We start from the raw sequence: 56,199 nt of genomic DNA on the forward strand, positions 1-56,199 counted from the left end.
GCCCCTGCCCCTGTCCCTGTCCCTGTTCCCGCTCCTGCTGCTCTTCCTGCGTGAGGTGAGCCGATCGCTGTGGTGTCGCGGGCGTTCCAGAGGTCCCGGACGTGCCGCTCGTCTGCGGGCCCCGGAGGACCGGTGGGAGTTCGCGCGGGACGAACCCCTCGGGAAGCGGGCCGACTTGGTCGAAGACCTCGACCGGCTCCTCGTCGGGCCCGGCGTCCGGCAGCAGCTCGACGGCCGAGGCCAGCGCCTTGCGCGCGCCCGTGGCCGTCCGGAAGCGCACATGCGGGTCCGGCTGCAGCAAGCCCGCCAGGACCTGCCACAACGGCTCAGAGACGCCCTGTGGCGCCCCCGGAGTGCCGTGGGCGGTGAAGTACTCCACCAGGGCCCGGGCGTCCGGCTTCTGACCCTCCAGCAGATACAGCGCGACCAGGCCGACCGCGAACAGGTCGGACGGGAAGTCCGGGTCCGCGCCCATGATCTGCTCGGGCGCGAAGTACCCCGGCGTTCCCATCACGTAGTTCGTCTCGGTGAGCCGCGGCTCGCCCTTGCGCATCGCGATGCCGAAGTCGGACAGCCGCAGATGCGGCCGCCCGGTGCCGGTGGCTTCGAGCAGGATGTTGGCGGGCTTGATGTCGCGGTGGACGACCCCCTCGGCGTGCACCGCGGCGAGTCCGGCGAGCAGCTGGTCGAGCAGTACGCAGACGAACCGGGCCGGCAGTGGCCCGTAGTCCCCGATCAGATGGGCCAGCGAGCCGCCGGTCACCAGGTCCATGGTGAACAGGACCTTGTCGTCGTCGGCGGCCCAGCTCGCCGGTGCCAGCACGTGAGGGTGGTCGATCCTCAGCGCCTGCTCGCGGACGAAGCGCAGCAGCGTGTGCGCGTCGCTCTGCTGGAGGACCTTCGCCGCCACACAGCGGCGGCGGCGGTGGTCCCAGGCTCGCCAGACGGCACCGACACCACCGCGGCCGATCGGGTCGATGAGCTCGTACCGACCGGCGAAGACCTCACCCACCTGACCTCCCCGCCCCCATGGCCGTCAGCTCTGGTGCGCCTCGTAGTGGGCGACCGCCTCCGCGGTGCGTCCGGCGCCGTACACCCGGAGGAACTCTGCCAGCTCGGGGTGGGCCGGGGCGAGGGTGTCGGCGGCGTCGATGATGTCCCCGGCGGCGGCGACCGAGCGGAGCAGCGACTGGATCTCGCGCACCACGCGGCGCACGGTCGGAGCACCCGAACTCGTCGTGGTCTGGCCGGTGTTGGTCAGGACGGAGCCGCCCTGGGACTTCTTGATCTCGTCCATCCGGTCGGTGGCCTCGGCGGCGCTGACGCTGCCGTCGGCGACCTGGCCCGCCAGGTCCTGCAGGGCCTGGACGCGCTGGACCACGGCCGGGTTGCCGATCTTGGCGCGCTGACCGCTCATCAGCTGGGACAGCATGGGGGCCGACAGGCCGAGGACGGCGGCGAGCCTGGCCTGGTTCAGGCCGAGATCGTCTATCAGCCGGCGGAAGAGCGCCCCCAGCGGCTCTCCGTACCAGCTCCGCTGAAGCTCCCTCGCTCTTGCGGTCGTTTCTTGCTGCGTTGCGTCCATTGCGCGTCTCCCCATCGCTTCCCCATTGAGGCGCTTCGCTGTCGCGAACCCCGACGAGCATCTTACGGAGAGTGGTCGTCTATCGGGAGTCCCAATCCTTTTGCGGGATACCCGGTTCCACCCGGTACTCTGGTCTGCGCATCCCCTTTCCGGGGCCTTAGCTCAGTTGGTAGAGCGCTGTCTTTGCATGGCAGATGTCAGGGGTTCGACTCCCCTAGGCTCCACAGCACGACGACGGCGGGTGCCGTGGACCAGTGGTCCACGGCACCCGCCGTCGCGTTACGTACGGCCGGTGGCCCGGGGTCAGTGGCCGCCGCGCTCGTCGCCGCCGTATTCGGCCTCCTCGGCCTCCTTGGCCTGGACCTCCGGGTCGAGGGAGCCGCTGCCGTCGACCGAGGTCAGCGGGGTCCGCTCGGCGACCTCGGTGGGGGCCGGGGGCTCTACCAGCCAGTCCGGGTTGGCCTGCTTGTCCCACCACTTCCACGCGGCGACGGCGCCGCCCGCCAGGACGCCGACGACCGCGAGGTACTTGGCGGCGCGCCTGGCCCGGGCCCGGCGGCGCTGCTTCTTCGCCAGCTTCTCGATCTGGCGCGGGGAGATCTGGCCGCGCAGGGCCGCGAGGGCGGCCGCGGAGCGGGCCATCGCCTCCTCGCGGACCGGCTGGGCGGCGGCGACCGCCTGGCTGACGCGGGGCGCCGTGTAGTCGGCGGCCTGGCGGGCGGCGCGGCGGGAGCGGGCGGCGGCCTCCCGGGCCACCTCGTCGACCTTCGGCGGCACATGCGGCGCGAGGTGCGCGTCGTACTGGAGATGGGCCTGGCTGCGGGCCTGCTGGGCGGCCTTGGCCACCTTGGGCGCGAGCCGTGCGCTGGTTTCGTGCGCATAGCGCGCGGCATGGCTCTTGGCCGTATCGGCGTAGGGCGCCACCACTTCCGCGGCGTGCAGCACGCTCTCCTTCGCCGAGCCGGTCGCGGCGCGCACGCTGTCCATGCGGGTCACGTGATCCTCCTCCTTGGTGGCGGGGTTCAGGGCGGTCCGGTGGGTTGTCGCCGGAATGAGCACAGTGTCGCCTTTCCACCCATCTCGAAATCATGCCTGTCGGACGGGTACCCGGCATGCGCGGAAAGGCATCCGGGTCATGCGGGGCGGCTTCGGGTGATGCACGGCACGAGGGCGCGAGGGCGGTGCGAGGGGAGCTCGCGTCCGACGATGCCACGGTTCGCCCCGGGGCGCGCCTGTTCGGCGGGATCGGCGGCACTCGGCGGCGTTTCCTTGCCGCGGGGCCCTCCGTGCGAGGATCGTGGGACGTCAGTGCAGACCAACGGAAGGCAGACCGTGGCCGAGCAGCTTTACGCCACCCTGAAGACCAACCAAGGGGACATCGAGATCCGGCTCCTGCCGAACCACGCCCCGAAGACGGTCAGGAACTTCGTCGAGCTGGCCAAGGGCGAGCGCGAGTGGACGCACCCGGCGACCGGCAAGCAGTCCACGGACCCGCTCTACGACGGCACGGTCTTCCACCGGGTGATCAGCGGCTTCATGATCCAGGGCGGCGACCCGCTGGGCAACGGCACCGGCGGGCCGGGCTACGAGTTCGCCGACGAGTTCCACCCGGAGCTGGGCTTCGACAAGCCGTACCTGCTGGCGATGGCGAACGCCGGGCCGGGCACCAACGGCTCGCAGTTCTTCATCACGGTGTCCCCCACCGCGTGGCTGACCCGCAAGCACACGATCTTCGGCGAGGTCTCCAACGAGGCCGGCAAGAAGGTCGTGGACGCCATCGCGAGCACTCAGACCAACCCGCGCACCGACCGCCCCGTCCAGGACGTGGTCATCGAGTCGGTCGTCGTCGAGTCCCGCGAGGGCTGAGCCCCGCGCGCCGGTTCCGGCGGGGTCAACGCGCCCCCGAGGAACCGACACCACCGACGGCACCCGTTCGAGGGGAACCAAACCGCCCCGCTCGTCCGTATGACGTGACGAGCGGGGCGGCGCGGTTGCCGCACCCGCACCGAGTACAAGGAGCCCGATGGACCAGGCGAGCCTGCCGAGCTGCTACCGGCACCCGGGCGTGCAGACGGGTATCACCTGCACCCGCTGCGAGCGCCCGATCTGCCCGGAGTGCATGGTCAGCGCCTCGGTCGGATTCCAGTGCCCGGAGTGCGTCCGCGGCGGCTCCGGCACCGGCCACGCGCCGACGGCCAACCAGCCGCGCACGATGGCGGGCGCCGCGATCGCGCCCGGCGACCCTCATCTGCTCACCAAGGCCCTCATCGGGCTCAACCTGGTCGGCTATCTGCTCCAGCAGGCGCTCGGGGACAAGTTCGAGTTCGGGTACGAAATGCTGGGGCGGGCCTTCGTGCCCGGCTTCGACTCGCTCCAGGGCGTCGCCGAGGGGCAGTGGTACCGCCTGGTGACGTCGATGTTCCTGCACGGCGGTGTCACGCACATCGCGTTCAACATGCTCAGCCTGTGGTGGATCGGCGGGCCTCTGGAGGCGGCGCTCGGCCGGGCCCGCTATCTGGCGCTCTACTTCGTCTCCGGGCTCGCCGGAAGCGCCCTGACGTACTGGCTCGCCGCCCCGAACGTGCCCTCGCTCGGCGCCTCCGGTGCGATCTACGGGCTCTTCGGCGCCACGGCCGTACTGATGCGCAAGCTCAACTACGACATGCGCCCGCTGATCGCGCTCCTGGCGATCAACCTGGTGATCACCTTCAGCCCCTGGTTCGACATCGCCTGGCAGGCGCATGTGGGCGGTCTCATCGGCGGCACGGTCATCGCGTACGCCATGGTCCACGCGCCCCGCGAGCGCCGTTCGCTGATCCAGTGGGGGACGTGCGGCGTGGTCCTGCTGGCCGTCGTGGTCATCGTGATAGCCCGCACCGCCGCGCTCACCTGAACCGGCGGCCTCCCACCTGGGCGGGCACGCGGAGTCCGGCTTTCCCCCAAGGTTGTCCACAGTGCGTGCCGGATCTTGTGCATCCGGTGGGGAACAGCTGTGCCCCTTGTCGCTGACCTGGGTTTTCCCAGCAGGGACAAGGGGCGGGCCGTGGGCCGGTGTGGAAGAGTGCAGTCACACCGGCGTCAACACGGCGGAGGTTATCCACAGATCGTCTGACCTTTTCCCCAGTGTGGATAGCGTTGTGGATAACCCGTGGGCAAGGCTTGACGAGGAGGCTGTGGAGGGGCTACTTCCACTGCGTGGAGACACCGAAGCCGCTGGCGATGAAGCCGAAGCCGACCACGATGTTCCAGTTCCCGAAGGACTTCAGCGGCAGATCGCCCTCGGTCACATAGAAGAGGACGATCCAGGCGAGCCCGATCAGGAAGAACGCCAGCATCACCGGGGCCACCCAGCCCCGGCTGCCCAGCTTGATGGCGGTGGCCTGCTTCGCCGCCGGCGGCGGCGTGAAGTCGGCCTTCTTGCGGATACGTGACTTCGGCACGAGGAACACTCCTGTCGATGCGCTGCGTGACCGCGCAGGGAACTATGGCTGGGCGGCGGCGGAGGGGCAACGGGGGATCACTGCTGCCCCCAGGCGTCCGTTAGCGTAGTGCTTCCGTGGCGCCGAAGGAGTAAGGGTACGTTGAGCAATTCCGCCGACTCCCCACAAGGGCTCCCTGGTGAGCCCGCCGAACCCCGCCGCCGCTTCCGTGCCGGCCCCGTCCGGCTGCTCTCCGCCGCCGTCTTCGCCCTGGCCGGACTCATCTTCGTCACCAGCTTCAACACGGCCAAGGGCACCAACATCCGCACCGACGCCTCGCTGCTGAAGCTCTCCGACCTGATCCAGCAGCGCAGCCGCAAGAACGCCGAGCTCGACCAGTCCACCGCCACCGTCCGCAGCGCCGTCGACGCGCTCGCCCAGCGCGACAACGGCTCCACCAAGGCCGAGGACCAGCAGCTCGCCGCCCTCAAGGACGCGGCCGGTACCGAGCAGGTCGCCGGCAAGGCCCTCAGCGTCACCCTCAACGACGCCCCGCCCAACGCCACGGCCGCCCCCGGCTACCCCGCCCCCCAGCCCAACGACCTGGTCATCCACCAGCAGGACCTCCAGGCCGTCGTCAACGCGCTGTGGCAGGGCGGCGCCCAGGGCATCCAGGTCATGGACCAGCGGCTCATCTCCACCAGCGCCGTGCGCTGCGTCGGCAACACCCTGATCCTCCAGGGCCGCGTCTACTCGCCCCCGTACAAGATCAGCGCGGTGGGCGACCCCGGGAAGCTGCGCCAGGCGCTCACCGACTCCAAGGCGATCCAGAACTACCAGCTGTACGTGAAGGCGTACGGGCTCGGCTGGAAAGTCGACGAGCACAAGGCGATGACTCTGCCCGGCTACTCGGGCACAGTGGATCTCCACTACGCGAAGCCGGTGGGATAGCGCGGGAGGGGGCGGCCCGGTGCCTGTGGTCTCGGTGCGGCTGGTCGTCAGGACGCTCAGCGAGCTGTGCATCACGGTCGGCACCCTGATCGTCCTCTTCGTCGTGTACGTCCTGTACTGGACCGGGGTGAAGGCGGACAGCGCCGCCGACAGCCAGATATCCGCCCTGCACCACCAGTGGGCGCGCACCCCCGCCGCGAGCGCGCCCCAGCGGAGCGACCCGCCCGCCCCCGCTCCGTACACCGGGGGAAAGTCCTTCGCGGTCATGTACATCCCCAGGCTGGGCAAGGACTGGCACAAGCCCGTGCTGGAGGGGATCGGGGTCAAGGACCTCCAGAAGGGCCTCGGGCACTACGCCACCACCACGCGCCTGGGCCAGCCCGGCAACTTCTCGGTGGCGGGACACCGGCGCACCTACGGCGACCCGTTCAAGGACTTCCCCGAGCTGCGGCCCGGCGACGCGGTGGTGCTCACCGACGGCACGACCTGGTTCACGTACCGCCTCGACAACAAGCCCTACCGGACCGTGCCCAGCGACATAGGCGTCATCGATCCGGTCCCCGCCAAGTCGCCGTTCCGCTCCCCGGGCCGCTATCTGACCCTCACCACCTGCGATCCGGAATGGGGCAGCAGCCACCGGCTGATCGCCTGGGGCCACCTCGACTCCACCCGGCCCGTGGCCCAGGGCAAGCCCCAAGCTTTGACCGGCTGAGCCCCTGTCCACAGCGCCGCCCCTTAGTCTGGTGCGGTAACGATCGTCGGAAGGGACAGCGGACAGCATGTACGGCTGGATCTGGCGGCATCTGCCGGGCAACGCGTGGGTACGGGCGTTCACTTCGCTCGTACTGGTACTGGCGATTGTCTATGTGCTCTTCCAGTACATCTTCCCGTGGGCGGAGCCGCTGCTGCCGTTCAACGATGTGACCGTCGACCAGGGCAGGGGAGCGACCCGATGAGCGCACGCGTTCTCGTCGTGGACAACTACGACAGCTTTGTCTTCAACCTGGTCCAGTACCTGTACCAGCTGGGCGCCGAGTGCGAGGTGGTACGCAACGACGAGGTGTCCCTGGAGCACGCGCAGGACGGCTTCGACGGCGTGCTGCTCTCACCGGGCCCGGGCGCGCCCGAGCAGGCCGGCGTCTGCATCGACATGGTGCGCCACTGCGCCGCGACCGGGGTGCCGGTCTTCGGCGTCTGCCTCGGCATGCAGTCGATGATGGTGGCGTACGGGGGTGTGGTCGACCGGGCCCCCGAGCTGCTGCACGGCAAGACCTCGCCGGTCCTGCACGAGGGCGCCGGGGTCTTCCAGGGGCTGCCCTCGCCGTTCACCGCGACCCGTTACCACTCGCTGGCCGCCGAGCCCGCCACGCTCCCCGCGGAGCTGGAGGTCACCGCCTGGACGGCCGACGGGATCGTGATGGGGCTGCGCCACCGGGAACTGCCCGTGGAGGGCGTCCAGTTCCACCCCGAGTCCGTCCTGACCGAACACGGCCATCTGATGCTCGCCAACTGGCTGGTGCGGTGCGGGGACAAGGGAGCCGTCGAGCGGTCGGCAGGCCTGGCACCGGTGGTGGGCAAGGCCGCGGCGTGACGGCCGTCCGGCCGGAGCACGAGTTCGACCCGCTGACGGACCCCCTCCCGGCGGGTGGTCACGGGTCGCCTTGGTTCAGGGCGGACAACATCGCGCAGGACGGGGCCCAGTACGAGGTCCAGGCCGAGCCCCAGGTCGCGGCTCAGCCACAGGCTCAGGTGCCGGGCGACGGCTACGCGCGCGTGGCGGAAGCGGCGGCCGCGCCCCCGCAGGAGTGGTACGCGGAGCCCGCCGCCGACCCGGACCCCGTCCCCGTGCCTCCGGTCGAGCCCGAGCCCGACTTCGTCCCGTACGACGACTCGACCATGGCGCTCACGCGAATAGCCGAGCCGCCCACGCCCCCCACCGGCGGCCGGGCCGAGCGCCGCCGGGCCGCCAAGGCGCGCGGACACCGGGCCTCCTCCGGATCCGCATCCGCGGCCGCGCCCGCCGAGCCCGTGGCGAGCGGCCGTCCGCCCACCCGCGCCGAGGCGCGCCGCGCGGCCAAGGCGCGCAAGGACAGCCCGGCCGTGGTGGCCAGCCGGATCGTCGGCGAACTGTTCATCACGCTCGGCGTGGTGATGCTCCTGTTCGTCACGTACCAGCTGTGGTGGACCAACATCCGCGCCCATCAGCAGGCGGGCAGCGAGGCGAAGAAGATCACGCACGACTGGGCCAGCGGCAAGCAGGCCCCCGGCGCCTTCGAGCCCGGCAAGGGCTTCGCCATCATGCACATCCCCAAGCTGGACGTGGTCGTCCCCGTCGCCGAGGGCACCAGCAAGCACAAGGTCCTCGACAAGGGCATGGTCGGCCACTACGGCCAGGGCAGTCTGAAGACCGCGATGCCGGGCGACAAGAGCGGCAACTTCGCGGTCGCCGGGCACCGCAACACGCACGGCGAGCCCTTCCGGTACATCAACCGGCTCAAGCCGGGCGATCTGGTGATCGTGGAGACCCAGCAGGCGTACTACACGTACGCGATCACCGGCATGCTCCCGTCGACCAGCCCCAAGAACGTCTCGGTGCTCAAGCCGATCCCGGTCGGCTCGGGGTTCACCCGGCCGGGCCGCTATCTGACGCTGACGACCTGCACCCCCGAATTCACGAGTACGTACCGAATGATCGTGTGGGGCAAGATGGTCGACGAACGACCGCGCAGCAAGGGCATGCCCGACGCGCTCGCCGGCTGACGGAACGACAGACAGGTGCGGTGGAGTTGAGGACCGAGCACGACGAGCAGCAGACCGAGGCCCCCGTCCCGCCGCGACCGCGCCGTCGCGGTGTGGTCGCCGGGGTCGTCAGCGTCATCGGTGAGCTGCTGATCACGGCCGGGCTGGTGCTCGGTCTCTTCGTCGTCTACTCGCTGTGGTGGACCAACGTCATAGCGGACCGCGAGGCGGCCAAGGAGGGCAAGAACGTCCGCCGCGACTGGGCGAACAGCGGCCCCGGCGCCCTCGACACCAAGGGCGGCATCGGCTTCCTGCACGTCCCCGCCATGAGGAACGGCGAGGTGCTGGTCAAGAAGGGCACCGACACCAAGGTGCTCAACGGCGGCGTCGCGGGCTACTACACCGATCCGCTGAAGGCGGTCCTGCCCGCGAGCGGCACCAACGGCAACTTCACGCTGGCGGCGCACCGCGACGGCCACGGAGCGAAGTTCCACAACATCGACAAGATAAGGACCGGCGATCCGATCGTCTTCGAGACGAAGGACACCTGGTACGTCTACAAGACGTTCGCGGAGCTCAAGGAGACGTCGAAGTACAACGTCGACGTCCTGCAGCCGGTGCCGAAGGAGTCGGGCGCAAAGAAGCCGGGCCACTACATCACGCTGACGACGTGCACGCCCGTCTACACCTCCGACTACCGCTACATCGTGTGGGGCGAGCTGGTCCGCACCCAGAAGGTCGACGAGAAGCGCACCAAGCCCGTGGAGCTGCGCTAGCGCCCCTGTCCGGCTTCCGCGGACGCGGCTGTACGTACGTAGTCTGCGGAGACGGCGTACGTACGGGAAAAGCCCCGGCCCCCTGTGAAGGGGACCGGGGCTTTGCGCTGTGCGTCTGCGGTCAGCCGCCGGACGGGCCGCCGAACGGGAAGTTCCCGCCGCCGTCCTGGCCGCCCTGCCCGCCGCCGCCGATCGTCGTCAGGACGATCGCCGTGGTGGCCGGGTCGGACGGGGTGTTGGCCGGCGGGGTCTGCGAGGTGACCCGGGCCTTCTCGTCGCTGGAGCTGCCCGGCGCGAACTGGATGTTGCTGAATCCGGCCGCGTTGAGCTTCTCGGTGGCCTGCTTGACGGTCATCCCGAACACGCTGGGCACGGGGACCTGCGCGGGCGTCTGCGGGCCCTTGGAGACCTTCAGGACGATCTGCACGTCCTTGGTCTGGTTGGTGTTGCCCTTGGGCGACTGGTCGACGACCTGGCCCGCGGGCTTGTCCGAGTCGACGTCCTGGCGGGACACGTTGGCGTACCCGAGCGTGTTGAGCTGCTGCACCGCCGCGTTGTAGTCCGTGCCCGTGACGTCGGGGAGCTTGGACGTCTTCTTCTTGGCGATGGTGAGCGTGACCTCGGAGCCCTTTTCGACCTGGTCGCCGCCCTTGGGGCTCTGGCTGACGACCGTGCCCTCCTCCTGCTCGGACTCGACGCTGGTCGTCTTGACGGTGAAGCCCTTGTCCTGGAGGAGCTGGGTCGCGTTGTCCTTCTTCTTCTCCGTGACGTCCGGGACCTCGACCTTGGGCGCGCCCGCCGAGACGACGACCGTGACGGCCTCGCCCTTGTTCAGCTTGCCGCTGGTCGGGCTCTGGCTGCAGACGTTGCCCTTGGGCTGGTCGGCGCAGGGCTCGGTCTTGGACACGGTCAGTTTGAGGCCGACGTTCGCCGTCAGGGTCTCGGCGGACTTCTGGGTCTCGCCGACCAGCTGCGGCACCGGCACCTGGCCGCTGTCGCCGCCCCCGCCGAAGACCGACTTGCCGATCAGGATGGCGCCGACGAGCACCAGCACACCGGCGAGGACCAGCAGGATCGTCGAGGTGTGCGACTTCTTCTGGCGGCGGCGGTCGGGGCGGTCGTCGTAGCCGTAGCCGTCGTCCGGGTTGACCGGGGGCAGCATGGACGTCTGGCCCGCCGCGTCCGTGGGGCGCAGCGCGGTCGTCGGCTGGTCCTGGGGGCCCGAGGTGTAGGCGTCGTAGCCGCCGTAGCCGACCGCGCCCATGGCGGCGGTCGCGGCGACCGGCTGGCCGTCGAGGCAGGCCTCGATGTCGGCGCGCATCTCGTCGGCCGACTGGTAGCGGTAGTCCGGGTCCTTGACCAGCGCCTTCAGGACGATGGCGTCCATCTCGGGCGTGATCTCGGGGTCGAAGTTGCTCGGCGGCTGCGGCTCTTCCCGTACGTGCTGGTAGGCGACCGCGACCGGCGAGTCGCCGACGAACGGCGGTCGGACGGTCAGCAGCTCGTAGAGGAGGCAGCCCGTCGAATACAGGTCGGAGCGGGCGTCGACCTGCTCGCCCTTGGCCTGCTCCGGGGAGAGGTACTGGGCGGTGCCGATGACGGCGGCGGTCTGCGTCATCGTCATGCCGGAGTCGCCCATGGCCCGCGCGATGCCGAAGTCCATGACCTTGACCTGGCCGGTGCGCGTCAGCATGACGTTCGCCGGCTTGATGTCGCGGTGGACGATGCCGGCGCGGTGGGAGTACTCCAGGGCCTGGAGGATGCCGACCGTCATCTCCAGCGTGCGCTCGGGCAGCAGCTTGCGCCCGGAGTGAAGCAGCTCACGCAGGGTGGACCCGTCGACGTACTCCATCACGATGTACGGGATGGAGACCTGGTCGACGTAGTCCTCGCCGGTGTCGTAGACCGCGACGATCGCCGGGTGGTTGAGCGAGGCGGCGGACTGGGCCTCACGGCGGAACCGGGCCTGGAAGGACGGGTCGCGGGCGAGGTCGGCCCGCAGCGTCTTCACGGCGACGGTGCGGCCGAGCCGGGTGTCGTGCGCGAGGTAGACCTCCGCCATGCCACCACGGCCGAGCACCTGGCCCAGCTCGTACCGGCCGCCGAGGCGACGCGGCTCTTCCATAACGTTCCAGCCCTCTCCGTCAGTCCCGACCGCACCCGTGTGTGTGGTCCGGCGGTGTGCTGTTCGCGCATACGCTACCGGGCACCGGAAGCGGATCAGTCCGTGACCGTCAGCTGATACCGGACCGGTACAGGGCGCGAGAGACGTTTCACGTGAAACGAGGACCGTTTCACGTGAAACGTCCCGGGGTCACTTCTTGAGCACTGCCTTCATCACAGCCTTGGCGATCGGGGCGGCCAGACCGCCACCGGTGATGTCGTCGCGGTTGGCGTCGCCGTCCTCGACGACCACGGCGACCGCGACCGGGGAGCCCTGGTCGGTCTTGGCGTACGAGATGAACCAGGCGTACGGCTTCTCGCTGTTGTTGAGGCCGTGCTGGGCGGTACCGGTCTTGCCGCCGACGGTGACGCCGTCGATGGCGCCCTTCTTGCCCGTGCCGTCGGTGACGACGTTCTCCATCAGCGCCTGGACCTTCTGGGCGTTGGCCGCCGACAGCGGCTGGCTCATCTTCTCCGGCTGGGTCTTGGAGAGGACGTCGAGGTTGGGCGCCTGCAGCTGGTCGACCATGTACGGCTTCATCAGCTTGCCGTCGTTGGCGACGGCGGCGGCGACCATGGCCATCTGGAGCGGGGTGGCGCGGTTGGAGGCCTGGCCGATGCCGGCCATCGCGTTCTGCGGCCGGTTGTCCTTGGGGTAGACGCTGGCGTCGGCGCGGACCGGGGTGAAGACCTCGTCGTTGAAGCCGAACTTGTTGGCTTCCTTGATCATCTTCTCGTTGCCGAGGTCATCGCTGATCTTGCCGAAGACGGTGTTGCAGGACCACTGGAGCGCCACCTTGAGGTTGGCGTTCTCGCAGGGGATGCTCCCCTCGTTCTTCAGCGGGGTCGTGGACTGCGGCAGCGTGTACGGCAGCGGCGAGCGGGTCGGCTCGTCGATGCTGGAGTACAGCCCGTTCTCCAGCGCCGCCGAGGCGGTGACCACCTTGAACGTGGAGCCGGGCGGGTAGGTCTCGCGCAGCGCCCGGTTCAGCATCGGCTTGTCCTTGTCCTGCAGGAGCTTCTGCCGGGCGTCGGAGTCGGCCTTGGTGTTGCCCGCGAAGACCGACGGGTCGTACGACGGCGTCGAGGCCAGCGCGAGGATCGCGCCGGTGCGCGGGTCGATCGCGGCGACCGCGCCCTTCTTGTCGCCGAGCCCCTCGAAGGCGGCCTTCTGGGCTGCGCTGTTGAGGGTGGTGACGACGTTGCCGCCCTGCTTCTTCTCACCCGTGAACATCGACAGGGTGCGGTCGAAGAAGAGCCGGTCGTCGTTGCCGGAGAGGATCTTGTCCTCGATGTTCTCCAGCTGCGAGGAGTCGAAGGCCTGCGAGTTGTAGCCGGTCACCGGCGACCACAGGGTGCCGTTGTTCCAGGTCCGCTTGAACTTGTAGTCGCTGCCCGAGGTCTCCTTGGAGGCGGTCATCGGCTGGCCGTCGGCCGTGATGATGTTGCCGCGCTCATGGGCGAACCGCTCGATCTGGACCCGGCGGTTGTACTTGTGCGCGTTCAGCTCGTCGGCGCGCACGTACTGGAGCCAGTTGTCGCGGATCATCAGGGCCATGATCAGCAGCCCGCAGAAGATCGCGATCCGTCGCAGGGGCTTGTTCACGGTCGGACCACCTGGGTCATCTCGGCGTCGGGGGACGGGGCAGGGGCGGGCGCCGGGCGGCGCGCGGTGTCGCTGATCCGGATGAGGATGCCGATCAGCGCCCAGTTGGCGATGACGGAGGATCCGCCCTGCGCGAGGAACGGCATGGTCATACCGGTCAGCGGGATCAGCCCCATGACACCGCCGGCGACCACGAAGACCTGGAGCGCGAAGGCGCCCGAGAGGCCGATGGCCAGCAGCTTGCCGAACGGGTCGCGGGCGGCGAGCGCGGTGCGCACGCCCCGCTCCACGATCAAGCCGTAGATCAGCAGGATCGCCATCATCCCGGCCAGGCCCAGCTCCTCGCCGACGGTGGAGAGGATGAAGTCGGCGTTGGCGGCGAAGCCGATCAGGTCGGAGTTGCCCTGGCCCAGGCCCGTGCCCAGCGTGCCGCCCGAGCCGAACGACATGATCGCCTGGCCGATCTGCTCACAGGCGCCGGTCTTGTCCGTCTTGTAGCAGGCGAAGGGGTCCAGCCAGGCGTTCACTCGGGACTGGACGTGCGGCTCGAAGGACGCCACGGCGACCGCGCCGGCCGCCGACATCAGCAGACCGAAGACGATCCAGCTGGTGCGCTCGGTGGCCACGTACAGCATCACGACGAACAGGCCGAAGAACAGCAGCGAGGTGCCGAGGTCGGTCTCGAAGACCAGGATCAGGATCGAGATGCCCCAGACCACGAGGATCGGACCGAGGTCGCGGCCGCGCGGCAGGTACAGGCCCATGAAGCGGCGGCTGGCGAGCGCCAGCGCGTCCCGCTTGACCATCAGGTAGCCGGAGAAGAACACCGCGATGATGATCTTCGCGAACTCGCCGGGCTGGATCGTGCCCAGACCGGGGATGGAGATCCAGATCTTCGCGCCGTTCACCGCCGGGAAGAACATCGGCAGGATCAGCAGGAACAGGGCCGCCGCCATCGAGATGTACGTGTAGCGCTGCAGGATGCGGTGGTCCTTGAGGAGCATCAGCACCGCGATGAACAGCGCGATCCCCAGCGCCGTGTACAGCAGCTGCTTGGGGGCGTCCGGGTGGAACGCGCCGAACAGCCCCTTGGCCCGCTGGATCAGCCGCGGCGACTGGTCGAGGCGCCAGATCAGCACCAGGCCGAGGCCGTTGAGCAGCGTCGCCAGCGGCAGCAGCAGCGGGTCGGCGTACGGGGCGAACTTGCGCACCACGAGGTGGCTGACGCCGGCGAGCAGCCCGAGGCCCAGACCGTAACCGAGCATGCCGGACGGCAGTTTGTCGGTCATGGCCAGGCCCACGTTGGCGTACGCGAACACCGGGATGGCGACGGCGAAGACGAGCAGCGCGAGCTCGGTGTTGCGACGGCTCGGTGCGTCGATCGCGCCGATGGTGGTCGTGTTGGTGACAACGCTCATGGTGTGGAAAGGCCCCCTACGGCTGCCTACTGCTTACCGCACTGCGGGACCAGCTTCTGCTCTTCCTCCGAGAGGCTGGGGCCGGGCGTGGGAGTGGCGGTGGTCTTGGTGGAGCCGGTCTTGCCGGGCGACGGCGAGGCCGTCGTACCGGTCTTCGGCGGGTTCTGGTTCTCGGCGGCGCGGCGCTGCTCGTCCTTCTTGCACGCCGACGCCTGCGCGGACAGTTCGGTGATCTTGGCCTGGGCCTTGGAGAGGCTGCTCTCCGCGATCGTCGCCTCGACCTGCTTGCGCTGGTACGGCGGCAGGTACTTGAGTTCGATCTCGGGGTGGTCGGTCTCCACCTTCGACAGCTTCACCCACGCCAGGTCCTGGCTGATGCCCTGGTAGAGCGCGACGTGCTCGTCCTTGGTGCCGACGAAGTACTGCGTCTGCGTCCAGCGGTAGCCGCCGTAAAGCCCGCCGCCGAGCACGGCGAGCGCGAGCACGATGTAGGCGGATCTCTTCAGCCACCTGCCGCGCCGCGGCTTGACGAAGTCCTCGTCCGAGTAGGCCCCGAAGGTGCCCTCGGGCGGGGCGCCGTAGCCGCTGTCCTCACCGCTGCCGGGCGGGCCGAAGCCCCCCTGCGGCGGGGTGGGGCGGCCGAGCCCCGAGGCGCGGCCCGCCGGGGTCTGCATCGCCCCGTCGTCGTTGAGCTGGAGCTGGTTCTCGGCGACCGCGCCCACGATCACCGGGATGTCGCTGAGCTGCCCGGCCAGCGTGTCGCCGGAGTCGACGTCCAGGACGTCCGCCACGATCACCGTGATGTTGTCCGGGCCGCCGCCGCGCAGCGCGAGCTGGATCAGCTCCTGCACCGTCTCCTGCGGGCCCTGGTAGCTGGCGAGGGTGTCCTCCATCGTCTGGTGGGACACCACCCCCGACAGGCCGTCGGAGCAGATCAGATAGCGGTCGCCGGCCCGCACCTCGCGGATCGACAGGTCCGGCTCGACGTGGTCGCCGCTGCCGAGCGCGCGCATCAGCAGCGAGCGCTGCGGATGCGTCGTCGCCTCCTCCTCGGTGATGCGGCCCTCGTCCACGAGCCGCTGCACCCAGGTGTGGTCCTGCGTGATCTGGGTGAGCACCCCGTCGCGCAGCAGGTACGCGCGCGAGTCGCCCACGTGCACCAGGCCCAGGCGCTGGCCTGTCCACAGCAGAGCGGTGAGCGTGGTGCCCATCCCCTCCAGCTGGGGGTCCTCCTCGACCATCAGGCGCAGCTGGTCGTTGGCGCGCTGCACCGCCGTACCGAGCGAGGTGAGGATGTCCGAGCCGGGCACGTCGTCGTCGAGCGTGACCAGGGTGGAGATCACCTCGGAGGAGGCGACCTCACCGGCGGCCTGGCCGCCCATGCCGTCGGCGATGGCGAGGAGGCGCGGACCCGCGTAACCGGAGTCCTCGTTGCCCTCGCGGATCATGCCCTTGTGGGATCCGGCGGCGAAGCGCAGGGAGAGACTCATACCCACCTCGCCCGTCGGCTCGGGGTACAGCCGGTCATGTCGAGCCACACTGCCCACCCTCCGGTCGGGAGCCCGTCCCGGTCCGTCGTCCGGACCGCCGCGGCTCGCTCGCTCCGCTCGCTCATTGTCGTACTACTTCCGCAGCTCGATGACGGTCTTGCCGATGCGGATCGGCGCGCCCAGCGGAATCGGAGTCGGGGTGGTGAGCCGCGTCCGGTCCAGGTAGGTGCCGTTGGTGGAACCGAGGTCCTCGACGATCCAGTTGCCGTCGCGGTCCGGGTAGATCCTGGCATGCCTGCTCGACGCGTAGTCGTCGTCGAGGACGATCGTCGAGTCGTGCGCCCGGCCCAGCGTGATGGTCTGGCCCTGGAGGGCGACCGTCGTGCCCGTGAGGGTGCCCTCGGACACCACCAACTTGGTGGGCGCGCCCCGGCGCTGGCGCCCGCCGGACGGGGCCTGCTGGCCGCGCTGCTGCGGCGGCGCGGCAGCGGCGGCCGCCTGGCGGCCGGTCTGCTGGCGGCCCGTGTCGCCACCCCGGCGCGAACCGCGCTGGGTGACCCGGGTGCCGAACAGGTCGCTGCGGATGACCTGGACGGCCACGATGACGAACAGCCACAGTACGGCGAGGAAACCCAACCGCATGACCGTGAGGGTCAGCTCTGACATTGCCCCCGCTTCACCCTTCGGCTTGCCGGTAAACGATGGTGGTGCTGCCCACGACGATCCGCGAGCCGTCGCGGAGCGTAGCGCGGGTGGTGTGCTGCCCGTCCACCACGATGCCGTTGGTGGACCCGAGATCCTGGATCGTCGAGGGCGTTCCGGTCCGGATCTCACAGTGCCGGCGCGAGACGCCGGGGTCGTCGATCCGCACATCGGCGTCGGTGCTGCGACCCAGCACCAGCGTCGGGCGGGAGATCTGGTGGCGGGTGCCGTTGATCTCGATCCAGCGCCGCACCTGGGAGCCCGGCATGGGGCCGGGAGCCGTCGGGCGGCGGTCCGCGCCGGGGCGGCCGGGCCCGCCGTTCCCGCCGGGGGGCGGGGCGGCCGGCATCGGCGGAGCGGCGGCGGGCGGATAGCCGTAGCCGCCGCGGCCCTGGGGGGACTGCGGCGGTGCGGCGGCGGGAGCGGGCCGGGCCGGACCCGCGGGCCTGGCACCGTACTGCTCCTGCTGGTTGTGCTGGTCCTGCTGGTCGGTGCTGGAGGCGAGGGTGCGACTGCGGACCCGGTACAGGCCGGTGTCGAGGTCCTCGGCCTTCTCCAGGTGGACCTTGATCGGCCCCATGAACGTGTACCGCTGCTGCTTGGCGTAGTCGCGGACCAGGCCGGACAGTTCGTCGCCCAGCTGGCCCGAGTACGGGCTCAGGCGCTCGAAGTCGGGCGCGCTGAGCTCGACGATGAAGTCGTTGGGGACGACGGTCCGCTCGCGGTTCCAGATCGTCGCGTTGTTGTCGCACTCGCGCTGGAGGGCGCCGGCGATCTCGACGGGCTGGACCTCGGACTTGAAGACCTTCGCGAAGGTGCCGTTGACCAGGCCTTCGAGACGCTGCTCGAAACGCTTCAGGACTCCCATGGGGCACCTCCTCCGTCGATGTCGTCCTGGTACTGCTTACTGATCGTATCCACGCGTCGGGAAATCGGCTGGTTCCCCTTCTGTGACCGGTGGACGAGTGTCACCTCTCACACGGATCGTAGAGGTGGCCTCCTGACAGTGTCCCGCACCCGGGGTGCACCGTGGAGGAGTGGGTGGAGCCCCTCCTCGTTCCCACCGGGCCCCTGTGAGGTTTCTGTGGGTCCTCGGACCGTCGCTGTACGTCGCCCTTCCTCCCCCTCTCCTGCCCTCCAGGGGCAGCGGAAACAACGGATGTGAATCCACCCTGCGCAGCGTGCTAATCTTCTCGACGTCGCCAGGGAAACGGACCAAAACGGTTCGAAGAACTGGACACCACTCGGGCGAGTGGCGGAACGGCAGACGCGCTGGCTTCAGGTGCCAGTGTCCTTCGGGACGTGGGGGTTCAAATCCCCCCTCGCCCACAGAACGGAAGCCCCGCAGGTCAAACGACCGGCGGGGCTTCCGCGTTCCCGGATGTACGGAAGACTTCGGCAGCCGGGTGCAGGGGGCGTGATCCCGGCCGCCACGGAGACTTTCGTCTCGGCGGGGCGCGACGAAAGAGAGCCGTCCGGCACCCCGGCCACTGCCTAGGGTGCGGACGTGGATGTGTCATCGAAGATCCAGGACGCCCGCCGCCGGCTGGCCGGACCGCAGCCCTGGTCCCGCCGTCGCATGGTCGGCGAGTCGGCCCTCGCCCTCCTGCTGGCCCTGCCCGCCGCCGGGGCGAGCCTGCTGATGAACGACGGCCTGGTGGTGCCCGTCCTGGTGGGCCTCGCCGTCCTCGTCCTGACGCCGCTGCGCCGCACGTTCCCCGCCGGAGTGCTCATCGCCACGGCCGCGCTCAGCGGGGCCGGCGCCGGCGCCACCCTGCTGCTGCTCGTGGTGGCCTGCTCGGCGGGGCGGCGCATCGCCGGAGCCGGGCGCGCCCTGGTCGCCTTCTGCGCCGCGTTCGCCGGATATCTGGCGGCCACCGCGCTCACCGAGTCCGGCGGGGGGCCGCTGCTCGTCATCACCCTGTTCGCCGCCCTCTTCTTCATGGTGATCGCCGTCGTACCGGGCCTCGCCAGCCGCTACTGGTACCAGCGCCGCACCCTCCTGGAGACCATGCAGGAGCGCAACGCGCAGCTGCTGCGCGAGCGCGCGATGGTCGCCGGACAGGCCCGGCTGCGCGAGCGCCAGCGCATCGCCCAGGACATGCACGACAGCCTCGGCCACCAACTGGCCCTGATCTCCGTGCACACCGGCGCCCTTGAGGTCGACCCGGCACTGACGGGCCGCCAGCGCGAGGCCGTCGGAGTGCTGCGGGAGGCCTCGGTCGCCGCCATGCACGAACTGCGCGCGGTCGTCGGCATCCTGCGCGACGGCATCGAGGCACCGGACCACCACACGGACGAGGCCCAGCGCGCCGCCCGCGGCACGGCGGGCGTCGAGCCCCTGGTGGCGGCCGCCCGGGCGGCGGGCACCGCGGTCGAGCTGCGCGAGACGGGGGAGCCGCGGCAGCTGGCTCCCGCCTCCGACCACGCCGCGTACCGCATCGTCCAGGAGGCGCTGACCAACGCGTACAAGCACGCGCCCGGCGCCCCCATCGGCGTGGAACTGCGCTACGAGCCCGACTCGCTCGTCGTCGAGGTCGTCAACGGCCCGGTGGTCGGTCCCCCGCCGGACGAGGTGGTCAGCGGCGGCCAGGGCCTGACCGGGCTGCACGAACGGGCCCGGCTGGTCGGCGGCATGGTCCACACCGGCCGGACCGGCGACGGGGGCTTCCGGGTGGCCGGAGTGCTCCCGTACGGGGCGGCGGAGGCGACGACCTTCGTCGATACGGCGGACGACTTCCGACAGCAGCCGGGGGCCCTCCCGCTCGGCGACGGTGGTGCGGCCGGTGCGACGGGGACCGGCCGGCAGCGGGCCGGCCGGCACGTCGACTGGAACGTCGACCTGAACGTCGCGGAGAGGGAGTTGGCCATGAGCAGCAGGAGCAGGGCCGGTGGCGTCGCGCTGGGGTGCGGGATCGCCTTCGCGGTGGTGGTGCTGCTCGCGGTGGCCGCGGGCGTCGGCCTGTTCTTCCTCGCCGGGTCCGCGGACAAGGGGATGATCGACCCCGCCGAGTACAAGGACATCAAGGTCGGCAGCCCCGAGCGGGAAGTGCGCGACCGGCTGCCCGACGGCGACACCTTCATGACGAAGGGACTGCCTGGCAAGGGCCCCGCCGAGCCCGCCGGTTCGAGCTGCCTGGTACTGATGTCGTCCGAGGTCGGCGACCACTTCAAGACCGAGCCCGTTTTCCGGTTCTGCTTCAAGGACGGCAAGCTGATCGAGAAGAAGTCGTACGAGGTCGAGCGCTAGCTCGTCGTACGGGGTACGGAGCACGGACTACGGGCTGCGGCCACGGGGTACGGGTCGAGCGGCGGTGCGGTGGCGCGGCGGGAGCACGCCGGCGCGGCGCGAGGACGGGAGCAGGCGTGACGGGTCCAGTCGGTCCAGGCGGTCCACTCGGTCCGGGTGCACACGGCGTGCGGATCAAGGTGGTGATCGCGGACGACGAGCCGCTGATCAGGGCGGGGATCAGGATGATCCTCACGTCGGACCCGGCCATCGAGGTCGCGGCCGAGGCGGCGAACGGCCGGGAGGCCATCGAGGCGGCCCGGGCCCACGGCGCCGACGTGGTGCTGCTCGACATCCAGATGCCGGTGATGGACGGCCTGACCGCCCTGGCCGAACTGCGCAGGAGCACCCCGGCGGCCCGAGTGATCATCCTCACGACGTTCGGCGAGCGGGAGAACGTGCTGCGCGCGCTGGAGCATGGGGGCGCCGGATTCCTCCTGAAGGACACCGCCCCGGCCGAGCTCATCGCCGCGGTACGGGCGGCGGCGGCCGGGGACGCCTATCTGTCGCCGGGTGCGACCCGGCACGTCGTGGACCAGCTGGCCACGGGGCGCGCGGCGGCCCGGGGCGAGGAGGCGCGGCGCCGGGTGGAGGTGCTGTCGGCGCGGGAGCGGGACGTACTGGCGCTGCTCGGGGAGGGCCTGTCCAACGCGGACGCCGGGAAGCGGCTCCATATGAGCGAGGCCACGGTGAAGACGTATGTGAGCCGCATCCTGGCGAAGCTGGAGTGCGAGAACAGGGTGCAGGCGGCGCTGCTGGCGCGGGATGCGGGGTTGTAGGGGCTAGGGGGGTGTGTTTCACGTGAAACAGACCCGGGCTCTCGGCGGCGCGCTGCTGCGGGCTTCGGGGCCCTGGTTCTGATTCGGGTTCTGGTTCTGGCCCTGTTTCTCGGTGTTCTCGGTGATCTGACCTGGGCGTTCGCCATTCCGAAAAAGTGGTTGTAGAGTACAACGTGTCGAGTGAGTTGTATAAGCCAACTATTGGAGTTGTGGTGTCCCCCGGTACCGCTCCCAGCCCTCTGCGCCATGTGCTCAGCCATCTCCTCACCCCGCTGCTGATGTGCGTCGGGATGGGCCTCGCGTATCTGGGGGCCTTCCACAACCCGCAGCCGCACGACCTGCGGGTCGACATCGTCGGCTCGGGACCCAGCGCGCAGGTGCTCGCCCAGACCCTCCAGGACAAGGGCGCGGGCGCGCTCGACGTCCGTACCGTCCCCGACCGCGCGACCGCAGTCGACAGCCTTGAGCAGCAGCATGTGTTCGGCGCCTACATCCCCGGCGCCAAGCCCGAACTGCTCGTCGCCTCCGCCTCCTCCGACACCAGCGCCACCGCCGTCGAGAAGGTCTTCACCAAGGTGGCGGCGGCGCAGGACGCGCCCCTCAAGGTGACCGACGTGACGGACCTCGCCAAGGGAGACCCGACCGGCCAGGGCATCTTCTTCCTGCTGGTCGCGCTGAGCATCGGCTCGTACGCCTCCGTCGCGGTGATCGGCGGCGCCGGTGGGGTGCTGCCGCTGCGGATCAGGGCGCTTCTGGCGCTGGGCATGTCGTTCCTGGTCAGCGGCATCGGCGCGGTCTTCGCGGGCCCGATGTTCCACCTCGTCGACACCGGACTCGGCGGCGTCTGGGGCATGGCGTGGCTGTACTCGGCCGGGATCCTGCTGATCGGCGTCGGACTGCACACCTTCCTCAAGAGGTGGACGACGCTCGGCGTGATGGTCCTCTTCGTGATGCTCAACTTCACCAGCTCGGGCGGCATCTTCCGGCCCGAACTCCAGCCCGGCTTCTTCGGCGCCCTGCACGCCTTCTGGAACGGCGCCGGGTTCGTCGAGGGCACCCGCAGCCACGTGTACTTCGCGGGCAACGGCCTCGGCGGCCACGTGTTGGTCCTGGTGCTCTGGCTTCTGGCGGGCGTGGTGCTGATGGGCGTCGCGGCTGTGGCCGAGCGGGGGCGGGAGCGGGAGGCGGTGGCGTCGGGGGGCGGTGCGGGTGTTGGTGCTGGTGTGGCTGCCGTGGGTGGTGCGGGGGCTGGTGCCGGTGCCGGAGGCGGGGGGCCGGAGGGAGAAGGGGAGTTGGAAGAGGAATTGGAGGAAGCGGTCGGCATCTGACCTCGACTGCTACTTGCCTGTCTGCCCCGACTGACCTCGACTGTTCGGCCGTGGATAACTCCCGGCGGTGGCCTGCTCGATGGCCATCGTCGGGAGTTATCCACAGGGGGAGACGACTGTCGGCCGCCGACGGTACCTTCATGGCATTCGAGCTGTTGATGTTGAACGAGCACGGGGGAGGCGGCACGCGATGAGCGATGTCGAGGCGGTGATTCCGGTCCTGCGAGCGGTGTCCGACGACGGGCAGATCCGGATTCCCGAGGTGCCGGGCTTCCGGCACCACAACGGCCGGGGGCCCAGCCGTACGGCAGGTTCGCCGAAGAGCGACGGCAAGGCACTGCGCGACCGCGTGCCCCGGTCCTCGCACGACTCGCTGGTCCTCTCCGCCGACCGGCCCGACGCGGTCCGCGCCGTCGAGGAGTCGAACCACGGCCGCGTGCCCGAGCTCACGCCGATCCGGGTGGGCCGCATGGCAGCCTCCCCTTTCGCCTTCCTGCGTGGCGCCGCCGGACTGATGGCCCACGACCTCGTCGGAACCCCCGTCACCGGAATAGGCGCCCAGATCTGCGGCGACGCCCACGCGGCGAACTTCGGCCTCTACGGCGACGCGCGCGGCGGACTCGTCATCGACCTGAACGACTTCGACGAGACCGTCGCCGGCCCCTGGGAATGGGACCTCAAGCGCCTCGCCGCCTCCCTGGTCCTGGCCGGCCGGGCAGCGGGCGCCGACGAGGACACCTGCCGGGCCGCCGCCTACGACGCGGTCGGCGCCTACCGGCGGACCATGCGGCTCCTCGCGAAACTGCCGGTGCTCGACGCCTGGAACGCGATAGCCGACGAGGAACTCGTCTCCCACACCGACGCACGGGACCTGCTCGGCACCCTGGAAAGGGTGTCGGCCAAGGCCCGCAACAACACCAGCGCCCGCTTCGCCGCCAAGGCCACCGAGCAGAGCGCCGACGGCCACCGCCGCTTCGTCGACGCGGCCCCCGTGCTGCGCCGCGTGCCCGACGCCGAAGCGGCCGCGGTGGCCGCCTCGCTCGGCTCCTACCTGGAAACCCTCTCGGAAGACCGCCTGCCGCTCCTCGCGCGGTACGCGATACACGACGTGGCCTTCCGAGTCGTCGGCACCGGCAGCGTCGGAACACGGTCGTACGTGGTGCTGCTCCTCGACCACCGCGGCGAGCCCCTGGTGCTCCAGGTCAAGGAGGCCCGCGCCTCCGCCCTGCTGCCGCACCTGGCCAAGGCCGGCTTCCACGCCCCGGACGCGGGACACGAAGGCCGCCGAGTGGTCCTCGGCCAGAAGCGGATGCAGGTCGTCAGCGACATCCTGCTCGGCTGGACCACGGTCGACGACCGTCCCTACCAGGTACGGCAGTTCCGCAACCGCAAGGGCAGCGTCGACCCCGCGGCCCTGGCCGCCGACCAGCTGGACGACTACGGCCGCATGACGGGCGCACTGCTGGCCCGCGCCCACGCCCACAGCGCCGACCCGCGCTTGATAGCCGGGTACTGCGGCAAGAACGAAGAGCTCGACGAGGCCGTGGCCGGCTTCGCGGTCCTCTACGCCGACCGCACGGAGTCCGACCACGCGACGCTGCTCGCCGCGATCAGGGACGGACGGGTGGCGGCAGAGCTGGGGGTGTGAGGCGCGTCCGCTGGGGGTGAGGGCGCCGGGGGCGGGGAGGAGGGGTGGGGGGAGGGGGAGGGAGGGGCCCCACCCCCCGCGCCCGTACGCTGGACCAGTGACGGACGAACCTGCCGAAGAGACGACCGCCCGGCCCGAGGACCCTGAGAACGCGGAACGGCCCGAAGCCCGGCTGGACAGGGCTGTGCGGGCGGCCGAGCAGGCGTTGATCGAGTTCGAGATCGCCGTGGAGACCTTCCGTGTGGAGGTGGAGAACTTCTCCCGCCTCCACCACCAGAAGCTCGGCCCGATGTACGCCCGGCTCGACGAGCTCGACGCCCAGATCGCCGAGGCCAGGGCCTCGCTCACCGGCGACCCGGAGGACCTGCGCAAGGCGCGCGAGGCGCGGGCCGTGGTGCAGCCGATGCCCGGGGTCGACGAGCTCTTCCACGACTGGATGGATTCGGACGGGATCTCCCCCGAGGCCGCCTCGATGCTCACCGATCAGCCCGTACGGCCGCCCAAGCGGGTCCGCCCCAGCGAGGAGGCGCGCAGGCTCTACCGCGAGCTGGCGCGCAAGGCGCACCCCGACCTCGCGCAGGAGGAGCAGGAACGGGCCCGGCGGGAGGAATTCATCACCCGGGTCAACGCCGCCTACGGCCGCGGCGACGAGGAACTGCTGCGGGAGCTTGCCGAGGAGTGGGCGGCGGGGCCGGTGCCGGAGGAGGCGCGGCCCAGCGAGAGCGAGGAGCTTTACGCCCGCCTTGAGTGGCTGGCCCAGCGCAAGGAGCTGCTGGCCGTGCTGGCCCGTGAGCTGGAGGAGAGCGCGATCGGCTCGATGCTGCGGATGGCGCCCGACGACCCGGACCGGCTCCTGGAGGAGATCGCCGAGCAGCTGCTGGCCGAGGTGGCCGGGCGCGAGGCGGTCCTGGCCGAGCTGGTGCAGTAGCGTTCCCGATGACCTGTCCATACGGCTGACACCGCTGAGCGGCCGCTACGGCCGACGCGTACGAGAGAAGGCATGACCCATGAATTTCGCCCAGCTGCCGTCCGTGGATGTCGCTGGTGTGCCGGCGGACGCCCTGGTGCTGGATGTCCGTGAGGACGACGAGTGGGCGGCCGGGCATGTCGAGGGTGCGCTGCACGTGCCGATGAGCGACTTCGTGGCGCGCTTCGGCGATGTGACGCAGGCTGTGGAGGACGGCCGCCGGGCGTATGTGATGTGCCGGGTCGGTGGCCGGTCCGCGCAGGTCACGCAGTATCTGGTGCAGCAGGGCATCGACGCCGTGAACGTCGACGGCGGCATGCAGGCGTGGGACGCCGCCGGGCGCCCCATGGTCACCGACAGCGAGGGCCAGGCCTTCGTCCTCTGACGGGCCGCACGGACGTAAGCCACTCGCGCTGCGGGTGGCTTACGTCCCGTTACCCGAGCGGGTGCGCGGCCAGCAGGTCGCCGAGGGCTTCCTCGTGGGCCGCGGCCGGGCCGAGTGACAGTTCCAGTTGCTTGGCCCAGGCGTGGTAGCGGTGCAGGGGGTAGTCGGTGTCGGCGCCGAAGCCGCCGTGCAGGTGCTGTGCGGTCTGTACGACTCTGCGTACGCCGTCGGAGGCCCAGATCTTCGCCACCGCCACGTCGCCGGAAAGGGGCAGTGCTCCCCCGGCGCCGGTGCTGATGCGCCACGCGGCCTGCCAGAGGGTGGCCTCCATCGCGCGCAGGTCGATGTACCGGTCGGCGGCCTGGACGGCGACCGCCTGGAAGGTGGCGATGGGGAACCCGAACTGTTCGCGTTTCCCGGTGTATTCGCTGGTCATCGCGAGTACGCCCTCGCCCAGGCCGAGCGCGAGCGCACAGGTGCCGGTGGCCAGCAGCTCGCGCAGCCACTCCCAGGCCCCTTCGGCCGTGATGACCGCGGGCGCTTCGATGTGTACGGAGTCGAGGTGGACCTCTGCGTAGCGTTCGCCGTTGGTGGAGATCTGCTCGGCGAGCGTGATCCCGTCGTGGACGCGGGGGACCAGCGCGAGTACGGAGCGGCCTTCCCCGGTGTGCGCGGGCACGGCTATGCGGTCCGCGTGCTGCGCCCAGGGCACTCCGGTCTGCACCCCGTCGAGGATCCAGCCGCCGTCGCCGCTCTCCTGCCGTGCCGTGACCGCGAGTTCGGCGGGGTCGTGGCCGGTGCGGCCGTTGGCCCCGACGGTGAAGACCAGCTCGCCCAGCCCTGCGGCGGGAAGCAGCTCACGGGCCAACTCGGCGTCCCCGTAACGTTGTACAGCCATCGCCACCGCGCTGCTCTCCAGCAGCGGCACCCGGGCCAGCACCTTCGCGGACTCGCGCAGCACCAGGCAGAGGGCGATCGTGTCGAGGCCCGCCCCGCCGTACTGGGGGTCGATGGCCAGGCTCAGCAGGTCCGACTCGGCGAGCTTGCCCCACAGCGGGCGGTCGAACTCCTCGGCCACCGCGCCCTGAGTAAGCGCGGGGCTCGGCACGGCGTCGGGCGAGACTCCTGAGAAGACCGCCTTCGCCGCCTCGACGGCCGCCTGCTGCTCCTCGGTGAAGGTGAAGTCCACAGAACTGTCCTCCCGGCGCACCGAATCTGACGGACCGTCAAGATAGAACAGGTTCTAGCGGATGGGAATGGCTGGTGCCGCCCGATGAGCAGAACTTTGGGGGGCTTCCCCTCCCCCCGCCCACCCCCGCCCCACCCCTCCCCCAACCCCCACCTCACCGATCGAAGTCCAGCTCCACTTCCTTCGTCGCAGGGTGCGACTGGCAGGCCAGTACGTAGCCCGCCTCGGTCTCGTCCTCCTCCAGGGCGAAGTTGCGGTCCATGCGCACCTCGCCCGAGACCAGGAACGCGCGGCAGGTGCCGCACACCCCGCCCTTGCAGGCGTACGGGGCGTCCGAGCGGGCTCGCAGCACCGTGTCCAGGAGCTTCTCGCCGTCCTGGACCGGCCAGGTGCCGGAGCGGCCGTGGAGCGTTGCGGTCAGCGTGGCGTGCGCCGGGGCCGAGGCGGCCGCGGTGCTCTGCGCGGGGGCCTCGTCGACGTGGAAGATCTCCTCGTGGATGCGGCCGCGTGCGACGCCCAGCTCGCGCAGGGCCCGCTCGGCGCCCTGGACCAGGCCGAACGGTCCGCACAGGTACCAGCCGTCGACCTCCTCCACGGGGAGCAGCGCGGGCAGCAGCGCCGTCAGCCGCTCATGGTCGAGCCGTCCGGAGGGCAGGCCGGACTGCTGCTCTTCCCGGGAGAGCGCGGTGACCAGCTGGAACCGGTCGGGGAAGCGGTCCTTCAGGTCCGCCGTCTCTTCCAGGAACATGGTGGACGACACCGTGCGGTCGCTGCGTATGAGGCAGAAGCGGGCTTCGGGCTCCCGCTCCAGCAGGGTGGTGGCGATGGACAGCACCGGGGTGATGCCGCTGCCGCCGACGACGGCCACGAAGTATCCGGCGCGGGGCTCCAGGATGAAGCGGCCCATCGGCTCCATGACGTCGACGACGTCGCCGACGGTGAGTTCCTTGAAGGCGTACGTGGAGAACTCGCCGCCTTCGACGAGGCGGATGCCGACGCGCAGGACCGGCGTGCCGGGCTGTTCGACGGCGGGCGCGCAGATCGAGTACGTACGGCGGATCTCCTGGCCCTGCACGATGCGACGCAGCGCGAGGTGCTGGCCGGGGCGGTGCCGGTAGGCCTCGCGCAGGTCGGGCGGCACGTCGAAGGTGACGGTCACCGAGTCGTCCGTGAGCCGTTCGACTTCACTCACCCGGAGTGGATGGAACATCTACAACTCCTTGAAGTGGTCGAACGGTTCGCGGCAGGCCACGCAGCGGCGCAGGGCCTTGCACGCCGTGGAGGAGAACCGGCTCAGCAGCTCGGTGTCGGTGGAGCCGCAGTGGGGGCAGCGCACGGAGAGGGTGAGGGCGACGGGTCCCTCGGCGGTGTGGGGCCGGGGTGGCGCTATCCCGAACTCGGCCAGTTTGCGGCGGCCTTCGGCGCTGATGTCGTCGGTCGACCAGGCGGGGGAGAGCACCCGGACGACCGAGACGTCCGGGATTCCGTTCTCGTGCAGTACCTGTTCGATGTCGGCGGTCATCGCCTCTATGGCGGGGCAGCCGGTGTAGGTGGGGGTCAGCTGGACGGTGACCTTGCCGGGGCTGTCCAGGTGGACTCCGCGCAGGACGCCGAGTTCCTCCAGGGTGAGGACGGGCAGCTCGGGGTCGGGGACGGATCCGGCGAGCCGGGCCAGTTCCTGTTCCAGCGGTGTCATGGCGGCCGTGGCCGCGGCCGTGCCGGTCACCATGTCGCCCCCGGGTGGCTGCGGTGCAGGTGCTGCATTTCGGCGAGCATCCGTCCGAACGGTTCGGTGTGCAGGCCCTGGCGGCCGGCTCCGGCGGCCCAGGCGCCGGTCCTGGGGCCTTCGGGGACGGTGAGGGTGGCCTGTCGCAGCACCGAGGTGACGGAGGCGAGCCAGGTCCGCTCGGTGTCCTGCCAGTCGATGTCGACGCCGTCAACGGGCTGGAACATCTCTCCGGTGAACCGCCACAGCGCTTCGCAGGCGCGCTGCATCCGCCGGTGGCTCTCTTCGGTGCCGTCGCCCAGGCGCAGGGTCCACTGTTCGGCGTGGTCCTGGTGGTAGGCGACTTCCTTGACCGCCTTGGCGGCGAGCCCGGCGAGTTCGCTGTCGCCGGTGGCGAGCTGTCCGTAGAGCAGCTTCTGGTAGGTCGAGAAGTAGAGCTGGCGGGCGATGGTGTGGGCGAAGTCGCCGTTGGGCTGTTCGACCAGCTGGAGGTTGCGGAAGGCCCGTTCCTCGCGCAGATAGGCCAGTTCGTCCTCGTCGCCGGCGAGGGAGAGCATGACGCGGGCCTGGCCGAGCAGGTCGAGTGCGATGTTGGCGAGGGCCACTTCCTCTTCGAGGACGGGGGCGTGTCCGGCCCACTCCCCCAGCCGGTGCGAGAGCACCAGCGCGTCGTCGCCGAGGGCCAGCGCGGCCGCGGTCGCGGACGTGTCCGCCGTCTTCTCCGTGGTCGGAGTGGGGGCCGGGGTCGTCACAGGTGCTTCACCCCTTCCGGGATCTCGTAGAAGGTCGGGTGGCGGTAGGGCTTGTCGCCGGCCGGTTCGAAGAAGGAGTCCTTCTCGTCGGGGGAGGAGGCGGTGACGGCGGTGGAGGGCACCACCCAGATGGAGACGCCTTCGGACCGTCGGGTGTACAGGTCGCGCGCGTTGCGCAGCGCCATCTGCGCGTCCGGGGCGTGCAGGCTTCCGGCGTGGGTGTGGGACAGTCCGCGGCGCGAGCGCACGAATACCTCCCACAGCGGCCAGTCGTGTGCGGTCATGCCGTTGCCTCCCCGTTGTTGTGCTGCTTGGTCGCGTACGCGGCGGCCGCGTCGCGGACCCAGGCGCCTTCCTCGTGGGCTCGGCGCCGCTGGGTGAGCCGTTGTTCGTTGCAGGGTCCGTTGCCCTTGAGGACGTCCCAGAACTCGGTCCAGTCGATGGCCCCGAAGTCGTGGTGTCCCCGCTCCTCGTTCCACCGCAGGTCGGGGTCGGGGAGGGTGAGGCCGAGGGCCTCGGCCTGGGGGACGCAGATGTCGACGAAGCGCTGGCGCAGCTCGTCGTTCGAGTGCCGCTTGATCTTCCAGGCCATGGACTGCGCCGAGTGGGACGACTCGTCGTCGGGCGGGCCGAACATCATCAGCGAGGGCCACCACCAGCGGTCCACCGCGTCCTGCGCCATCGCGTGCTGTTCCGGGGTGCCCTGGGAGAGGGCGAGGAGCAGTTCGTACCCCTGGCGCTGGTGGAAGGACTCCTCCTTGCAGACGCGGACCATCGCCCGTGCGTACGGCCCGTAGGAGCAGCGGCAGAGGGGGACCTGGTTGGTGATGGCGGCGCCGTCCACGAGCCAGCCGATGGCGCCGACGTCGGCCCAGGTCAGGGTGGGGTAGTTGAAGATCGACGAGTACTTCTGGCGGCCCGAGTGGAGCTTGTCGAGCAGCTCGTCGCGGCTGACGCCGAGGGTTTCCGCCGCGCTGTAGAGATACAGCCCGTGGCCCGCCTCGTCCTGCACCTTCGCCATGAGGATCGCCTTGCGGCGCAGTGAGGGCGCGCGGGTGATCCAGTTGGACTCGGGCTGCATGCCGATGATCTCGGAGTGGGCGTGCTGCGCTATCTGGCGGACCAGCGAGGCCCGGTAGGCCTCGGGCATCCAGTCGCGCGGCTCGATGCGCTCGTCGGCGGCCACGGCGGCGTCGAACGCCGCCGCGTATGCCGACGCGTCCTTCTCGTCCGCCGCTGGTGAGCCGTGCTTGTTGGTGCCGGTCTCCGCGGTCACTGCCGTCATCCGAGCCCCCTGCCGAGCTGTCGATTCCGGGCCGTCCGCCGGGCCACTCGCTCCCGACCGATCGTTCGGTTCATTGACTTCAATGGTGAGTCGGCGGCCCGTAGGGTGTCAACCCTGTGGATAACCCAGTGGAGCCGACCGGGATCGGGGCGGGATGGATTCGTACGACGAGAAGGACGTGCCGGGCAGGGAGGAGCAGGCCCGGCGGCCCGGGCCCGACGCCGCCGACAGCGGCCCGCAAACCGCCCCTGGTGCTGCCGCACCCACTCCGACCAGCGAAGACGTGAACCCGACCGGTGCGCCGGACGCATCCGCCTTCGCTTTCGGCACGCCGGACGCACCCGCCTCCGCGCCTGGCGCCTCGGCCACGCCCGCTCCCGACGCCTCGAACACGCCCGCCCCCGCGCACGGCGTGTCCGCCCCCGCCTCCGCGGCCATCACGGCTCACGAGTCCCCCGCACCCGGCGTCCCCGGGCGCGGTATCGCCGGGCTCTCGCTCCCGTACCAGGTGGCGGCCGCGCTCGCGCTGGCCGGTGTCGCCGTGGTGGGGCTCGTCCACATCGCCATGGTGTTCCTGCACGTCGCGCCGTCGAACACGGTCACCAAGCAGCACGGCAAGGTCGTCGACGACTGGATCTATCCCGAGTTCGAGCAGAACTGGAAGCTCTTCGCTCCCAATCCACTCCAGCAGAACATCGCGGTCCAGGCACGCGCCGAGATCCGCATGGCGGACGGGACCCGCAAGACGACCGGCTGGATCGACCTGTCCGCCGGGGACGGCTCCGGCATCCGCGGCAACCCGCTGCCGAGCCACACCCAGCAGAACGAGCTGCGCCGGGGCTGGGAGTTCTTCATCAACTCCCACACCGACGACAACAAGCCCAACGGCCTGCGCGGCGAGCTCTCCGACCGCTACATCCACCGGATCGTGATGCTCCGCCTCGGCGCGCGGCGTGACGGCGGGACCGTCGAGCGTGTACAGGTCAGGTCCGTGACGACGTCCGTGAAGGCTCCGCGGTGGAGCGACGAGAAGATCGACACCCGGCCGTACTACCGGGTCGTCCCCTGGTGGACCGTGACCCCCGCCGATCTCCCGGCCGGCGCCGGTTCCGCCGACGCGCGGACGGAGGCGGGCCGATGAACGAGTCGATGAACGAGTCGATGAGCGAATCCATGAGCGAGCCCATGAGTGAGGCGGTGAGCGGGTCGGTGAGGGGCACGACGACGAGCGAGGCGACCGGCGAGGCTCCGGGCGCGCAGCCTTGTGCGCCGCGTGCACCCCACGAGTCACAGGGATGGCACGCATCCCTTGAGCACCAAGCACCCCACACGCCCCCCGTCTCCGCCCCCGCCCCTGTCGCCGAGTCCAAGCCCGCCCAGGCCCTGCGCCGGGTCACGGGCGCCGCGCTCGGGCCGTACCAGAGCGCCGTCGTCCGTATCGGCTTCTCCGCGACCTGGCTGCTCTTCCTGCTGCGCGAGCTGCCGCACCGCCGTGAGCTGTACGGCCCCGACGGGCCGTGGAGCTGGGACATGGCCCAGCGGCTCGTCTCCGGCAACCACGCCTTCACGGCGCTGCTGTGGACGGACAGCACGCTCTGGTTCGAGGTCGTGTACGCCGTCGCCGTGCTCTCCAGCGCGCTGCTGATGCTCGGGTGGCGCACCCGCACCATGTCCGTGCTGTTCATGGTGGGTGTCCTTTCGCTGCAGAATCGGTCCGTCTTCATGGGGGACGGCGGTGACAACGTCATCCACCTCATGGCGATCTATCTGGTGCTCACCCGCTGCGGCCAGGTCTGGTCGCTGGACGCGCGGCGCCGCGAGCGGGCCGCCGCCCGCGCCGCCGAGTCCGGCGAGCCGGTGCCGGACCGGGTGGGGATCGTGCTGTGGGCCGTCCTCGGGGTCGCCCTCGCCGGCGTCACCCTGCTCGGTGACGCCGGTGGCGGCTGGCTGCTGATCTTCTGGGGTCTGTGGGTGGTGCAGGCGCTGTGGTGGGCGGCCGGGCGGTACGCCCAGGGCGATCCGCGCGCTCTGCTCGATGTCGTCGCCAACCTCGCGCACAACGCCACCATGGTCGTGATCATGGCCGAGGTCTGTCTGATCTACGCGACCGCCGGCTGGTACAAGATCCAGGGTTCGCGCTGGCAGGACGGCACCGCGCTCTACTACCCGCTGCACCTGGACTACTTCTCGCCCTGGCCCGCCCTGTCGGACATCCTCGGCGGCAGCGGCCTGATCGTCATGCTGCTCACCTATGGAACGGTCGCCGTCCAGGTGGCGTTCCCGTTCACGCTCTTCAACCGGCGGGTCAAGAACGTCCTGCTGGTGGCGATGATGCTGGAGCACGCGGGCATCGCGCTGCTGCTCGGGCTGCCGTTCTTCTCGCTCGCGATGATCGCGGCGGACGCGGTGTTCCTGCCCACCGGCTTCCTGCGGTGGCTGGGCGGCCGTGTCGGGCGGCTGCGGGAGCGGCTGGCGGCACGGGTGGCCCCGCAGCGGTGTGCGGACGAGGAGCAGCGGCCCCGTACGCTCGTGGCGTGAGCAGCGAGACCAGTCCCCGCCCGTCCCCTTCCGCCGATGCCCCGGCCGAGGAGCCGCTTCAGTACGACGAGGGCTACTCGCCCGAGGTCGGTGTCGGGCCGCACCCGCTGCCCTGGCCGCAGGGGGAGCGGTACGACCCGGAGCTGCTCGCGCACGGCGACCGGCGCAATGTCGTCGACGCGTACCGCTACTGGACGCGCGAGGCGATCGTCGCGGACCTGGACACCCGCCGCCACGACTTCCATGTGGCGGTGGAGAACTGGGGCCACGACTTCAACATCGGTTCCGTCGTACGGACCGCCAACGCCTTCCTGGCGAAGGAGATCCACATCGTGGGGCGGCGGCGTTGGAACCGGCGCGGCGCGATGGTCACCGACCGCTACCAGCACGTCCGCCACCACCCGGACACCGAGTCGCTGACGAAGTGGGCGGCCGCCGAGGGGCTGCCGATCATCGGGATCGACAACCTGCCGGGCGCCGTGCCGCTGGAGCGCACGGTGCTGCCCCGGCGGTGTGTGCTGCTGTTCGGGCAGGAGGGGCCGGGCCTCACCGAGCAGGCGCGCGAGCACGCCTCGGCGGTGTGCTCGATCGCCCAGTTCGGCTCGACCCGGTCGATCAACGCGGGCGCGGCGGCCGCGATCGCGATGCATGCCTGGGTGCAGCGCTACGCCACCATCCCGGACCCGGCGCTCTGAAGCCGCGGGTCCGGACCCGGCGCTCCGAGGTGAGGGCGCCGGGTCCGGTACGCGCGTGTCAGGCCTGGCGGCGGACCTCCACCACCCGGAAGCGGTTGGCCACGAACGCGCCGTCGCACAGTGCCGCGTTCGCCGCCGGGTTGCCGCCCGAGCCGTGGAAGTCGGAGAACGCGGCCGTCTGGTTGACGTAGACCCCGCCCGTCAGGTTCAGCGACAGCTGGGCCGACTCCTCCAGGCAGACATCCTCGACCGCGCGCTCCACCTCCTGCGACGTCGTGTACGCGCCGACCGTCATGGCGCCCTTGTCGCGGACCGTGCGGCGCAGCAGCTCCACCGCTCCCGCCGTGGAGTCGACCGCCACGGCGAACGAGACCGGGCCGAAGCACTCCGACAGGTAGGCCGCCTCCGCGTCCGGCTTGGCGCCGTCCAGCTTGACGATGACCGGGGTGCGCACCACCGCGTCCGGGAAGTCCGGGTTGGCGATCTCCCGTGAGGCCAGGGCGACTTCGCCGAGCCCGGCGGCGGCCTCCAGGCGGGTCTTCACGTCCGGGTTGACCAGCGCGCCCAGGATCGCGTTGGCGCGCGCGTCGTCGCCGAGCAGGCCGCCGACCGAGGCGGCGAGGTCGGCCACCACCTCGTCGTAGGACTTGGCTCCCGCGTCCGTGCTGATGCCGTCGCGGGGGATCAGCAGGTTCTGCGGGGTGGTGCACATCTGGCCGCTGTAGAGGGACAGCGAGAACGCCAGGTTGGAGAGCATGCCCTTGTAGTCGTCGGTGGAGTCCACCACGACCGTGTTGACGCCGGCCTTCTCGGTGTAGACCTGCGCCTGGCGGGCGTTGGCCTCCAGCCAGTCGCCGAAGGCGGTCGAACCCGTGTAGTCGATGATCTTGATTTCGGGGCGGACGGCCAGCGTCTTGGCGATGCCCTCGCCGGGCCGCTCGGCGGCCAGCGCCACCAGGTTCGGGTCGAAGCCCGCCTCCGCCAGGACCGCACGCGCGATCTGGACGGTCAGGGCGAGCGGCAGCACCGCGCGCGGGTGCGGCTTGACCAGGACCGGGTTGCCGGTGGCCAGCGAGGCGAACAGGCCCGGGTAGCCGTTCCACGTCGGGAAGGTGTTGCAGCCGATCATCAGGGCGATGCCGCGCGCGGTGGGAATGAAGTTCTTGGTGAGCTCCAGCGGGTCGCGCTTGCCCTGCGGCTTGGACCAGTGCGCCGCGTCCGAGGGGGTGCGGGTCTGCTCCTGGTACGCGTACGCCACTGCCTCCAGGCCGCGGTCCTGGGCGTGCGGGCCGCCCGCCTGGAACGCCATCATGAAGGCCTGGCCGCTGGTGTGCATGACGGCGTGCGCCAGCTCCGGGGTGCGGGCGGAGATACGGGAGATGATCTCCAGGCAGACCAGGGCGCGCAGCTCGGGCCCGGCCTCGCGCCAGGCGCCCATGCCGGCCTTCATCGCGGGCAGCAGCACGTCCAGGTCGGGGTGCGGGTAGGTGACGCCCAACTCGGTGCCGTACGGGGAGACTTCCGCTCCCGTCCAGTCGTCGGTGCCGGGCTGGTCCAGGTCGAGCCGGGTGCCGAGCAGGGCGTCGAAGGCGGCCTTGCCGTCGTTCTCGTACGCCTTGGGGTGCTCGGGGTGGGGCGACCAGTACGCACGCGTGCGGATCGCTTCCAGGGCCTGGTCGAGCGTGGTCCGGTGGGTCTCGGTGAGCTGCTGCGGGCTGAGCTGGGCGGCCATACGGACCTACTCCTCGTCGAGCTGGGCAGGGACGGGCGGACAGAGTTAGAGTAACCGAACGATCGGTCGGGACAAGGGGGTCTGTCGAACCTGTGGACAACTCATCGGGGAGGATCGCGTCATGACCGCCATCGAACAGAGCTCCGCCGTCGGGCCGGACCGCGCAGTCGCCGTCGTCGGCACCGGGACCATGGGCCAGGGCATCGCCCAGGTTGCCCTGGTCGCCGGGCACCCCGTGCGGCTGTACGACGCCGTCCCGGGCCGGGCGCGGGAGGCCGCGGCCGCCGTCGCGGCCCGGCTGGAGCGGCTCGTCGAGAAAGGCCGGATCGCGTCGGGCGAGCGCGACGCGGCACTCGCCCGGCTGCACCCGGCCGAGGAGCTGACCGAGCTCGCGGACGCCGCGCTGGTCGTCGAGGCGGTCCTCGAACAACTCGACGTCAAGCGGGAGCTGTTCGCGGCGATCGAGGAGATCGTCGCCGAGGACTGCCTGCTCGCCACCAACACCTCCTCCCTGTCCGTCACCGCGGTCGCGGGCGCCCTGCGCCACCCGGGCCGCTTCGTCGGGCTGCACTTCTTCAACCCGGCGCCGCTGCTCCCCCTGGTCGAGGTCGTCTCCGGCTTCGCGACCGAGGAGGCGGCCGCCACGCGCGCGTACGAGACGGCCAAGGCGTGGGGCAAGACGCCGGTGCGCTGCGCCGACACCCCGGGCTTCCTGGTCAACCGCATCGCCAGGCCTTTCTACGCGGAGGCCTTCGCCGTGTACGAGGAGCGCGGCGCCGACCCCGCCACCATCGACGCCGTCCTGCGCGAGAGCGGCGGCTTCGCCATGGGCCCCTTCGAGCTGACCGACCTCATCGGCCAGGACGTCAACGAGGCCGTCACCCGCTCGGTGTGGGAGTCCTTCTTCCAGAGCCCCAAGTTCACCCCCTCGCTGGCCCAGCGCAGGCTCGTCGAATCGGGCCTGCACGGCCGCAAGAGCGGCCGCGGCTGGTACGCGTACGGGGACGGCGCGGTGAAGCCTGAACCGCACACCGCCGACCCCGCCGAGGCGCCCGCCGCCGTCACGGTCGTCGGCGACCTCGGGCCCGCCGCCGAGCTCGTCGCGATGATGCGCGAGGCCGGCATCGAGGTGAAGACCGTCGAGTCGGGCGGCCCCTACATCGGGCTGCCGGGCGACGGCCAGCTCGTCCCGGCCGACGGCCGCACCTCCGTCGAGTACGCGGACGTCGTCTACTTCGACCTCGCCCTCGACTACCGGGGCGCGACCCGCATCGCGCTGTCGGGGAGCGAGGACACCTCCACGCGCGCGGTGAGCGAGGCCGTGGGCCTGTTCCAGAAGCTCGGCAAGAAGGTCAGCGTCATCGGGGACGTCCCCGGCATGATCGTCGCCCGTACCGTCGCGATGCTCGCCGACCTCGCGGCCGACGCGGTCGCCCGGGGCGTGGCCACGCCCGAGGACGTCGACACCGCGATGCGCCTGGGCGTCAACTACCCGCTCGGACCCGTCGAGTGGAGCCGCAGGCTCGGTCAGGACTGGGCGTACGACCTGCTGTCGGCGATGCACGAGCGCTGCCCCACCGGGCGGTACGCGCCCTCGCTCGCCCTCTACCGGCAGTCGTACAGCAACGGCGAGGAGACCGCCTCATGACCACCGCCAAGCGCGACACGTACACCCCCGAGACCCTGCTCACGGTGGCCGTGCAGGTCTTCAACGAGCGCGGCTACGACGGCACGTCCATGGAGCACCTGTCCAAGGCGGCCGGCATCTCCAAGTCGTCGATCTACCACCATGTGTCCGGCAAGGAGGAACTGCTGCGGCGGGCCGTCAGCCGCGCCATCGACGGCCTGTTCGCCGTCCTGGACGAGCCGGGCGCCACGCGCGGGCGGCCGATCGAGCGGGTCGAGTACGTCACCAGACGTACGGTCGAGGTGCTGATGGCGGAGCTGCCGTACGTCACGCTGCTGCTGCGGGTGCGCGGCAACACCAAGACCGAGCGCTGGGCGATGGAGCGCCGCCGGGAGTTCGACCAGCGCGTCTCCGACCTGCTCAAGGCCGCGGCGGCCGACGGCGACCTCCGCTCCGACGTGGACATACGCCTGGCGACCCGGCTGCTGTTCGGCATGGTCAACTCCCTGGTGGAGTGGTACCGGCCGCAGCGCGACGGGGAGGCCGAGCGCGCCCAGGTCACCGAGGCGATCGTCCACCTGGCCTTCGACGGGCTGCGCACCCACCCGTGACGCGGCTCCACCTCATCTGACGGCGGGGGCCGCGGCCCCCGCCCTACGGCGTGCCGGGGCCCGGGTCCAGGTCGGTCTCCTCGAAGACCAGCAGCGTCCGTGTGGACAGCACCTCGGGGATCGACTGGAGCTTGGTCAGGACCAGTTCGCGCAGCGCCCGGTTGTCCGGCGAGTGCACCAGCAGCAGCACGTCGAAGTCCCCGCTGACCAGGGCGATGTGCGCGGCGCCCGGCAGCGCCTGGAGCTGTTCGCGGACCGTGCGCCACGAGTTCTGCACGATCTTCAGCGTGATGTACGCGGACGCGCCCTGGCCCGCCCTCTCATGGTCCACGCGCGCGGTGAAGCCGCGGATCACTCCGTCGTCAAGAAGCCTGTTGATCCGGGCGTAGGCGTTGGCGCGCGAGACGTGCACCCGCTCGGCCACGGAGCGTATCGACGCGCGGCCGTCGGTCTGGAGCATGCGCAGGATGTCGCGGTCGACGGCGTCCAGCGGCCGCGCCGCCGCGCCCTGGATGCCCTGGCCCTCGTCAGCCATTTGTTCAGCTGCCATGTCCCCCCGCCTCCCTAGCATGGACGACCTGTCTCTATCCCAGGCTGTGCAGAACCGTTTGTCCACAGGCTCGCGGTGCCTGTAGCCAAAATGCGCTCTCGACCGAACAATCGGTAGGTGAGGCGCATCACACTGTCGTGCCTCCTTCCCGCTCCCACGAGGAGGTGCTTCGTCATGACGGTCCAAGAGCTGCCCGGTGCCGGTGCCGCCGCCTACCGGCCCACCCCTCCCCCTGCCTGGAGGCCCCGCACCGACCCCGCCCCGCTGCTCCCGGACCCCGAGCCGTACCGCGTGCTCGGCACGGACGCCCCGCTCGACCGCGCCCTGATGCTGCGGCTGTACGCGGAGCTGATCCGCGGCCGGCGGTACAACGCGCAGGCCACCGCCCTCACCAAGCAGGGCCGCCTCGCGGTCTACCCGTCCTCCACCGGCCAGGAGGCCTGCGAGGTCGCGGCCGCGCTGGTGCTCCAGGAGCAGGACTGGCTCTTCCCGAGCTACCGGGACACCCTCGCCGCCGTCGCCCGCGGACTCGACCCCGTACAGGCCCTTACCCTGCTGCGCGGCGACTGGCACACCGGGTACGACCCGCACGAGCACCGCATCGCCCCCCTGTGCACCCCCCTCGCCACCCAGCTCCCGCACGCGGTGGGCCTGGCGCACGCCGCCCGCCTCAAGGGCGACGACGTGGTGGCGCTCGCCATGGTCGGCGACGGCGGCACCAGCGAGGGCGACTTCCACGAGGCGCTGAACTTCGCGGCCGTCTGGCAGGCCCCGGTCGTCTTCCTTGTGCAGAACAACGGCTTCGCGATCTCGGTGCCGCTGGCCAAGCAGACCGCGGCCCCCTCCCTCGCCCACAAGGCCGTCGGGTACGGGATGCCGGGCCGGCTGGTCGACGGCAACGACGCGGCGGCGGTCCACGAGGTGCTGGCCGACGCCGTCGCGCGCGCCCGCCGAGGCGGGGGCCCCACGCTGATCGAGGCCGTGACCTACCGGATCGAGGCCCACACCAACGCCGACGACGCCACCCGCTACCGGGTGGACGCCGAGGTGGAGGCGTGGCGCGACCACGACCCGATCCAGCTCCTGGAGGCCGAGCTGACCAGCCGCGGATTCCTCGACGACAGCGCGAAGGAAGCCGCGGCCGAGGCCGCGGAGACGATGGCCGCCGCCCTGCGCGAGCGGATGAACGCGGACGCGGAGCTCGACCCCATGGACCTCTTCGCGCACGTCTACGCCGAGAAGACGGCCCAGCTGCGCGAACAGGAGGCCCAGCTGAGGGCCGAGCTGGCGGCGCACCAGGACGAGGACGAGGGGGAGCGATGACCACGGTCGCGGCCAAGCCCGCCACCATGGCGCAGGCGCTGCAGCGCGCCATGCGCGACGCGATGGCCGAGGACCCCACGGTCCATGTCCTCGGAGAGGACGTGGGCGCGCTCGGCGGGGTCTTCCGGATCACCGACGGCCTCGCCAAGGAGTTCGGCGAGGACCGCTGCACCGACACCCCGCTCGCCGAGGCCGGGATCCTCGGCACGGCGGTCGGCATGGCGATGTACGGGCTGCGGCCCGTGGTGGAGATGCAGTTCGACGCGTTCGCCTACCCGGCGTTCGAGCAGCTGATCAGCCACGTCTCCCGGATGCGCAACCGCACGGCCGGCTCCATGGGGATGCCGCTGGTGGTGCGGGTGCCGTACGGGGGCGGGATCGGCGGGGTGGAGCACCACAGCGACTCCTCCGAGGCCTACTACATGGCGACCCCGGGCCTGCACGTGGTCACGCCCGCCACCGTCGAGGACGCGTACGGACTGCTGCGCGCGGCCATCGCCTCCGACGACCCGGTCGTCTTCCTGGAGCCCAAGCGGCTCTACTGGTCGAAGGCCGAGTGGTCGCCGGACGCGCCCACCGAGGTGGCGCCGATCGGCAAGGCGGTCGTCCGCCGCCCCGGCCGCAGCGCCACCCTGATCACCTACGGACCGTCCGTCCCGGTCTGCCTGGAGGCGGCCGAGGCGGCCACCGCCGAGGGCTGGGACCTGGAGGTCGTCGACCTGCGCTCCCTGGTGCCCTTCGACGACGAGACGGTGTGCGCCTCGGTGCGGCGCACCGGCCGGGCGGTCGTCGTCCACGAGTCGACCGGTTTCGGCGGTCCCGGCGGCGAGATAGCGGCCCGGGTCACCGAGCGCTGCTTCCACCACCTGGAGGCGCCGGTGCTGCGCGTCGCCGGGTTCGACATCCCGTACCCGCCGCCGATGCTGGAGAAGCACCACCTGCCGGGCGTGGACCGGGTCCTGGACGCGGTGGCGCGGCTCCAGTGGGAGGCGGAGAGCTGATGCCCAAGGTCCTGGAATTCAAGCTGCCGGACCTCGGCGAGGGCCTCACCGAGGCGGAGATCGTGCGCTGGCTGGTGGCGGTGGGCGACGTCGTGGCCATCGACCAGCCGGTGGTCGAGGTCGAGACCGCCAAGGCGATGGTGGAGGTGCCGTGCCCCTACGGGGGCGTGGTGACGGCGCGGTTCGGCGAGGAGGGCACGGAACTGCCCGTCGGCGCGCCCCTGCTGACCGTCGCCGTCGGCGCGCCCGAGGCCGCCGATGCCGAGTCGTCGGAGTACTCGGGCAATGTGCTGGTCGGCTACGGGACGGGGGAGGCCGTACGGCGGCGGCGCCGGGTGCGCCCGGCGCCGGTGGGCGCACCGCCCGCCACCGCGCCGGTGACGCCGTCCGGACCCCCGGCGGCCGCCGCGCCCGGCCACGCGCGCGTCGCCGCCACGACGGCCACAGGCGGGTCCGCGCCCGCTGCGGCGGCCGATGGCCCCGTGGCCGTCATCTCACCGCTCGTACGGAAGCTGGCCCGGGAGAACGGGGTGGACCTGCGCGGGCTCACCGGTTCCGGGCCCGACGGGCTGATCCTGCGCTCCGACGTGGAGTCGGCGCTGCGGGCGGAGGCCGAACCGGCGACGGCCGCGACCGTGCCGGTGGCGGCCGGTGTTGCCACCGCTGGGACGCGGATACCGCTGCGCGGGATACGGGGCGCGGTCGCCGACAAGCTGTCGCGCAGCCGGACCGAGATCCCGGACGCCACGTGCTGGGTCGACGCGGACGCCACCGAACTCATGGCGGCGCGGGCCGCGATGAACGCGGTGGGCGGCCCGAAGATCTCCGTACTGGCCCTGCTGGCCCGGATCTGCACGGCCGCCCTCGACCGCTACCCCGAGCTCAACTCGACGGTGGACACGGCGGCGCGGGAGATCGTGCGACTGCCCGCCGTGCACCTGGGCTTCGCCGCCCAGACCGAGCGGGGCCTGGTCGTACCGGTCGTCCGGGACGCGCAGGCGCGCAGCGCGGCGTCGCTCAGCGAGGAGTTCGCGCGGCTGACCGAGGCGGCCCGGGCGGGCACGCTGACCCCCGGTGACCTGACCGGCGGCACCTTCACGCTGAACAACTACGGAGTGTTCGGGGTGGACGGATCGACGCCGATCATCAACCACCCCGAGGCGGCCATGCTCGGCGTGGGCCGGATCGTCCCCAAGCCGTGGGTGCACCAGGGCGAGCTGGCCGTGCGTCAGGTCGTCCAGCTGTCGTTGACCTTCGACCATCGGGTGTGCGACGGCGGCACGGCGGGCGGCTTCCTGCGGTACGTGGCGGACTGCGTGGAGCAGCCGGCGGTGCTGCTGCGGTCGCTGTAGCGGGGTAGGGGTACCGGGGCGCCGGTACCCCTCACGCGCTGGTACGCCAGGGGCGACGCCTCGGTGCCCCAGGCGTGAGGAACCGGTGCTCCAGGTGCCATGCCCCGGCGTCCCGGGCGTGATGCCCCCCCCGCACCCCGGGCGATGCCCGTCGCACCCCGGGCGCCCCATACTGCTGGGATGACGACCCCCTATGACGCCATCGTGCTCGCCGGAGGGGCCGCGCGGCGGCTCGGCGGGGCGGACAAGCCCGGGGTGCGGGTGGGGGGCAGGGCGCTGCTCGACCGGGTGCTCGCCGCCTGCACCGGGGCCGGGGTTACCGTCGTGGTCGGAGGGCGCCGGACCACGGCGCGGCCCGTGGTGTGGACGCGGGAGGAGCCGGCCGGCGGCGGGCCCCTCGCCGCGCTCGACGCGGGACTCAGGCTGACCACCGCCCCCTCGGTGCTCGCACTCTCCGCCGACCTGCCCTTCCTGGGCGAACCCACCGTCGCGGGCCTCCTCGACACGCTCGGCGCGGGCGGGCACGAAGGCGTCCTGTGCGTCGACGAGAGCGGGCGGGCGCAGCCGCTCGTCGCCGTCTACCGGGCCGAGCCGCTCCGCCGCGAACTCGCCCTCCTCGCCGCCGAACACGGAGGCCTCGGCGGGCTCCCGCTGCGGCTGCTGACCCGGGAACTCGACCTCGCCCACCTCCCCGCCCCCCAGCCCCTCGCCTCGTTCGACTGCGACACCTGGGAGGACATCGCGGCGGCCCGCGCCCGGATCAGGGAGCATGGGAACGTGCTGGACGAATGGATCACCGCAGTCAAGGACGAACTCGGCATCGACCTGGACGTCGACACCGGCGTGCTGCTCGACCTGGCCAGGGACGCCGCCCACGGCGTGGCCCGGCCCGCCGCGCCGCTCACGACCTTCCTGGTCGGCTACGCGGCCGCCAAGGCGGGCGGGGAGGGCGCCGACGTCGCCGAGGCGGCCCGCAAGGCCGCCGCCCTCGCCAACCGGTGGGCCGCCGAGAAGGACGAGCTCAACCCGTGACCGGCGCCGAACCGTTCACAGCGCCCATCGACGACGGGGTGGAGGAGGCGCTGGCCCTCGTGAGTGCTCCCGTCCCCGCCCCCGCGCCGGGGCCCCGCCCCCACCACCGCGCCGCCCCCTGGCACCGGGCCAGGGACACCGCCGTCGCGGCCGGGAAGGCGGCGCCCCGCCGCAGCCATCGAGTGCCGCTGGCCCAGGCCCTCGGCGAGACCCTCGCCGCCCCCCTCGCCGCCCTCACCGACCTGCCGTCCTTCGACACCTCCGCCATGGACGGCTGGGTCGTCGCGGGCCCCGGGCCCTGGCGGATCCGGGGCGCGGCCGACGGCATCCTCGCCGGGCACGCCGCACCCGCCCCGCTCGCGGACGGCGAGGCCGTACGGATCGCCACCGGGGCGCGCATTCCCGCCGAGGCGACCGCCGTCCTGCGCAGCGAGCACGCCCACGCGGACGAGGCCAAGGCGCTGCTCCACGCGGAGCGGGAGGTCGTCACCGGGCAGGACATCCGCCCGCGCGGGCAGGAGTGCCGCTCCGGCGACCAACTGCTGCCCGCCGCCGCGCTGGTCACCCCGGCCGTCCTGGGGCTGGCGGCGGCCGCCGGGTACGACGAGCTGTCCACCGTGCCACGGCCCCGTGTCGAGATCTTCGTTCTCGGCGACGAGCTGCTGGCCGAGGGGCTGCCGCACGAGGGGCTGATCCGGGACGCGCTCGGTCCGATGCTGGGGCCCTGGCTGCGCATGCTCGGCGCGGAGGTCGTCGCCACACGGCGGCTCAAGGACGACGCCGAGGCGCTGTTCGCGGCCGTGACCGGGTCGGAGGCCGACCTGGTGCTGACGACCGGCGGCACGGCGGCCGGGCCCGTCGACCATGTGCACCCCGTGCTGCGGGCGATGGGGGCCGAGCTGCTGGTGGACGGGGTCGCCGTCCGCCCCGGGCACCCGATGCTGCTGGCCCGGATCGCCGCCGGGAAGCACCTGGTGGGGCTGCCGGGCAACCCGCTCGCTGCCGTCTCGGCGCTGCTCACGCTCGCCGAGCCCCTGCTGCGGGAGCTCGCGGGACGGGCGGGCGGCGCCGCGGCGACCGGCCCGTACACCGCCGCGCTGCGCGACGAGGTGCACGGGCATCCGTACGACACCCGGCTCGTGCCCGTGGTGCACCGGGGCGACCGGGTCGTGCCGCTGCACTACAACGGCCCGGCGATGCTGCGGGGGATCGCGGCGGCGGACGGGCTGGCGGTCGTCCCGCCCGGCGGGGCGCGGGCCGGTCAGGAGGTCGAGGTCCTGGACCTTCCGTGGGGGGAACTCGGAGCGGGGGAAGGGTGTTTCACGTGAAACGAACCCGGCTGATGCCCAACTCGCGTACAGGCGAATGGTGTTTCACGTGAAACGGCACCCGGAGAAGCTCAACAGGAGGCTCAACACCCGTACTGCCAAGCGGTGTTTCACGTGAAACCTCGTGCCCTCATCCTCAACTCACGCATTACTGAACGGTGTTCCACGTGAAACTGCCCGGCCAAGACGCGATTGCCCGGCAGGCGGGCGAGAATCTGGTCACCCGGCGGGTGAAGCTGCCGCGCCGGGTGGTCGACCGGCCGCTGCGGCAGGTCGGCAAGCGGCTGCTGATGGCGCTCGGCGTGCTGGTGCTGACCACGTTCATCGTGTGGATCGACCGTTCCGGCTACCACGACAACGCCGACGGCAGCCTGGATCTGCTGGATGCCGCCTACTACGCCACCGTCACGCTCTCCACGACGGGTTACGGCGACATCGTTCCGTACAGCGACAGTGCCAGGCTCTGCAACATCCTGCTGGTGACGCCGCTGCGCGTGCTGTTTCTGATCATCCTGGTCGGTACGACTCTCGAGGTCCTCACGGAGCGGACCCGGGAGGAGTGGCGGCTCAACCGCTGGAAGGCGAACTTGCGAGACCACACCGTCGTCGTCGGCTTCGGGACGAAGGGCCGTTCGGCGATTCAGACGCTGTGTGCGACCGGGCTGAAGAAGGAGCAGGTCGTGGTCGTCGACCCCAGTGCGAAGGTGATCGAGACCGCCAACGCGGAGGGGTTCGTCGGGGTCATCGGGGACGCGACGCGCAGTGATGTGCTGCTCAGGGCCGAGGTGCAGAAGGCCCGGCAGGTGGTGATCGCCACGCAGCGCGACGACACGGCGGTGCTGGTCACGCTGACGGCACGCCAGCTCAACCGGGGGGCGAAGATCGTCGCGGCGGTGCGGGAGGAGGAGAACGCGCCGCTGCTGCGGCAGTCCGGGGCGGACGCGGTGATCACGAGTGCGAGCGCGGCGGGGCGGCTGCTCGGGCTGTCCGTGCTCAGCCCCAGCGCGGGCACGGTGATGGAGGATCTGATCCAGCAGGGCAGCGGGCTCGACCTCGTCGAACGGCCGGTGAAGAAGAGCGAGGTGGGGCGGGGGGTCCGGGAGACCGAGGACCTCACGGTCAGTGTGCTGCGCGGGCACCGGCTGCTCGCCTACGACGACGTACGGGCCAGTCCGCTTCAGCTGACGGACCGGCTGATCACGATCGTACGGGCGGGCGGGGCGGCCTCGGAGGGTGCGGCGGAGTAGCGTCGGCCGCATGCATGCGATCACGATTCCTGAGCCGGGTGGTCCCGAAGCGCTGGTCTGGGCCGAGGTGCCCGATCCGGTGGCGGGCGAGGGCGAGGTCCTCGTCGAGGTGGCGGCGGCGGCCGTCAACCGTGCGGATGTGTTGCAGCGGCAGGGGCATTACGAGCCGCCGCCGGGGGCGTCGCCGTATCCGGGCCTCGAGTGCTCCGGGCGGATCGTCGCGCTGGGGCCCGGGGTGTCCGGGTGGTCCGTGGGCGACGAGGTGTGCGCGCTGCTGAGCGGGGGCGGGTACGCGGAGAAGGTGGCGGTGCCGGTGGGGCAGCTGCTGCCGGTGCCGGAGGGGGTGTCGCTGACGGTGGCGGCGTCGCTGCCGGAGGCCGTCGCGACGGTGTGGTCCAACGTGTTCATGGTCGCCCATCTGCGGCCCGGCGAGACGCTGTTGGTGCACGGGGGTGCGAGTGGGATCGGCACGATGGCGACCCAGCTCGGCAAGGCGGTGGGGGCGCGGGTCGCCGTCACGGCGGGCGGGCCCGAGAAGCTGGCGCGGTGCGCGGAGCTGGGGGCGGACGTGCTGATCGACTACCGCGAGCAGGACTTCGTGGAGGAGGTCCGGGCGGCGACGGACGGGGCCGGAGCGGACGTCATCCTCGACATCATGGGGGCGAAGTATCTCGACCGGAACGTACGGGCGTTGGCGGTCAACGGGCGGCTTGCCGTCATCGGGATGCAGGGCGGGGTGAAGGGGGAGCTCAACCTCGGGGCGCTGATGGCCAAGCGGGGGGCTGTGACGGCGACGACCCTGCGGGGGCGGCCGGGGGTGGAGAAGGCGGCCATCGTGGCGGCGGTTCGGGAGCATGTGTGGCCGCTGGTTGGTGCGGGGCGGGTGCGGCCGGTTGTGGATCGGGTGGTGGGGATGGCCTCGGCGGCGGAGGGGCATCGGGTGTTGGAGGCGGGGCGGCACGTGGGGAAGGTTTTGCTGGTGGTTTGAGCCCCCACCCCGCCCCTTCCCGCTGCGACAATTTGCGGCTCCGCCGCGTGGCCTGCCGGGGGCGGGGGTGGGTGCGGGAAGGGGGTTTCCCGGGGACTCCGTCCCCGGACCTCTGGGCGGGGGCTCCGCCCCCTGCACCCCTGGCGGGGCTGCGCCCCTGCGCCCCGCTCTTGTTCGGTGGCTGCCGGCCGGTGGGGGCTGGGCGCGCAGTTCCCCGCGCCCCTTAGCGGGATCGTGGGGGGCCGGGACCGCGGTTGCGGCCCGGCCCCTCCGCTCTCCTACAAGTACGGCCCCGATCGAACCCCCGGCCCGTCCTCGTCGTCGTGGGGGGCGCCTGGCGGGAGGGCGCGGCGCATTTGTTCCAGTTGGGCTCGGGCTGCCATTTGTTGGGCGAACAGGGCCGTCTGGATGCCGTGGAAGAGGCCTTCCAGCCAGCCCACCAACTGGGCCTGGGCGATGCGGAGTTCCGCCTCGGAGGGGATCGCCTCGTCCGTGAAGGGGAGGGACAGGCGCTCCAGCTCCTCCACCAGCTCGGGAGCCAGGCCGTCCTCCAGCTCCTTGACCGAGGAGGCGTGGATGTCCTTCAGGCGTACGCGGCTCGCCTCGTCCAGAGGAGCCGCGCGTACTTCTTCCAGAAGCTGTTTGATCATGCTGCCGATGCGCATGACCTTGGCGGGCTGTTCGACCATCTCCGTCACCGGGACCTCGCGCGACTCGTCGTCACCGCCGCCGATGGCCATGCCGTCCTGTCCGACGACCAGGATGTGGGGGCTGTCCGGCGACTGTTCGTTCCTCGGCATCTCCATGCCGCCCATTCTCTCGCACACGTGCCTCACATCACGTTGTGCCCCCGGGGAGAGATGATCCACCCCCGGACGGGACACCGATGGACATGGATTTGTGTCATGGGCGGCGTAGGCGCAGGGCCAGGAAGCCCAGGCCCAGGCCCGTCAGCGTCAGGCCCGCGCCCATCGACAGGACGTGCACCCGTAGGTCCGACGTCGTGGACAGGCGGGACGGTTGGACCTTGCGGGCCACCGCCGGCTGGGCGCTCGGCGGCGGTGGCGTCGGCGAGCGGAACGCGTCGGCGATCGGCTGCGCCGACGCGTCCGGTACGTACGGGAGGGTCCCCGGCGGGCGGCCCGGCCGGGCCCTGCCCTCCCCCGCCCGGTTGCCCGCGAAGCGCTGGTCCAGGGCGGAGGGGGCGGCGGGCGGCGGCGGGTCCTCGGCGTGCGCGGGCGCGGCGGGCGGGGTCACCAGTAGCAGGCCCGCCAGCGCGGCGCCCGCGCCGAGTGTCCGAAGCCGCGTCCGGAGCCGGATCCGGAGCCCTGAAGCCATGGAGTCAGCGTCACATGAGCCGACAAAGCGGGCATCCCGGGTGCGTCACCCGGGTGCCCGCCGACCCGGCCCCCTACTGCTGCGGCGGGTTGCCCGTCGACAGCGTCAGGGTGAACTGGGCTTCCTTCGGGTCCACGTCGACGCCCGCCGCCGGGAACTGCGTCACCACCGTGTCCTGGCCCCACTGCCCGTTGTCCACGGACTCGGTGTTGACCTTCCAGCCCGCCGCCTGGATGCACGACTTCACCGACAGGATGTCCTTGTAGGTGAAGTCGGGCGCCTGGACCTTCGACGGGTCGAGGGCGGACTTCGACGGGCTGGTGCACTTGGTGGTGTCCAGCGTGCGGCTGCGCTCCGGGCCCTTGTGGCCCGCTACGTTCTCGCCGGAGGCCTTCTTGTCGCCGCCCGAGCCCGAGTCGTCGCCGCCGTTCATCACCAGCGCCGTGACCAGGCCGCCGACGGCCAGGACCGCCACCGCGATCGCGCCGACGATCACGGGGGTGTTCTTCTTCGAGGAGTTCGAGGAGGAACCGCCGCCGGTCGGGGCGCTCGGGGAGATCGTGTACGGCGGCGGGGTGTGCTGCGCGGGCATCGGGGCCTGCGGCTGCATCTGCTGCTGCGGGTAGCCGTACGAGGGCTGCGGCGTCGGGGCCGGCGTCGGCGGGCCGTACGGGCTCGCCTGGTACGGCGTCTGGACGCTGCCCTGGTAGCCCTGCTGGGCCGAGGCGTCCAGCGGCGGGAAGACCGTCGAGCCGACGCCCTGGCCGCTGGCGACCGGGCCGCCGCCGGTGATCACCGGGGCCGCGCCGGTCTGGCCGCTGGCGGAGATGCGGGCGATCTCGTCGCGCATCGCGGCCGCGCTCGGGAAGCGCTCGTTCGGGTTCTTCTTCAGCGCGCGGGCCACCAGCGCGTCCACGGCCGGCGGGATGGACCGGTTGACCGTGGAGGGCGCGACCGGCTCCTCCTGGACGTGTGCGTACGCGATGGCGAGCGGCGAGTCGGCGTCGAACGGGATCCGGCCGGTGAGCAGCTGGAAGAGCATGATGCCGACCGAGTACAGGTCGGAGCGGGCGTCGACGCCCCGGCCCAGCGCCTGCTCGGGCGAGAGGTACTGCGGGGTGCCGACGACCATGCCGGTCTGGGTCATCGAGGTGACGCCGGACTGCATGGCGCGCGCGATGCCGAAGTCCATGACCTTGACCACGCCGCGCTTGGTCACCATCACGTTGCCGGGCTTGATGTCGCGGTGGACCAGGCCCATCTCGTGGCTGACCTCGAGGGCCGCCAGGACGTCGGCGGTCATCTTGAGGGCCTTGTCGGCGGGCATCGCGCCGTATTGCTGGATGTCGGTGTGCAGCACCGAGCCGAGCGGCTGGCCCTCCACGTACTCCATGACGATGTACGGCATCATCGCGCCGCCCAGCTCGTCCTCACCGGTGTCGAAGACCGACACGATGTTGGTGTGCTGGAGCTTGGCGACGGCCTGGGCCTCGCGGCGGAAGCGCTCGCGGAAGGACTGTTCCCGGCCGAGTTCGGTGTGCAGGGTCTTGATCGCCACCTGGCGGTCCAGTGCGGCGTCGTACGCCAGGTAGACCGAGGCCATGCCGCCTTCGCCGAGGAGGTCGCGCAGCTGATAGCGCCCGCCCGCGATGGACCCGCCCGCATAGCGGCCCTGTGCGCCGTCCTGGCTCATGACTGTGCATCCCCCTTGGCGCGGTGGCCAGTGATGATCCTCGAATTTTTCAGGCCAAGTCTGCCGGAGGGGGTCGACACGTCAAGCCGAGTGCCCGTTCCGTGACCGTACGCGCAAGAAGCGTCTCGTAAGCGTTACAGGAATCGCATGGAATTTGCATGGGTACACGCGGAACCGATTGGATGGCCGGTCCATCCCGAACCGGCGGCCTGTACGAACGCTGTAGCGTGCACTACTGCACAACCGTAAGACCGTAAGGAACCACCGCTGACGCGGCCAGACACGACGGCGAGGACTGATGGCACCCGAACCCGAGGGAAACGGCGCCGGGATGCCCGATGCGCAGGACCACGAGTCGTGGGTCGGCGGACTGGTCGGTGACGGCCGCTACCGGCTGACGCACCGGCTGGGCCGGGGCGGCATGGCGGAGGTCTTCGCGGCGGAGGACGTACGCCTGGGCCGTACCGTCGCGGTGAAGCTGCTGCGCCCCGACCTCGCCGAGGACCCGGTCTCCAAGGCCCGCTTCACGCGCGAGGCGCAGTCGGTGGCCGGGCTCAACCACCACGCGGTGGTGGCGGTGTACGACTCGGGCGAGGACGTGGTGGGCGGCCAGACCGTCCCGTACATCGTGATGGAGCTGGTCGAGGGCCGCACCATCCGCGACCTGCTGGTCCAGGCGGACGCACCGCCGCCGGAGCAGGCGCTGATCATCGTCTCCGGCGTCCTCGAGGCGCTGGCGTACTCGCACCAGCACGGCATCGTGCACCGCGACATCAAGCCCGCCAACGTGATCATCACGCACACGGGCGCCGTGAAGGTGATGGACTTCGGCATCGCGCGCGCCCTGCACGGCGCGCAGTCGACGATGACGCAGACCGGCATGGTCATGGGCACGCCCCAGTACCTCTCGCCGGAGCAGGCGCTCGGCAAGGCCGTCGACCACCGCTCCGACCTGTACGCGACGGGCTGCCTGCTGTACGAACTGCTCGCGCTGCGCCCGCCCTTCACCGGCGAGACACCGTTGTCGGTGGTCTACCAGCACGTCCAGGACACCCCGATCCCGCCGTCGCAGGTGGCCGATGTGGCGCCGCCGGAACTCGACGGCCTCGTCATGCGTTCTCTCGCCAAGGACCCGGACGACCGTTTCCAGTCCGCCGAGGAGATGCGCGGTCTGGTCCAGTACGGATTGCAGATGCTCCAGGCGCAGGGCGGCCACACCGGCACCTGGAACACCGGTCCGGTCGAGGTCATGCACGAGGGCGCCCACACCCCCGCCATGGGCATGACCGCGCCGACCAGCGCCATGGGCCACCCCGTGCACGGGGAGACCTCGCAGTTCCGCGGTCCGATCCTGCCGCCGATGAACCCGGACGACGGCGGGTACGACGGGGGTTACGGCTCGGGCGGCTACAACAACGGCGGCTACAACGGCAACGGCCGCCGCCCCGGTGGCGGCCGGGGCAAGGTCGTCCTGTTCGTGGTGCTCGCGATCATCGCGATCGCGGCGGGCGTGGCGTTCGCGATCAAGGCGGCGGACAAGAAGGACGGCGGGGAGACGCCGAAGAAGCCGACGGTCTCCGACAGCCCGTCGCCGTCCGACGAGTCGAAGACGTCGCCGAGCCCCGACGACCAGGCCACCCGCGGCCAGGGCCAGGGGTCGACGACCGGCGGCGACAACCCGGCGCCGTACACGCCGTCGCCCAAGCACAGCAAGAAGCGCTCGCCGTCGCCGGGCACCAACCAGGGCACCACGTCCGGGACGAACCAGGGCACGACCTCGGGCACCGACCAGGGGACGACGTCCGGGACGAACCAGGGCACCACGTCCGGGACGGACGAGGGCACGACGACGGGCACGACGTCCGGTACGGACCAGGGGACGACGTCCGGTACCGACCAGGGCACGACCACCGGCACCAGCACGGGGACGACCCAGGGCACCAGCACCGGTACGACCGCGGGCACCAACGCGGGGACGAACCAGGGCACGACGACCGGGACGACGGCGGGTCAGAGCGCCGGCGGCAGCACGCCCAAGACGCCCTGAGCCGCCGGGCGTTCGCGGCTCACCCCGCGAACGCCTCGCACACCGCCTCGTATTCACGGGTCCACCAGACGGCCAGGGCCGACGCCGCGGGGAACTGCGGGTCGGCCCTTCGGTCGTGGAGCTGGTAGCGCCAGCGCAGGATCCAGAAGTCGTTGAGCCGCTCCCACCACACGCGGTGCACGGCCGCGGCGAGCTCCGCCGGGTCCGCGCCGGTGGCTCCCCGGTAGGCGCGGGCGTACGCGCGCACCTTGTCGAGGTCCAGCTCCCCGGCCGGGCGGACGAAGAAGATCACGGCGGCCCGTACCGCCTCCTCCGCGCGGGGCTGGACGCCCAGCCGGTCCCAGTCGACGATCGCGGCGGGCTCCTTGCCGCGGTAGAGCAGGTTCAGCGGGTGGAAGTCGCCGTGCACCCAGCCGCCGGTGGTCTGCGGGGGCGGGCGGCGGTGGGCGTACCGCTCGATGAGGAGGCGGCGCTCGCGCAGCCGGTGCTCGGCGAGCTCGTCGAAGGAGTCGCGGGGGCGGCGCCGGCGGGCGCGGGCGAGCAGGTCGTCGATGAGGGCGAAGGTGTCGGCGGGGTCGGCGCTGAGGTGGTCGGCGGCGGGCCCGCGGCCCTCCATCACCTGCTCCAGACAGATGTGGACGAGGCCGAGCAGCGCGCCGAGCCGCCGCGAGCCGACGGCGCCGAGCTGGGCGCCGTCGCGGTGGCGGCCGTGCACCCACGGGTGCAGGGCGTAGCAGCGGCCGCCGAGGACGGTGACGGTGTCGCCGGCGCGGTCCGGTACGGGGGGCGCGACGGGCACGCCGAGCGCCTGGAGGCGGCGGGTGGCGCCGTGCTGGCGGGCGATGGCCTCGCGGTCGCCGTCGAGGTGGTGCTTGAGGAAGAACTCGCCGCGGGTGGTGGCGAGGCGGTAGCCGCGGTTGAGGAGGCCCTGGGCGACGGGTTCGCAGGTGAGCGGCTCGCCCAGCGAGGCGTATCGGCGCAGCAGGTCCCTCACGGGCGGGGTTGCATATGAGCGCGGCACGCGCCAGATGTTAGATCACGCGGCGTGGCGCAGGTGTCGCTCTGTGGAATAGTCCAACGAGTGGACGGTTACGAACTGGGGTTCGATCCGCAGATAGACGGGCTCGAAGGGCTCGCCGTCCACGTGCCGGGGGGCCGGGCCGAAGCGTTCGAGCTCGTCGGGGGTGGGGTGGAAGGGCTCGGCGGTCCCGGTGAACTGGACCGACCACAGGTCCTCGCCGTCGGCCCCGAGGTTGTCCGCGCCGTACGCCACGACGCTGCCGAGGCAGGCGTGGTGGTAGCCGAGGCCGGCGTGGATGCGCAGGACGACGCGGTCGTCGACCACGAGGTGGCGGGCGGGGGCGACGAAGGGGAGGGCGCGCATGCTGGTGGCTATGCGGCCGTACGGGACCCTGCGGAGCAGGGCGATGGCTCGGCGCTCCTCGGTGGACATGGCTCCACTTTCGCGCCGCCCCGCGCCGCCGCACAGTGCCGGGCGCCCCCCACTGCGTGGGCCATAGGTCCCGTGTTCGTCTGCGGGCCGTCCCCAACGGGTCGCGCAGTTCCCCGCGCCCCTTATTGGGCCGGTGTTCATCTGCGGACCGTGGTGGGTTGCTCGCGCAGTTCCCCGCGCCCCTAACCGCCTAGGGGCGCGGGGAACTGCGCGACCAGCCACAGACGGTCCGCAGACGAAGGCCGGGCCCCGGCGGCTACTGCCGCTCCGCCTGGATCCGTGCCACATACGCCGCCGCCTGCGACCGCCGCTCCATTCCCAGTTTCGACAGCAGCGACGACACATAGTTCTTGATCGTCTTCTCCGCCAGGTGCAGGCGCTCGCCGATCACCCGGTTCGTGAGGCCCTCGCCGATCAGGTCGAGGATCTTGCGTTCCTGCTCGGTGAGGTTGGCCAGGCGGTCGTCGCCCTTGGCCGTGCCGCCGTCGCGCAGGCGCTCCAGGACCCGGGCCGTCGCGACCGGGTCGAGCAGGGACTTGCCCGCCGCCACGTCCCGTACGGCCGAAAGGAGCTCACTGCCCCGGATCGCCTTGAGGACATATCCGGACGCACCGGCCATGATCGCATCGAAGAGGGCTTCGTCGTCGGCGAAAGAGGTCAGCATCAGACATTTGATGTCCTCGTTCTGCGAGCGGATCTCGCGGCAGACCTCCACGCCGCTCCCGTCCGGCAGCCGGACGTCGAGCACCGCCACGTCCGGACGCGTCGCAGGGATCCTGACCAGGGCATCCGCCGCGGTGCCGGCCTCGCCGACCACCTCGATGTCCTCCTCGACGGAGAGCATTTCGTGGACGCCGCGGCGGACCACTTCGTGGTCGTCGAGCAGGAATACGGTGATTTTGCCTGGTTCGCGCACGGAATCAGTCTCACACATTCGCTCTTCCCGTGCCGCAGGTGACCGGGATAACGTGCCGTTGTTCCGGCGGCCTGCAAGGCTGTCATCAGTGCTGTGACCAGTGGTTGTTCCCCGCTTTCTCGATTTACTTGGAAATCCAAGCAAAATCGCAGGTCAAATGGGGTTTCGCAGTAATGCGCAGCACTGGGTAACGTGCCTATGACAGGGCGCTCGCCGGGGCACCTGTCACGCCTGGTTCCCGGTGAGGCGCACCCACCCCCGTGCACCGCGACCGGAAGCAGGCGAGGAGCCGCAACTGGCCACACCGGCGAACCCGGGGGCCGGACAGACGGAGGAGCACGCACGTGACCGTGGAGAGCACTGCCGCGCGCAAACCGCGACGCAGCAGCAAGCGCACCGGTAGCAGCGCCGGGAAGGCTGTCGCCGACCCCCAGCTCGTACAGCTGCTGACGCCCGAGGGCCAGCGGGTCGAGCACCCTGACTACGACGTTGACCTGACCCCCGAAGAGCTGCGCGGGCTCTACCGCGACATGGTGCTGACCCGGCGCTTCGACGCCGAGGCCACCGCACTGCAGCGCCAGGGCGAGCTGGGCCTGTGGGCCTCGCTGCTCGGCCAGGAGGCCGCCCAGATCGGCTCCGGCCGCGCCCTGCGGGACGACGACTATGTGTTCCCCACCTACCGCGAGCACGGTGTGGCCTGGTGCCGCGGGGTCGACCCCACCAACCTGCTCGGCATGTTCCGTGGCGTCAACCACGGCGGCTGGGACCCCAACAGCAACAATTTCCACCTGTACACGATCGTGATCGGCTCGCAGACGCTGCACGCGACCGGTTACGCCATGGGTGTGGCCAAGGACGGCGCGGACTCGGCCGTGATCGCGTACTTCGGTGACGGCGCCTCCAGCCAGGGCGACGTCGCGGAGTCCTTCACCTTCTCCGCCGTCTACAACGCCCCGGTCGTGTTCTTCTGCCAGAACAACCAGTGGGCGATCTCGGAGCCGACCGAGCGCCAGACCCGGGTGCCGCTCTACCAGCGCGCCCAGGGCTACGGCTTCCCCGGCGTCCGCGTCGACGGCAACGACGTGCTGGCCTGTCTGGCCGTGACCCGGTCCGCCCTGGAGCGGGCCCGGCGCGGCGAGGGCCCGACCCTGGTCGAGGCGTTCACGTACCGGATGGGCGCGCACACCACCTCCGACGACCCGACGAAGTACCGGGCCGACGAGGAGCGCGAGGCGTGGGAGGCCAAGGACCCGATCCTGCGGCTGAAGACGTACCTGGAGAACGAGGGGCACGCCGACGAGGCGTTCTTCGCCTCCCTCGAAGAGGAGTCCGAGACGCTCGGCAAGCGGGTCCGCGAGGCGGTCCGCGCCATGCCCGACCCGGACCGGATGGCCATCTTCGAGAACATCTACGCCGACGGGCACGCGCTCGTCGACGAGGAGCGGGCCCAGTTCGCGGCCTACCAGGCGTCGTTCGCGACTGAGTCCGATGGCGGCTTCGCCGCGGGGGAGGGCAAGTAGCCATGACCGTACAGAAGCTTCCCATCGCGAAGGCGATCAACGAGTCGCTGCGCAAGGCGATGGAGACCGACCCCAAGGTCCTGATCATGGGTGAGGACGTCGGCAAGCTCGGCGGCGTCTTCCGGGTCACCGACGGGCTCCAGAAGGACTTCGGCGAGGGCCGGGTCATCGACACCCCGCTCGCCGAGTCCGGCATCGTCGGCACCGCGATCGGCCTGGCCCTGCGCGGCTACCGCCCGGTCGTGGAGATCCAGTTCGACGGCTTCGTCTTCCCGGCGTACGACCAGATCGTCACCCAGCTCGCGAAGATGCACGCCCGCGCGCTCGGCAAGATCAAGCTCCCGGTCGTCGTCCGCATCCCCTACGGCGGCGGCATCGGCGCGGTCGAGCACCACAGCGAGTCCCCCGAGGCGCTCTTCGCGCACGTGCCGGGCCTCAAGGTGGTCTCGCCCTCCAACTCCTCCGACGCGTACTGGATGATGCAGCAGGCCATCCAGTCCGACGACCCCATCATCTACTTCGAGCCCAAGCGGCGTTACTGGGACAAGAGCGACGTCGACACGGACGCGATCCCCGGTCCGCTGCACAAGGCCCGTACGGTCGTGGCCGGTTCGGACCTGACGCTGGTGGCGTACGGTCCGATGGTGAAGGTCTGCGTGGAGGCGGCCGCGGCCGCCGCCGAAGAGGGCAAGTCGATCGAGGTCCTGGACCTGCGCTCGATGTCCCCGATCGACTTCGACGCGGTCCAGGCGTCGGTCGAGAAGACCGGCCGTCTGGTCGTGGTCCACGAGGCGCCGGTGTTCTACGGCGCGGGCGCGGAGATCGCCGCGCGGATCACCGAGCGCAGCTTCTACCACCTGGAGGCACCGGTGCTCAGGGTCGGCGGCTACCACGCCCCGTACCCGCCGGCGCGCCTGGAGGAGGAGTACCTGCCGGGTCTGGACCGGGTGCTCGACGCCGTCGACCGCTCGCTGGCGTACTGAGGAGTCCCGTGACCATGACTGAAACTTC

Annotated in this window: 54 protein-coding genes and 2 tRNA genes (1 of these 56 only partly in view); 32 read left to right on the forward strand and 24 right to left on the reverse strand. The window is 71.2% G+C overall.

Annotation, left to right across the window (positions count from 1 at the left end):
* Positions 1-1,012 (reverse strand): serine/threonine-protein kinase (locus tag IE252_RS27060; RefSeq protein WP_190092061.1); only part of this gene is annotated, 1,012 nt, incomplete at its 3' end.
* A 24-nt stretch (positions 1,013-1,036) separates the two neighbouring features.
* On the reverse strand, positions 1,037-1,585 hold the full coding sequence (locus tag IE252_RS27065) for a helix-turn-helix domain-containing protein (protein ID WP_190092062.1): 549 nt from the start codon (positions 1,583-1,585) through the stop codon (positions 1,037-1,039).
* A gap of 151 nt (positions 1,586-1,736) precedes the next feature.
* Between IE252_RS27065 and IE252_RS27070 the strand changes: the two genes are divergently transcribed.
* Positions 1,737-1,809: transfer RNA gene (locus IE252_RS27070), tRNA-Ala, on the forward strand.
* 79 nt (positions 1,810-1,888) lie between these two features.
* Here IE252_RS27070 and IE252_RS27075 read toward each other — a convergent pair.
* Positions 1,889-2,581, reverse strand: coding sequence for a DUF5324 family protein (locus tag IE252_RS27075; protein ID WP_190092063.1), 693 nt, complete (start codon positions 2,579-2,581; stop codon positions 1,889-1,891).
* A gap of 336 nt (positions 2,582-2,917) precedes the next feature.
* Here IE252_RS27075 and IE252_RS27080 point away from each other — a divergent pair, with 336 nt between their 5' ends.
* Together IE252_RS27080 and IE252_RS27085 are read left to right on the forward strand one after the other, a co-directional pair.
* Positions 2,918-3,451: a peptidylprolyl isomerase gene (locus tag IE252_RS27080; protein ID WP_190092064.1), complete on the forward strand. Its 534-nt coding sequence runs from the start codon at positions 2,918-2,920 to the stop codon at positions 3,449-3,451.
* 157 nt (positions 3,452-3,608) lie between these two features.
* The gene (locus tag IE252_RS27085) at positions 3,609-4,478 is read left to right on the forward strand and encodes a rhomboid family intramembrane serine protease (protein ID WP_190092065.1); all 870 of its coding nucleotides are present in this window, start codon (positions 3,609-3,611) and stop codon (positions 4,476-4,478) included.
* Positions 4,479-4,767: 289 nt separating this feature from the next.
* Here the strand turns inward: IE252_RS27085 and crgA are convergent, their stop codons facing one another.
* Positions 4,768-5,025: a cell division protein CrgA gene (gene crgA / locus IE252_RS27090; protein ID WP_190092066.1), complete on the reverse strand. Its 258-nt coding sequence runs from the start codon at positions 5,023-5,025 to the stop codon at positions 4,768-4,770.
* 141 nt (positions 5,026-5,166) lie between these two features.
* On the opposite strand from crgA, the gene IE252_RS27095 reads away from it, so the two are divergent.
* The 6 genes from IE252_RS27095 to IE252_RS27120 all read left to right on the forward strand — a co-directional run bounded on the left by IE252_RS27095 (position 5,167) and on the right by IE252_RS27120 (position 9,470).
* Positions 5,167-5,955 (forward strand): DUF881 domain-containing protein, encoded by a 789-nt coding sequence (locus IE252_RS27095; RefSeq protein WP_190092067.1) that lies wholly within the window; start codon positions 5,167-5,169, stop codon positions 5,953-5,955.
* Between the two features lie 19 nt (positions 5,956-5,974).
* Entirely contained in the window at positions 5,975-6,667 is a 693-nt protein-coding gene (locus IE252_RS27100; protein WP_229848809.1) for a class E sortase, read from the forward strand.
* A gap of 67 nt (positions 6,668-6,734) precedes the next feature.
* Positions 6,735-6,911, forward strand: coding sequence for a hypothetical protein (locus tag IE252_RS27105; protein WP_180357215.1), 177 nt, complete (start codon positions 6,735-6,737; stop codon positions 6,909-6,911).
* Positions 6,908-7,546, forward strand: coding sequence for an aminodeoxychorismate/anthranilate synthase component II (locus IE252_RS27110; protein ID WP_190092068.1), 639 nt, complete (start codon positions 6,908-6,910; stop codon positions 7,544-7,546). Before IE252_RS27105 ends, IE252_RS27110 begins: the two co-directional genes overlap by 4 nt.
* Positions 7,543-8,715 carry a class E sortase gene (locus IE252_RS27115; protein ID WP_190092069.1) on the forward strand — a complete coding sequence of 391 codons (1,173 nt, stop codon included), beginning with the start codon at positions 7,543-7,545 and terminating at the stop codon, positions 8,713-8,715. Before IE252_RS27110 ends, IE252_RS27115 begins: the two co-directional genes overlap by 4 nt.
* A gap of 20 nt (positions 8,716-8,735) precedes the next feature.
* Positions 8,736-9,470: a class E sortase gene (locus IE252_RS27120; protein WP_190092070.1), complete on the forward strand. Its 735-nt coding sequence runs from the start codon at positions 8,736-8,738 to the stop codon at positions 9,468-9,470.
* Between the two features lie 121 nt (positions 9,471-9,591).
* Here IE252_RS27120 and pknB read toward each other — a convergent pair whose 3' ends face one another.
* The 6 genes from pknB to IE252_RS27150 all read right to left on the reverse strand — a co-directional run bounded on the left by pknB (position 9,592) and on the right by IE252_RS27150 (position 17,717).
* Entirely contained in the window at positions 9,592-11,595 is a 2,004-nt protein-coding gene (pknB, locus tag IE252_RS27125) for a Stk1 family PASTA domain-containing Ser/Thr kinase (protein ID WP_190092071.1), read from the reverse strand.
* 189 nt (positions 11,596-11,784) lie between these two features.
* Positions 11,785-13,239 (reverse strand): peptidoglycan D,D-transpeptidase FtsI family protein, encoded by a 1,455-nt coding sequence (locus tag IE252_RS27130; RefSeq protein WP_190092072.1) that lies wholly within the window; start codon positions 13,237-13,239, stop codon positions 11,785-11,787.
* Positions 13,236-14,657 (reverse strand): FtsW/RodA/SpoVE family cell cycle protein, encoded by a 1,422-nt coding sequence (locus IE252_RS27135; RefSeq protein WP_190092073.1) that lies wholly within the window; start codon positions 14,655-14,657, stop codon positions 13,236-13,238. Before IE252_RS27135 ends, IE252_RS27130 begins: the two co-directional genes overlap by 4 nt.
* 26 nt (positions 14,658-14,683) lie before the next feature.
* On the reverse strand, positions 14,684-16,147 hold the full coding sequence (locus IE252_RS27140) for a Stp1/IreP family PP2C-type Ser/Thr phosphatase (RefSeq protein ID WP_190092158.1): 1,464 nt from the start codon (positions 16,145-16,147) through the stop codon (positions 14,684-14,686).
* A 132-nt stretch (positions 16,148-16,279) separates the two neighbouring features.
* On the reverse strand, positions 16,280-16,813 hold the full coding sequence (locus tag IE252_RS27145) for an FHA domain-containing protein FhaB/FipA (RefSeq protein ID WP_101389129.1): 534 nt from the start codon (positions 16,811-16,813) through the stop codon (positions 16,280-16,282).
* A 10-nt stretch (positions 16,814-16,823) separates the two neighbouring features.
* On the reverse strand, positions 16,824-17,717 hold the full coding sequence (locus tag IE252_RS27150; RefSeq protein ID WP_190092074.1) for an FHA domain-containing protein: 894 nt from the start codon (positions 17,715-17,717) through the stop codon (positions 16,824-16,826).
* A gap of 378 nt (positions 17,718-18,095) precedes the next feature.
* Between IE252_RS27150 and IE252_RS27155 the strand changes: the two genes are divergently transcribed.
* The 7 genes from IE252_RS27155 to IE252_RS27185 all read left to right on the forward strand — a co-directional run bounded on the left by IE252_RS27155 (position 18,096) and on the right by IE252_RS27185 (position 25,245).
* Positions 18,096-18,178, forward strand: a tRNA-Leu gene (locus IE252_RS27155).
* Positions 18,179-18,428: 250 nt separating this feature from the next.
* Positions 18,429-20,099 (forward strand): sensor histidine kinase, encoded by a 1,671-nt coding sequence (locus IE252_RS27160; protein ID WP_190092159.1) that lies wholly within the window; start codon positions 18,429-18,431, stop codon positions 20,097-20,099.
* Between the two features lie 167 nt (positions 20,100-20,266).
* Positions 20,267-20,917: a response regulator transcription factor gene (locus tag IE252_RS27165; protein WP_268248428.1), complete on the forward strand. Its 651-nt coding sequence runs from the start codon at positions 20,267-20,269 to the stop codon at positions 20,915-20,917.
* A gap of 278 nt (positions 20,918-21,195) precedes the next feature.
* Positions 21,196-22,245, forward strand: a complete 1,050-nt coding sequence (locus tag IE252_RS27170; protein ID WP_373298624.1) for a hypothetical protein — start codon at positions 21,196-21,198, stop codon at positions 22,243-22,245.
* Between the two features lie 190 nt (positions 22,246-22,435).
* Positions 22,436-23,893 carry a DUF2252 domain-containing protein gene (locus IE252_RS27175; RefSeq protein WP_190092075.1) on the forward strand — a complete coding sequence of 486 codons (1,458 nt, stop codon included), beginning with the start codon at positions 22,436-22,438 and terminating at the stop codon, positions 23,891-23,893.
* A 97-nt stretch (positions 23,894-23,990) separates the two neighbouring features.
* On the forward strand, positions 23,991-24,821 hold the full coding sequence (locus IE252_RS27180) for a hypothetical protein (protein WP_190092076.1): 831 nt from the start codon (positions 23,991-23,993) through the stop codon (positions 24,819-24,821).
* Positions 24,822-24,900: 79 nt separating this feature from the next.
* A complete protein-coding gene (locus IE252_RS27185) occupies positions 24,901-25,245 on the forward strand; it encodes a rhodanese-like domain-containing protein (RefSeq protein WP_190092077.1) in 345 nt (114 codons plus the stop codon).
* A 49-nt stretch (positions 25,246-25,294) separates the two neighbouring features.
* On the opposite strand, the gene IE252_RS27190 is transcribed toward IE252_RS27185, so the two are convergent.
* The 6 genes from IE252_RS27190 to paaA all read right to left on the reverse strand — a co-directional run bounded on the left by IE252_RS27190 (position 25,295) and on the right by paaA (position 30,197).
* Positions 25,295-26,434, reverse strand: coding sequence for an acyl-CoA dehydrogenase family protein (locus IE252_RS27190; RefSeq protein WP_190092078.1), 1,140 nt, complete (start codon positions 26,432-26,434; stop codon positions 25,295-25,297).
* Between the two features lie 154 nt (positions 26,435-26,588).
* On the reverse strand, positions 26,589-27,644 hold the full coding sequence (locus IE252_RS27195) for a 2Fe-2S iron-sulfur cluster-binding protein (RefSeq protein ID WP_190092079.1): 1,056 nt from the start codon (positions 27,642-27,644) through the stop codon (positions 26,589-26,591).
* On the reverse strand, positions 27,645-28,163 hold the full coding sequence (gene paaD / locus IE252_RS27200) for a 1,2-phenylacetyl-CoA epoxidase subunit PaaD (RefSeq protein WP_190092080.1): 519 nt from the start codon (positions 28,161-28,163) through the stop codon (positions 27,645-27,647).
* Positions 28,157-28,912, reverse strand: a complete 756-nt coding sequence (gene paaC, locus IE252_RS27205) for a 1,2-phenylacetyl-CoA epoxidase subunit PaaC (RefSeq protein ID WP_190092081.1) — start codon at positions 28,910-28,912, stop codon at positions 28,157-28,159. The genes paaD and paaC overlap by 7 nt, the downstream gene beginning before the upstream one ends.
* Positions 28,909-29,196: a 1,2-phenylacetyl-CoA epoxidase subunit PaaB gene (gene paaB, locus IE252_RS27210; RefSeq protein ID WP_101389119.1), complete on the reverse strand. Its 288-nt coding sequence runs from the start codon at positions 29,194-29,196 to the stop codon at positions 28,909-28,911. Before paaB ends, paaC begins: the two co-directional genes overlap by 4 nt.
* Positions 29,193-30,197 carry a 1,2-phenylacetyl-CoA epoxidase subunit PaaA gene (paaA, locus tag IE252_RS27215; RefSeq protein ID WP_190092082.1) on the reverse strand — a complete coding sequence of 335 codons (1,005 nt, stop codon included), beginning with the start codon at positions 30,195-30,197 and terminating at the stop codon, positions 29,193-29,195. The genes paaB and paaA overlap by 4 nt, the downstream gene beginning before the upstream one ends.
* Before the next feature lie 154 nt (positions 30,198-30,351).
* On the opposite strand from paaA, the gene IE252_RS27220 reads away from it, so the two are divergent.
* The 3 genes from IE252_RS27220 to IE252_RS27230 are packed head-to-tail and all read left to right on the forward strand — an operon-like array spanning position 30,352 to position 33,430.
* Positions 30,352-31,338, forward strand: coding sequence for a DUF5819 family protein (locus tag IE252_RS27220; protein ID WP_229848811.1), 987 nt, complete (start codon positions 30,352-30,354; stop codon positions 31,336-31,338).
* Positions 31,335-32,735, forward strand: a complete 1,401-nt coding sequence (locus IE252_RS27225; protein ID WP_229848812.1) for an HTTM domain-containing protein — start codon at positions 31,335-31,337, stop codon at positions 32,733-32,735. Before IE252_RS27220 ends, IE252_RS27225 begins: the two co-directional genes overlap by 4 nt.
* Positions 32,732-33,430, forward strand: a complete 699-nt coding sequence (locus IE252_RS27230) for a TrmH family RNA methyltransferase (protein ID WP_190092083.1) — start codon at positions 32,732-32,734, stop codon at positions 33,428-33,430. Before IE252_RS27225 ends, IE252_RS27230 begins: the two co-directional genes overlap by 4 nt.
* A gap of 58 nt (positions 33,431-33,488) precedes the next feature.
* Here the strand turns inward: IE252_RS27230 and paaN are convergent, their stop codons facing one another.
* Entirely contained in the window at positions 33,489-35,162 is a 1,674-nt protein-coding gene (gene paaN / locus IE252_RS27235) for a phenylacetic acid degradation protein PaaN (RefSeq protein ID WP_190092084.1), read from the reverse strand.
* A 121-nt stretch (positions 35,163-35,283) separates the two neighbouring features.
* Between paaN and IE252_RS27240 the strand changes: the two genes are divergently transcribed.
* Positions 35,284-36,810 (forward strand): 3-hydroxyacyl-CoA dehydrogenase, encoded by a 1,527-nt coding sequence (locus IE252_RS27240; RefSeq protein WP_190092085.1) that lies wholly within the window; start codon positions 35,284-35,286, stop codon positions 36,808-36,810.
* Positions 36,807-37,400, forward strand: a complete 594-nt coding sequence (locus tag IE252_RS27245) for a TetR/AcrR family transcriptional regulator (RefSeq protein WP_190092086.1) — start codon at positions 36,807-36,809, stop codon at positions 37,398-37,400. The genes IE252_RS27240 and IE252_RS27245 overlap by 4 nt, the downstream gene beginning before the upstream one ends.
* Before the next feature lie 43 nt (positions 37,401-37,443).
* Here IE252_RS27245 and IE252_RS27250 read toward each other — a convergent pair whose 3' ends face one another.
* A complete protein-coding gene (locus IE252_RS27250) occupies positions 37,444-37,950 on the reverse strand; it encodes an Lrp/AsnC family transcriptional regulator (RefSeq protein WP_190092087.1) in 507 nt (168 codons plus the stop codon).
* Between the two features lie 174 nt (positions 37,951-38,124).
* On the opposite strand from IE252_RS27250, the gene pdhA (IE252_RS27255) reads away from it, so the two are divergent.
* The 7 genes from pdhA (IE252_RS27255) (at position 38,125) to IE252_RS27280 (ending at position 46,221) form a co-directional block, all read left to right on the forward strand.
* The gene (gene pdhA, locus IE252_RS27255) at positions 38,125-39,273 is read left to right on the forward strand and encodes a pyruvate dehydrogenase (acetyl-transferring) E1 component subunit alpha (RefSeq protein WP_190092088.1); all 1,149 of its coding nucleotides are present in this window, start codon (positions 38,125-38,127) and stop codon (positions 39,271-39,273) included.
* Positions 39,270-40,274 (forward strand): alpha-ketoacid dehydrogenase subunit beta, encoded by a 1,005-nt coding sequence (locus IE252_RS27260; protein ID WP_190092089.1) that lies wholly within the window; start codon positions 39,270-39,272, stop codon positions 40,272-40,274. Before pdhA (IE252_RS27255) ends, IE252_RS27260 begins: the two co-directional genes overlap by 4 nt.
* On the forward strand, positions 40,274-41,626 hold the full coding sequence (locus tag IE252_RS27265) for a dihydrolipoamide acetyltransferase family protein (RefSeq protein ID WP_190092090.1): 1,353 nt from the start codon (positions 40,274-40,276) through the stop codon (positions 41,624-41,626). The genes IE252_RS27260 and IE252_RS27265 overlap by 1 nt, the downstream gene beginning before the upstream one ends.
* A 180-nt stretch (positions 41,627-41,806) precedes the next feature.
* Positions 41,807-42,658, forward strand: coding sequence for a DUF6457 domain-containing protein (locus IE252_RS43425; RefSeq protein WP_229848813.1), 852 nt, complete (start codon positions 41,807-41,809; stop codon positions 42,656-42,658).
* Complete coding sequence (locus tag IE252_RS27270) at positions 42,655-43,986, forward strand: molybdopterin molybdotransferase MoeA (RefSeq protein ID WP_506417293.1); 1,332 nt, start codon at positions 42,655-42,657, stop codon at positions 43,984-43,986. Before IE252_RS43425 ends, IE252_RS27270 begins: the two co-directional genes overlap by 4 nt.
* A gap of 167 nt (positions 43,987-44,153) precedes the next feature.
* Positions 44,154-45,233, forward strand: a complete 1,080-nt coding sequence (locus IE252_RS27275) for a potassium channel family protein (protein ID WP_190092092.1) — start codon at positions 44,154-44,156, stop codon at positions 45,231-45,233.
* Between the two features lie 10 nt (positions 45,234-45,243).
* Positions 45,244-46,221, forward strand: a complete 978-nt coding sequence (locus IE252_RS27280) for an NAD(P)H-quinone oxidoreductase (RefSeq protein WP_190092093.1) — start codon at positions 45,244-45,246, stop codon at positions 46,219-46,221.
* 278 nt (positions 46,222-46,499) lie between these two features.
* On the opposite strand, the gene IE252_RS27285 is transcribed toward IE252_RS27280, so the two are convergent.
* From IE252_RS27285 to IE252_RS27295, 3 genes are all read right to left on the reverse strand, one after another.
* Entirely contained in the window at positions 46,500-47,027 is a 528-nt protein-coding gene (locus IE252_RS27285; RefSeq protein ID WP_067164116.1) for a bacterial proteasome activator family protein, read from the reverse strand.
* 97 nt (positions 47,028-47,124) lie between these two features.
* A complete protein-coding gene (locus IE252_RS27290; protein ID WP_190092094.1) occupies positions 47,125-47,559 on the reverse strand; it encodes a hypothetical protein in 435 nt (144 codons plus the stop codon).
* Positions 47,560-47,632: 73 nt separating this feature from the next.
* A complete protein-coding gene (locus IE252_RS27295) occupies positions 47,633-49,252 on the reverse strand; it encodes a protein kinase domain-containing protein (RefSeq protein WP_190092095.1) in 1,620 nt (539 codons plus the stop codon).
* 298 nt (positions 49,253-49,550) lie between these two features.
* Between IE252_RS27295 and IE252_RS27300 the strand changes: the two genes are divergently transcribed.
* A complete protein-coding gene (locus IE252_RS27300) occupies positions 49,551-51,299 on the forward strand; it encodes a protein kinase domain-containing protein (RefSeq protein ID WP_190092096.1) in 1,749 nt (582 codons plus the stop codon).
* Between the two features lie 19 nt (positions 51,300-51,318).
* Here the strand turns inward: IE252_RS27300 and IE252_RS27305 are convergent, their stop codons facing one another.
* From IE252_RS27305 to IE252_RS27315, 3 genes are all read right to left on the reverse strand, one after another.
* Positions 51,319-52,320 (reverse strand): phosphotransferase, encoded by a 1,002-nt coding sequence (locus IE252_RS27305; protein ID WP_190092097.1) that lies wholly within the window; start codon positions 52,318-52,320, stop codon positions 51,319-51,321.
* A 15-nt stretch (positions 52,321-52,335) separates the two neighbouring features.
* Positions 52,336-52,752 (reverse strand): pyridoxamine 5'-phosphate oxidase family protein, encoded by a 417-nt coding sequence (locus IE252_RS27310; protein WP_190092098.1) that lies wholly within the window; start codon positions 52,750-52,752, stop codon positions 52,336-52,338.
* A gap of 256 nt (positions 52,753-53,008) precedes the next feature.
* Positions 53,009-53,668, reverse strand: coding sequence for a response regulator (locus tag IE252_RS27315; RefSeq protein WP_308434562.1), 660 nt, complete (start codon positions 53,666-53,668; stop codon positions 53,009-53,011).
* 344 nt (positions 53,669-54,012) lie between these two features.
* Here IE252_RS27315 and pdhA (IE252_RS27320) point away from each other — a divergent pair, with 344 nt between their 5' ends.
* The 3 genes in view from pdhA (IE252_RS27320) to IE252_RS27330 are tightly spaced (at most 14 nt apart) and all read left to right on the forward strand, a layout consistent with a single transcriptional unit that may run on beyond the window.
* Positions 54,013-55,188, forward strand: coding sequence for a pyruvate dehydrogenase (acetyl-transferring) E1 component subunit alpha (gene pdhA, locus IE252_RS27320; RefSeq protein WP_190092100.1), 1,176 nt, complete (start codon positions 54,013-54,015; stop codon positions 55,186-55,188).
* A gap of 2 nt (positions 55,189-55,190) precedes the next feature.
* Entirely contained in the window at positions 55,191-56,171 is a 981-nt protein-coding gene (locus IE252_RS27325) for an alpha-ketoacid dehydrogenase subunit beta (RefSeq protein ID WP_190092101.1), read from the forward strand.
* A 14-nt stretch (positions 56,172-56,185) separates the two neighbouring features.
* Positions 56,186-56,199: the 5' portion of a dihydrolipoamide acetyltransferase family protein gene (locus IE252_RS27330; RefSeq protein ID WP_190092102.1), read on the forward strand. The gene runs 1,384 nt beyond the window's last position; only the first 14 of its 1,398 coding nucleotides appear in the window; the start codon lies at positions 56,186-56,188; its stop codon lies beyond the right edge, outside the window.

It is taken from the genome of Streptomyces melanogenes, from assembly GCF_014649795.1.
Classification (GTDB): domain Bacteria; phylum Actinomycetota; class Actinomycetes; order Streptomycetales; family Streptomycetaceae; genus Streptomyces; species Streptomyces noboritoensis.

Coding starts and splice junctions, on each gene's coding strand:
- IE252_RS27065 (WP_190092062.1), bottom strand. CDS start 1,585: ATGGACGCAACGCAGCAAGAAACGACCGCAAGAGCGAGGGAGCTTCAG.
- IE252_RS27085 (WP_190092065.1), top strand. CDS start 3,609: ATGGACCAGGCGAGCCTGCCGAGCTGCTACCGGCACCCGGGCGTGCAG.
- IE252_RS27105 (WP_180357215.1), top strand. CDS start 6,735: ATGTACGGCTGGATCTGGCGGCATCTGCCGGGCAACGCGTGGGTACGG.
- IE252_RS27110 (WP_190092068.1), top strand. CDS start 6,908: ATGAGCGCACGCGTTCTCGTCGTGGACAACTACGACAGCTTTGTCTTC.
- pknB (WP_190092071.1), bottom strand. CDS start 11,595: ATGGAAGAGCCGCGTCGCCTCGGCGGCCGGTACGAGCTGGGCCAGGTG.
- IE252_RS27135 (WP_190092073.1), bottom strand. CDS start 14,657: ATGAGCGTTGTCACCAACACGACCACCATCGGCGCGATCGACGCACCG.
- IE252_RS27140 (WP_190092158.1), bottom strand. CDS start 16,147: ATGAGTCTCTCCCTGCGCTTCGCCGCCGGATCCCACAAGGGCATGATC.
- IE252_RS27145 (WP_101389129.1), bottom strand. CDS start 16,813: ATGTCAGAGCTGACCCTCACGGTCATGCGGTTGGGTTTCCTCGCCGTA.
- IE252_RS27150 (WP_190092074.1), bottom strand. CDS start 17,717: ATGGGAGTCCTGAAGCGTTTCGAGCAGCGTCTCGAAGGCCTGGTCAAC.
- IE252_RS27160 (WP_190092159.1), top strand. CDS start 18,429: ATGGTCGGCGAGTCGGCCCTCGCCCTCCTGCTGGCCCTGCCCGCCGCC.
- IE252_RS27170 (WP_373298624.1), top strand. CDS start 21,196: ATGTGCGTCGGGATGGGCCTCGCGTATCTGGGGGCCTTCCACAACCCG.
- IE252_RS27175 (WP_190092075.1), top strand. CDS start 22,436: ATGAGCGATGTCGAGGCGGTGATTCCGGTCCTGCGAGCGGTGTCCGAC.
- IE252_RS27185 (WP_190092077.1), top strand. CDS start 24,901: ATGAATTTCGCCCAGCTGCCGTCCGTGGATGTCGCTGGTGTGCCGGCG.
- IE252_RS27195 (WP_190092079.1), bottom strand. CDS start 27,644: ATGTTCCATCCACTCCGGGTGAGTGAAGTCGAACGGCTCACGGACGAC.
- paaD (WP_190092080.1), bottom strand. CDS start 28,163: ATGGTGACCGGCACGGCCGCGGCCACGGCCGCCATGACACCGCTGGAA.
- paaB (WP_101389119.1), bottom strand. CDS start 29,196: ATGACCGCACACGACTGGCCGCTGTGGGAGGTATTCGTGCGCTCGCGC.
- paaA (WP_190092082.1), bottom strand. CDS start 30,197: ATGACGGCAGTGACCGCGGAGACCGGCACCAACAAGCACGGCTCACCA.
- IE252_RS27220 (WP_229848811.1), top strand. CDS start 30,352: ATGGATTCGTACGACGAGAAGGACGTGCCGGGCAGGGAGGAGCAGGCC.
- IE252_RS27225 (WP_229848812.1), top strand. CDS start 31,335: ATGAACGAGTCGATGAACGAGTCGATGAGCGAATCCATGAGCGAGCCC.
- paaN (WP_190092084.1), bottom strand. CDS start 35,162: ATGGCCGCCCAGCTCAGCCCGCAGCAGCTCACCGAGACCCACCGGACC.
- IE252_RS27240 (WP_190092085.1), top strand. CDS start 35,284: ATGACCGCCATCGAACAGAGCTCCGCCGTCGGGCCGGACCGCGCAGTC.
- IE252_RS27245 (WP_190092086.1), top strand. CDS start 36,807: ATGACCACCGCCAAGCGCGACACGTACACCCCCGAGACCCTGCTCACG.
- IE252_RS27250 (WP_190092087.1), bottom strand. CDS start 37,950: ATGGCAGCTGAACAAATGGCTGACGAGGGCCAGGGCATCCAGGGCGCG.
- pdhA (WP_190092088.1), top strand. CDS start 38,125: ATGACGGTCCAAGAGCTGCCCGGTGCCGGTGCCGCCGCCTACCGGCCC.
- IE252_RS27260 (WP_190092089.1), top strand. CDS start 39,270: ATGACCACGGTCGCGGCCAAGCCCGCCACCATGGCGCAGGCGCTGCAG.
- IE252_RS27265 (WP_190092090.1), top strand. CDS start 40,274: ATGCCCAAGGTCCTGGAATTCAAGCTGCCGGACCTCGGCGAGGGCCTC.
- IE252_RS43425 (WP_229848813.1), top strand. CDS start 41,807: ATGACGACCCCCTATGACGCCATCGTGCTCGCCGGAGGGGCCGCGCGG.
- IE252_RS27280 (WP_190092093.1), top strand. CDS start 45,244: ATGCATGCGATCACGATTCCTGAGCCGGGTGGTCCCGAAGCGCTGGTC.
- IE252_RS27285 (WP_067164116.1), bottom strand. CDS start 47,027: ATGGAGATGCCGAGGAACGAACAGTCGCCGGACAGCCCCCACATCCTG.
- IE252_RS27290 (WP_190092094.1), bottom strand. CDS start 47,559: ATGGCTTCAGGGCTCCGGATCCGGCTCCGGACGCGGCTTCGGACACTC.
- IE252_RS27295 (WP_190092095.1), bottom strand. CDS start 49,252: ATGAGCCAGGACGGCGCACAGGGCCGCTATGCGGGCGGGTCCATCGCG.
- IE252_RS27300 (WP_190092096.1), top strand. CDS start 49,551: ATGGCACCCGAACCCGAGGGAAACGGCGCCGGGATGCCCGATGCGCAG.
- IE252_RS27310 (WP_190092098.1), bottom strand. CDS start 52,752: ATGTCCACCGAGGAGCGCCGAGCCATCGCCCTGCTCCGCAGGGTCCCG.
- IE252_RS27325 (WP_190092101.1), top strand. CDS start 55,191: ATGACCGTACAGAAGCTTCCCATCGCGAAGGCGATCAACGAGTCGCTG.